The 57671-nt window shown below is 27.3% G+C and carries 49 protein-coding genes (2 of these 49 cut by a window edge); 23 read left to right on the forward strand and 26 right to left on the reverse strand.

From position 1 onward, the window contains the following. Positions 1-137: the 5' end (the start) of a Crp/Fnr family transcriptional regulator gene (locus tag NAB20_RS11555; protein WP_105196935.1), read on the reverse strand. It extends 490 nt beyond the left edge of the window; 137 of the gene's 627 nt are visible here — the first part of the coding sequence; the start codon lies at positions 135-137; the stop codon falls past the left edge of the window. A 109-nt stretch (positions 138-246) separates the two neighbouring features. Here NAB20_RS11555 and NAB20_RS11560 point away from each other — a divergent pair, with 109 nt between their 5' ends. Continuing rightward, the gene (locus NAB20_RS11560; protein ID WP_235819779.1) at positions 247-1848 is read left to right on the forward strand and encodes a class I SAM-dependent methyltransferase; all 1602 of its coding nucleotides are present in this window, start codon (positions 247-249) and stop codon (positions 1846-1848) included. A gap of 34 nt (positions 1849-1882) precedes the next feature. Continuing rightward, the gene (locus NAB20_RS11565; RefSeq protein ID WP_105196937.1) at positions 1883-2257 is read left to right on the forward strand and encodes a YchJ family protein; all 375 of its coding nucleotides are present in this window, start codon (positions 1883-1885) and stop codon (positions 2255-2257) included. Positions 2258-2518: 261 nt separating this feature from the next. Here the strand turns inward: NAB20_RS11565 and NAB20_RS11570 are convergent, their stop codons facing one another. Both NAB20_RS11570 and NAB20_RS11575 read right to left on the reverse strand, forming a co-directional pair. Next, positions 2519-3778 (reverse strand): mechanosensitive ion channel family protein, encoded by a 1260-nt coding sequence (locus NAB20_RS11570; RefSeq protein ID WP_127823041.1) that lies wholly within the window; start codon positions 3776-3778, stop codon positions 2519-2521. A gap of 1 nt (position 3779) precedes the next feature. Then, entirely contained in the window at positions 3780-4058 is a 279-nt protein-coding gene (locus NAB20_RS11575; protein ID WP_105196939.1) for a DUF3817 domain-containing protein, read from the reverse strand. A 193-nt stretch (positions 4059-4251) separates the two neighbouring features. Here NAB20_RS11575 and NAB20_RS11580 point away from each other — a divergent pair, with 193 nt between their 5' ends. The 5 genes from NAB20_RS11580 (at position 4252) to NAB20_RS11600 (ending at position 10094) form a co-directional block, all read left to right on the forward strand. After that, on the forward strand, positions 4252-5790 hold the full coding sequence (locus NAB20_RS11580; protein WP_105196940.1) for a DEAD/DEAH box helicase: 1539 nt from the start codon (positions 4252-4254) through the stop codon (positions 5788-5790). 315 nt (positions 5791-6105) lie between these two features. Beyond that, complete coding sequence (locus NAB20_RS11585) at positions 6106-6558, forward strand: nuclear transport factor 2 family protein (RefSeq protein WP_375605165.1); 453 nt, start codon at positions 6106-6108, stop codon at positions 6556-6558. Positions 6559-6783: 225 nt separating this feature from the next. Next, positions 6784-8076, forward strand: coding sequence for a TIGR00341 family protein (locus tag NAB20_RS11590; RefSeq protein WP_127823039.1), 1293 nt, complete (start codon positions 6784-6786; stop codon positions 8074-8076). A gap of 187 nt (positions 8077-8263) precedes the next feature. Continuing rightward, on the forward strand, positions 8264-9661 hold the full coding sequence (locus NAB20_RS11595) for a tetratricopeptide repeat protein (protein ID WP_127823038.1): 1398 nt from the start codon (positions 8264-8266) through the stop codon (positions 9659-9661). Between the two features lie 112 nt (positions 9662-9773). Then, on the forward strand, positions 9774-10094 hold the full coding sequence (locus NAB20_RS11600) for a rhodanese-like domain-containing protein (protein WP_375605166.1): 321 nt from the start codon (positions 9774-9776) through the stop codon (positions 10092-10094). Positions 10095-10393: 299 nt separating this feature from the next. Here the strand turns inward: NAB20_RS11600 and NAB20_RS11605 are convergent, their stop codons facing one another. Together NAB20_RS11605 and NAB20_RS11610 are read right to left on the reverse strand one after the other, a co-directional pair. After that, entirely contained in the window at positions 10394-11107 is a 714-nt protein-coding gene (locus NAB20_RS11605; RefSeq protein ID WP_105196910.1) for a lysoplasmalogenase family protein, read from the reverse strand. Between the two features lie 211 nt (positions 11108-11318). Then, positions 11319-11669 (reverse strand): 4Fe-4S dicluster domain-containing protein, encoded by a 351-nt coding sequence (locus NAB20_RS11610; protein WP_088394250.1) that lies wholly within the window; start codon positions 11667-11669, stop codon positions 11319-11321. 142 nt (positions 11670-11811) lie between these two features. Here NAB20_RS11610 and NAB20_RS11615 point away from each other — a divergent pair, with 142 nt between their 5' ends. The 5 genes from NAB20_RS11615 (at position 11812) to NAB20_RS11635 (ending at position 18621) form a co-directional block, all read left to right on the forward strand. Continuing rightward, positions 11812-12870: an acyl-CoA reductase gene (locus NAB20_RS11615; protein WP_375605167.1), complete on the forward strand. Its 1059-nt coding sequence runs from the start codon at positions 11812-11814 to the stop codon at positions 12868-12870. A 134-nt stretch (positions 12871-13004) separates the two neighbouring features. Next, the gene (gene serC / locus NAB20_RS11620) at positions 13005-14075 is read left to right on the forward strand and encodes a 3-phosphoserine/phosphohydroxythreonine transaminase (protein ID WP_375605788.1); all 1071 of its coding nucleotides are present in this window, start codon (positions 13005-13007) and stop codon (positions 14073-14075) included. Between the two features lie 15 nt (positions 14076-14090). After that, positions 14091-15029: an NAD(P)-dependent oxidoreductase gene (locus NAB20_RS11625; protein WP_127823037.1), complete on the forward strand. Its 939-nt coding sequence runs from the start codon at positions 14091-14093 to the stop codon at positions 15027-15029. A gap of 53 nt (positions 15030-15082) precedes the next feature. Continuing rightward, positions 15083-15685: a DUF937 domain-containing protein gene (locus NAB20_RS11630; protein ID WP_105196907.1), complete on the forward strand. Its 603-nt coding sequence runs from the start codon at positions 15083-15085 to the stop codon at positions 15683-15685. Between the two features lie 716 nt (positions 15686-16401). Continuing rightward, a complete protein-coding gene (locus NAB20_RS11635) occupies positions 16402-18621 on the forward strand; it encodes a bifunctional (p)ppGpp synthetase/guanosine-3',5'-bis(diphosphate) 3'-pyrophosphohydrolase (RefSeq protein WP_105196911.1) in 2220 nt (739 codons plus the stop codon). 743 nt (positions 18622-19364) lie between these two features. Here the strand turns inward: NAB20_RS11635 and NAB20_RS11640 are convergent. Continuing rightward, positions 19365-19559: a hypothetical protein gene (locus NAB20_RS11640; protein ID WP_014164422.1), complete on the reverse strand. Its 195-nt coding sequence runs from the start codon at positions 19557-19559 to the stop codon at positions 19365-19367. Positions 19560-19669: 110 nt separating this feature from the next. Between NAB20_RS11640 and NAB20_RS11645 the strand changes: the two genes are divergently transcribed. Continuing rightward, complete coding sequence (locus NAB20_RS11645; protein WP_127823035.1) at positions 19670-20026, forward strand: hypothetical protein; 357 nt, start codon at positions 19670-19672, stop codon at positions 20024-20026. 443 nt (positions 20027-20469) lie between these two features. Beyond that, on the forward strand, positions 20470-20913 hold the full coding sequence (locus tag NAB20_RS11650) for a hypothetical protein (RefSeq protein ID WP_105197125.1): 444 nt from the start codon (positions 20470-20472) through the stop codon (positions 20911-20913). Here NAB20_RS11650 and NAB20_RS11655 read toward each other — a convergent pair. The 14 genes from NAB20_RS11655 to NAB20_RS11720 all read right to left on the reverse strand — a co-directional run bounded on the left by NAB20_RS11655 (position 20908) and on the right by NAB20_RS11720 (position 40748). After that, complete coding sequence (locus NAB20_RS11655) at positions 20908-21099, reverse strand: hypothetical protein (RefSeq protein WP_088393049.1); 192 nt, start codon at positions 21097-21099, stop codon at positions 20908-20910. The genes NAB20_RS11650 and NAB20_RS11655 overlap by 6 nt on opposite strands. Positions 21100-21102: 3 nt before the next feature. Beyond that, on the reverse strand, positions 21103-21543 hold the full coding sequence (locus NAB20_RS11660) for a hypothetical protein (protein WP_088393051.1): 441 nt from the start codon (positions 21541-21543) through the stop codon (positions 21103-21105). 659 nt (positions 21544-22202) lie between these two features. Further along, positions 22203-24422 (reverse strand): peptidase domain-containing ABC transporter, encoded by a 2220-nt coding sequence (locus NAB20_RS11665; protein WP_375605168.1) that lies wholly within the window; start codon positions 24420-24422, stop codon positions 22203-22205. Then, complete coding sequence (locus tag NAB20_RS11670) at positions 24400-25728, reverse strand: radical SAM/SPASM domain-containing protein (RefSeq protein WP_105197129.1); 1329 nt, start codon at positions 25726-25728, stop codon at positions 24400-24402. Before NAB20_RS11670 ends, NAB20_RS11665 begins: the two co-directional genes overlap by 23 nt. A gap of 98 nt (positions 25729-25826) precedes the next feature. After that, positions 25827-26063 carry a hypothetical protein gene (locus NAB20_RS11675; protein WP_375605169.1) on the reverse strand — a complete coding sequence of 79 codons (237 nt, stop codon included), beginning with the start codon at positions 26061-26063 and terminating at the stop codon, positions 25827-25829. Between the two features lie 182 nt (positions 26064-26245). Beyond that, entirely contained in the window at positions 26246-26470 is a 225-nt protein-coding gene (locus tag NAB20_RS11680) for a hypothetical protein (RefSeq protein ID WP_105197131.1), read from the reverse strand. A gap of 133 nt (positions 26471-26603) precedes the next feature. Beyond that, a complete protein-coding gene (locus NAB20_RS11685) occupies positions 26604-29012 on the reverse strand; it encodes a TonB-dependent receptor domain-containing protein (RefSeq protein ID WP_375605170.1) in 2409 nt (802 codons plus the stop codon). Positions 29013-29439: 427 nt separating this feature from the next. Further along, positions 29440-31629 carry a glutamine synthetase III gene (locus tag NAB20_RS11690; RefSeq protein ID WP_105197134.1) on the reverse strand — a complete coding sequence of 730 codons (2190 nt, stop codon included), beginning with the start codon at positions 31627-31629 and terminating at the stop codon, positions 29440-29442. A gap of 546 nt (positions 31630-32175) precedes the next feature. Then, entirely contained in the window at positions 32176-33387 is a 1212-nt protein-coding gene (locus NAB20_RS11695) for a hypothetical protein (protein ID WP_375605171.1), read from the reverse strand. Beyond that, a complete protein-coding gene (locus NAB20_RS11700) occupies positions 33387-33974 on the reverse strand; it encodes a Crp/Fnr family transcriptional regulator (protein ID WP_127823029.1) in 588 nt (195 codons plus the stop codon). The genes NAB20_RS11695 and NAB20_RS11700 overlap by 1 nt, the downstream gene beginning before the upstream one ends. Before the next feature lie 354 nt (positions 33975-34328). Continuing rightward, the gene (locus NAB20_RS11705; protein ID WP_105197153.1) at positions 34329-34763 is read right to left on the reverse strand and encodes an Rrf2 family transcriptional regulator; all 435 of its coding nucleotides are present in this window, start codon (positions 34761-34763) and stop codon (positions 34329-34331) included. 133 nt (positions 34764-34896) lie between these two features. Beyond that, complete coding sequence (locus NAB20_RS11710; RefSeq protein ID WP_127823028.1) at positions 34897-36966, reverse strand: OmpA family protein; 2070 nt, start codon at positions 36964-36966, stop codon at positions 34897-34899. A gap of 164 nt (positions 36967-37130) precedes the next feature. Continuing rightward, the gene (locus NAB20_RS11715; protein ID WP_235877848.1) at positions 37131-38066 is read right to left on the reverse strand and encodes a type IX secretion system membrane protein PorP/SprF; all 936 of its coding nucleotides are present in this window, start codon (positions 38064-38066) and stop codon (positions 37131-37133) included. A gap of 21 nt (positions 38067-38087) precedes the next feature. Beyond that, positions 38088-40748, reverse strand: coding sequence for a gliding motility-associated C-terminal domain-containing protein (locus NAB20_RS11720; RefSeq protein ID WP_375605172.1), 2661 nt, complete (start codon positions 40746-40748; stop codon positions 38088-38090). Positions 40749-41721: 973 nt separating this feature from the next. Here NAB20_RS11720 and NAB20_RS11725 point away from each other — a divergent pair. The 5 genes from NAB20_RS11725 to NAB20_RS11745 all read left to right on the forward strand — a co-directional run bounded on the left by NAB20_RS11725 (position 41722) and on the right by NAB20_RS11745 (position 46096). After that, positions 41722-42591 carry an SDR family oxidoreductase gene (locus NAB20_RS11725; RefSeq protein WP_088394565.1) on the forward strand — a complete coding sequence of 290 codons (870 nt, stop codon included), beginning with the start codon at positions 41722-41724 and terminating at the stop codon, positions 42589-42591. A 504-nt stretch (positions 42592-43095) separates the two neighbouring features. Then, positions 43096-44343, forward strand: coding sequence for a T9SS type A sorting domain-containing protein (locus tag NAB20_RS11730; protein ID WP_105197158.1), 1248 nt, complete (start codon positions 43096-43098; stop codon positions 44341-44343). Continuing rightward, entirely contained in the window at positions 44333-44701 is a 369-nt protein-coding gene (locus NAB20_RS11735; RefSeq protein WP_375605173.1) for an acyltransferase, read from the forward strand. Before NAB20_RS11730 ends, NAB20_RS11735 begins: the two co-directional genes overlap by 11 nt. Before the next feature lie 40 nt (positions 44702-44741). Further along, positions 44742-45362 (forward strand): acyltransferase, encoded by a 621-nt coding sequence (locus NAB20_RS11740; RefSeq protein WP_375605174.1) that lies wholly within the window; start codon positions 44742-44744, stop codon positions 45360-45362. Between the two features lie 359 nt (positions 45363-45721). Further along, complete coding sequence (locus tag NAB20_RS11745; RefSeq protein WP_127823023.1) at positions 45722-46096, forward strand: MliC family protein; 375 nt, start codon at positions 45722-45724, stop codon at positions 46094-46096. A gap of 659 nt (positions 46097-46755) precedes the next feature. Here the strand turns inward: NAB20_RS11745 and NAB20_RS11750 are convergent. Continuing rightward, positions 46756-48441 carry a leucine-rich repeat protein gene (locus tag NAB20_RS11750; protein WP_127823022.1) on the reverse strand — a complete coding sequence of 562 codons (1686 nt, stop codon included), beginning with the start codon at positions 48439-48441 and terminating at the stop codon, positions 46756-46758. A 687-nt stretch (positions 48442-49128) separates the two neighbouring features. Here NAB20_RS11750 and NAB20_RS11755 point away from each other — a divergent pair. From NAB20_RS11755 to yidD, 4 genes are all read left to right on the forward strand, one after another. After that, positions 49129-50322, forward strand: a complete 1194-nt coding sequence (locus NAB20_RS11755; RefSeq protein ID WP_105196965.1) for a pyridoxal phosphate-dependent aminotransferase — start codon at positions 49129-49131, stop codon at positions 50320-50322. Positions 50323-50396: 74 nt separating this feature from the next. After that, positions 50397-51068 (forward strand): GTP cyclohydrolase I FolE, encoded by a 672-nt coding sequence (folE, locus tag NAB20_RS11760; RefSeq protein ID WP_127823021.1) that lies wholly within the window; start codon positions 50397-50399, stop codon positions 51066-51068. A 74-nt stretch (positions 51069-51142) separates the two neighbouring features. Then, complete coding sequence (gene cysS / locus NAB20_RS11765) at positions 51143-52624, forward strand: cysteine--tRNA ligase (protein ID WP_105196963.1); 1482 nt, start codon at positions 51143-51145, stop codon at positions 52622-52624. A 195-nt stretch (positions 52625-52819) separates the two neighbouring features. Next, positions 52820-53047: a membrane protein insertion efficiency factor YidD gene (yidD, locus tag NAB20_RS11770; protein ID WP_235819769.1), complete on the forward strand. Its 228-nt coding sequence runs from the start codon at positions 52820-52822 to the stop codon at positions 53045-53047. A 44-nt stretch (positions 53048-53091) separates the two neighbouring features. Here the strand turns inward: yidD and NAB20_RS11775 are convergent, their stop codons facing one another. The 5 genes from NAB20_RS11775 to NAB20_RS11795 all read right to left on the reverse strand — a co-directional run. Beyond that, the gene (locus NAB20_RS11775; protein ID WP_127823020.1) at positions 53092-54153 is read right to left on the reverse strand and encodes an o-succinylbenzoate synthase; all 1062 of its coding nucleotides are present in this window, start codon (positions 54151-54153) and stop codon (positions 53092-53094) included. 22 nt (positions 54154-54175) lie between these two features. After that, positions 54176-55384 (reverse strand): lipopolysaccharide assembly protein LapB, encoded by a 1209-nt coding sequence (locus NAB20_RS11780; protein WP_181142906.1) that lies wholly within the window; start codon positions 55382-55384, stop codon positions 54176-54178. A gap of 130 nt (positions 55385-55514) precedes the next feature. After that, positions 55515-56297 carry a hypothetical protein gene (locus tag NAB20_RS11785; protein WP_105196961.1) on the reverse strand — a complete coding sequence of 261 codons (783 nt, stop codon included), beginning with the start codon at positions 56295-56297 and terminating at the stop codon, positions 55515-55517. After that, entirely contained in the window at positions 56297-57211 is a 915-nt protein-coding gene (gene menA / locus NAB20_RS11790; protein ID WP_105196960.1) for a 1,4-dihydroxy-2-naphthoate octaprenyltransferase, read from the reverse strand. Before menA ends, NAB20_RS11785 begins: the two co-directional genes overlap by 1 nt. A gap of 299 nt (positions 57212-57510) precedes the next feature. Next, positions 57511-57671, reverse strand: the 3' portion of a protein-coding gene (locus tag NAB20_RS11795) for a 1,4-dihydroxy-2-naphthoyl-CoA synthase (RefSeq protein ID WP_105196959.1). It continues 679 nt past the right edge of the window; 161 of the gene's 840 nt are visible here — the last part of the coding sequence; its start codon lies off the right edge, out of view; it ends in the stop codon at positions 57511-57513.

A 57671-nucleotide genomic window follows, 5' to 3' on the forward strand; every position in this document is an offset into this window, starting at 1 on the left:
ACGGTATGTCTAATAAATTGACCTGAACGCATTATCGTTTCACCTGCCTTTATATTTTGTATATACGCATTTTCCTCTATTTCTTCTATTAGTTGAGGATTAAAATTGGGAAAATTTATCTTGATTATATCTTTCATAAAAACTTAAAAAAAACACAATACAAATATAGACTACTTATCTGATCTTTTAAATTTAAAAATTCATTAAAATTTATTACTTTGTGCAAGTAACCTTAATAAACTAATAATGAACACAACAGAATTAAGAGAATCTATTTTTAGACATTTAGATGGTATTGTAATTTTACCTATAGCTTCTTTATTAAAAGAAAAAAAAATAACAGATTATATTCTTGAAAAAAAAGAAATTACATTAGATGATTTAAAAAATGAATTTAACTTAAATGATGGGTATTTAAATGTCGCTTTAAGAGCTTTTGCTTCACAAGGTTTTTTAGATTACTTTGTAGATAATATTCAAAATAAAGTCAGTTTTAAAATTAACAATTTAACCAAATTAGCTTTTTCTGAGTTTTATCTGTACGATGACATAGCACAAACTTTATTTTTAACAGATGTTTTTACCTCGAATAGAATTAACGAGCATACTATTTCTATATTAGCTCCTTTATTTGAAAAATTTAAAAAAATAAATAGTGAACCTCTTGATCTAAATTCTGATACGGGAAAAATTAAATATCAAATTATAAAGCATCTGGAAGGTTTTTTAGTAGGTCCTTTAATTGTAAATTTAGGAATGACAGGAATGTTTCATAAATATTTTATGGAAACTTCATTTGGTGCTGATGAATTTCATAAAGAACCTGAGGCATTTACTATAATGCTCAATTTTTTCACTTCCCTAGGTTGGTTTACAGAACGAAAAGGGAAATATCAATTTACAGAATCAGGTCTTTTTTATGCTAAACGAGCTTCTGCTTATGGCGTAACGGTTTCTTATTTACCGATGTTAAAAAATCTTGAAATGTTATTATTTGGGAATCCTAATAAATTACGAGATATTGCTATTAATGATACCGAAATACATGTTAATAGAGAAATGAATGTTTGGGGTAGCGGAGGTGCGCATAATACTTATTTTAAAGTCATTGATGAAATCATTATAGAACTTTTCAATCGTCCTATTTCCGAGCAGCCTAAAGGAATTTTAGACATGGGATGTGGCAATGGTGCTTTTTTACAACATATTTATAATGTTATAGAAAGACAAACAATGCGCGGAAAAATGCTAGAAGAACACCCTTTATTTTTAGTTGGAGTTGACTATAATCAAGTAGCCTTAAAAGTAACTAGAGCTAATTTAATTAAAGCAGATATTTGGGCTAAAGTAATTTGGGGAGACATCGGAAATCCTAATTTATTAGCACAAGATTTAAAAGAAAATTACAATATTGATTTGAATGAATTATTAAACGTTCGTACTTTCTTAGATCATAATAGAATTTGGAATGAACCTCAAAACAATCAAAACATAACAAGTAGCTCCACAGGTGCTTTTTCGCATAGAGGAAAACAATTATCAAATAATGATGTTGCAACAAATTTGTACGAACACCTAGAGCAATGGGCGCAATATGTTCATAAATTTGGACTATTATTAATTGAACTGCACACGGTATCTCCTCATATTGTTTCTAAAAACATAGGAAAAACACCTGCCACCGCATACGATGTAACACATGGATTGTCAGATCAATATATTTTAGAAATAGAAGAATTTGTTGCAATAGCTCAAAAAGCAGGACTCCATTCTGACGAACGATTTAAACAACACTTTCCTGATACAGATTATGCTACAGTAAGCATTCATTTATTAAAAGGAAAATAATTATTTTTAAAATTATATAATTAAAAAAAGTAATATGAATACTTGTTTTTGTGGATCAAAAAAAATATTTCAAGAATGTTGTGAACCCTTTATATTGGGCATCAACAAACCTAATACAGCAGAAGAATTAATGCGATCTCGCTATAGTGCTTATTGTACCCATCAAGTAGATTATCTATTGAATACGACTCACATTAGCACAAGAAAATTTTACAACAAAAAAGATATTTTAGATTGGGCTACTAAAAATAACTGGTTAAAATTAGATATTATAAAAACAACCGAACAAAACATCGAATTTAAAGCATATTATACAGATGCTAATCTTCAACCATATTGCCATCATGAAAAATCATTTTTTAAAAAACAAGGTGGAATATGGTATTATGTGGAAGGAAAAATAGCTTAATTTTTTAATCCAGATTCGCATTAGACTTTGTTGTGAAATAAATATTTTGAATGAATTCAGGTACTTAAGGAAAATTTTAGAAGAAAATAACAACTATTTTGATATTTAAAATTGAGTATGTGCTTGAATTAAAGGAAAAATAAAGTAAAATGATGGTTTCATCCATTCACTTCCTTCGAGTCTAATGCGCAATTTGGGTTTGATTTAAACGATAAATAGTAATACAGATAGAATTCTGAAACCTAAAACGTATACTCTATTTCAGGTTTCTAAATTATTTTTTCCAGCTGGTAATTCAAATATTTGTAAATCAAAATAAATTACAGAGGCTAAAATATGATCAAATATGTCGCTCATAATATATTCATAATTTTCAAAACGTTTATCGTTAGAAAATGCGTAAATTTCTAGAGGAATACCTTGATGTGTTGGCTGTAATTGTCTACAAAGTAAAATCATCTCTTTATTCAAACCTGGATAATTTTCTAGGTATTTTGTCAAATATTTTCTAAATAAACCGAAATTGGTTAAATTTCTTCCATTAATAGATAAACTTTTATCTATTTCATGTAACGAGTTATGTCTTTTAATATCAACTTGTTTTTTTTCTATATATTTTGTGAGTAATTGAATCCTTTTAAATTCTTCTAATTCTTCTTCTCTTATAAAACGAATAGAATTAGCTTTTATTAAAATATGTCTTTTTATTCTTCTTCCATCGGAATTAATCATACCACGCCAATTTCTAAAACTATCAGAAGTAAGACTATAGGTTGGTATAGTCGTAATAGTATGATCAAAGTTTCTAACTTTTAAAGTTGTTAAATTTATTTCTACGACATCTCCATCAGCACCAAATTTATCCATGGTAATCCAATCTCCTATTCGAATTAAATCATTAGCCGAAACTTGAACGGAAGCTACAAAACCTAAGATTGTGTCTCTAAATATCAAGATTATTAAAGCCGATACTGCTCCTAAAGTCTTAGCTAATGTATCCGTACTGACATTAAAAATTTTGGCAACTATTATAATAATCCCCAATATCCAAAGCATAATCATGATAACCTGAACATAACTATCTATCGGTTTATCCACATACTCTGTTTTTGTTTTTAGATGATCTCTTATTGCTTTTAACGTAGAATTTGTAATCCATAAGGTTAGCAAAACAATATACACTCCAACTAACCGACCAAAAATAGTTTCCCATGAAGTAAAATCATTTAATATAATGGGAACTGTCTTATATATGTAAATTAAAGGGATTAAATGTGACATATATTTTGCTGTTTCATTAGAAATCAGCAAATCATCAAATTTTGTTTTAGTTCGTTTAGCCACTACAGCCATTCCTGTTACTAATACGAAACGACAAAACAAATAGATAATATAAACTATAAAACTAAGAATTACGATATTGATTGCTAAACCTAAATAGGATGCCAATGTATCATTAAAATCTAATTTTTTAAAAAACTTATAACACCAACCGAATATTTTTTCAGTTTTCTCAAGCATATTATTTCAAATATTTTTTTTCTATATAAAATGTCCCAAAAGGAATTAAAGAAGCTAATAAAATAACTATTGTTGTTCTAAAATCCCATTTCAATTTTCTTTGCAAAAGAAATGCCAAGATTACATATAAAATAAAAAGAACTCCGTGACTCATCCCTACAGGAAATAACAGCATTTTATATAAAGTTAAATTAAATGGCTTTATCATTAACATATTCAGCATGATAACAATATAAGAAACACCTTCTAACAACGCAATATTTCGAAAAAATTTAAGCATTTAAATCTATGTATATTAAAAAATAATTAGTACTACAAACTCGTATTATTTTGCAAAGTAAAGCAAAGTTTAGCAGCAAAACTATACTCCCCTATTATTTTGGAAAGTTAAAATTTATATAAAATTAATTTCTAAAAAAAAATATCTATAAACAGTTTTTTAAATGTAATTTTGCAAAAATTTCAAGAAAGGTATGATGCAAAGCGATATAGAAACAGTATTTGAAGACAAAAAAACACTCTATGATTATCAGTCACGCGATATCAATACCATTTTTGACAGAATGGACAATACGTCTTCCAATTATCGTCTTTTATACCAGTTACCTACAGGTGGAGGAAAGACGGTTATATTTTCTGAAATTGTACGCCGTTATATAGAAACACATCAAAAAAAGGTAGTAGTACTTACACACCGTATTGAGTTATGTAAGCAAACCTCTAAGATGTTACATAACTTTGGGGTACAAAATAAAATCATTAATTCAAAAGTAAAAGATTTACCCGATCAAGATGATTTCTCTTGTTTTGTGGCCATGGTTGAAACTTTAAAAAACCGTTTAAATGATGATTTATTAGAAATTGACAATGTAGGGTTGGTAATTATAGATGAGGCACATTATAATTCATTCCGAAAGTTGTTAAATCGGTTTAAAAATTCATTTATTTTAGGTGTTACAGCTACCCCACTAAGCTCTAACATAGAACTGCCTATGTACGAAAACTACAAAGAACTTATTGTAGGTGACCCTATTAGAAAATTAATAGAAAATGGATTCTTAGCTAAAGCTACTACATATAGTTATGATGTTACATTGTCAAGTCTTAAAGTAGGTATTAATGGTGATTATACAGTAAAATCTTCTGATGAGCTTTACTCTCAATTAGATATGCAATCTAAACTACTGAGTGCCTATGAAGAAAAATCGAAAGGTAAAAAAACCCTAATTTTTAATAATGGAATCAATACTTCTTTGTATGTATATGAAACTTTTAAAAAGGCAGGTTACGACATACGTCATTTAGACAACACTACCAGTAATGAAGATCGAAAAGATATCTTAAAATGGTTTAAACACACTCCCAATGCTGTACTTACCTCTGTAGGTATATTAACAACTGGCTTTGATGAACCTACTGTTGAATCTATTATCATCAATCGTGCCACTAAATCTTTGACTCTTTATTTTCAAATGATTGGTCGCGGATCTAGACGTTTACCTCACAAACATGAATTTAGCATTATAGATTTAGGAAATAATGCTGCCCGATTTGGTTTATGGGATGACCCAATAGATTGGCAACATATTTTTAAAACACCTGAGTATTATATCGAAAATTTACGCAGCGATGCTGAAATAGAACGTTATTTTAAATACGAAATGCCCGCAGACGTCCGTGAGCGTTTTAAAAATACTTTAAATGTAGAATTTGACATAGAAGAAGAATTCAATAAAGCTATTGCCAAAAACCTACGTCCAAAAGTAGTTATCGAGGATTCTATCTTAAATCATGCGAGCATGTGCGTAGATAACGCTGAAGAATTAAATGAAGCTAAACAACTTGCTAAATATCTCATAGAAGATATTGAATATAGAGTAAAAATATTTTGTCGTTGTTTGGCTAATTCAACTAAAAACTACCGTGAATGGTTAGTAGATGATTATAAAACACGCTTGCAAGTAGCTATTGGTAAATTATATAGAGAGCGCCTTTTTGCGATGGAAGATTAAAGCATAAAGAAAACAAAAATTTTAGTTTGGTTGCCTCTTTCACAATAGGAGAAGTCATGTTATCAACCTTATATGACTTCTTCTTGTGATTTCCACACTTTAATCTTCATTATATTAATTTACAAAATACATAAGATATACCCCCCTACTTACCCTCATTTGTTATTCATCATATTGATTTCATAAATTCTTTCTTTATCTTTTATTCTATCATTTTACATTTGATAAAAAATCCTTATTTTGCTAAAATACTTTTTGTATAATCGCAATTTATTTTTATTCAAAAAAATATTGAAAAATCTAAAATTAAATAGAATGAAATTACACCCAATATTTTTACTTCTTTTTCTCTTCTTTATTTTTAGTAAATCCTTTGCACAAACAAAACAAGACAGTTTAGACATTAAAAGGGTTGCTTTAGATTATATTGAATCACAACATAACCCAAATCCAATACAAATGGGAAATGCGTTACACCCTAGAATGGTAAAAAGAACTTTTTGGAAAGATAAATCTACAGGAAAAGACTTTCTAAGAGAAACGACTACTGAATCTATGATCTTAATTGCAGAATCATATAACAAAAATGGTAACCAGTTTCCTAAAAAACCTAAAAAAGAAGTTGTTTTTCTAGACGTTTCAAATCGCACCGCTTCTATAAAATTAATTGCAGACGAATGGATTGATTATATGCACATAGTAAAATTAAATGGGAAATGGATATTAGTAAATGTATTATGGCAATATCATAACGTCAATCAACATTAAATCAATTTAAGAAACTAAATTACATAAATAAAAAATTAAAACAATGAAACATAAAAAGCTAAAAATCAGGATATAAAATATTTTTATTTAAACACAAATTCCCTTCTTTTTATACAAAAATCTCCCTTATTTTGCACCTATTATTTTTTATTTTATATTTACAAACACCATCGATTAACAAGGAATATCTATTAAAATTTACAATATCCTAAAATAAATAAACGAATGATTGAAAAGAAAATTTACGACTTTATTAATTTAAATGAAGGAGAAGAAAAACAAGAAAAAGTTTTAGAAACTGTAAAATCTAATATTTCTTTTAGAGGTTCCAATTTATGGACATTGGCTTGCGCAATAGTAATTGCTTGTGTTGGATTAAATGTAAACTCTACAGCTGTCATTATAGGTGCAATGCTTATTTCTCCATTAATGGGACCAATTGTTGGCGCAGGTTTTTCATTAGCAATTTATGACTTTGAATTATTAAAAAAATCTTCTAAAAATTTAGTAATAGCTACCCTACTAAGCCTTACTGTTGCAACCGTTTATTTTTATTTTAGTCCTTTTAAAGATACTAATTCAGAATTATTAGCAAGAACATCGCCAAATATTTACGATGTTATAATTGCTTTTTTTGGAGGTTTAGTAGGCGTTATTGCTATTACTAGAGTAGAAAAAGGCAATCCTATACCAGGAGTAGCTATTGCCACAGCTTTAATGCCCCCTCTTTGTACAGCAGGTCATGGACTTGCTATTAGCAATTTTTCCTATTTTCTAGGAGCTATTTATCTATACTCCATCAATTGCTTCTTTATTTGCATTTCAACTTTTCTAGTACTTAAATATTTAAATTATAAACCCATAAAAACACTCAATCAAAAATTCGAAAAGCAAATACGATATGGCATTTCAATCCTCATTTTAATTATGATAGTTCCTAGTTTTTATATGGCGTACAGCTTACTTCAAGAAAACAAATACAATCAAAAAATAGAAGATTTTCTAACGCATGAACTAACAAACAAAGGGTATACTATAATTTATAAAAAAACAAAACACAATACAAACCCTAAAACGATAGAACTCGCTTTCTTAAGCAAAAAATTTAGTGAAAACGAAACGAAATCGTTGAATGAAAAACTTTCTAAATACGAAATAACAAATACCGTACTAGAAATAAAACAAGATCCAAAAGATTTAAAAGATGAAATCTTAAATGAGATTGCGATAAAAAACAAAACATCTGACCAAAAAGATCTACTGATAAATAAATTACAAAAAGAATTAAATGAATATAAAATTTCTAACACGGAAACCTTAGAAGAAATTGCTATATTATTTCCTGAACTAAAAAATGTATCATTAGGAAAACATTTAACTAACACAATTGATGACAATCCAAAAATATTTATTGTCTTACTCTACGAATCTGACAATAATGCAGTAGATACGAAAAAAATCAAAAAATGGTTAAGTCAAAAATTACAAACCCAAGACATTGAACTAATAAAAAAATAATACGATCAAACAACAAAATATTAAAAGGATCTGGCATTATTATTGAGGCAATGAATGAAATAGCAATCCCAAAACAATAATTAAAAACAATACCCATTTTGTTTGCTAAATTGTTCAAAAAAATATTATTTAATCTATTATAAACAGCCACTTTACTATTTTTAGTAAGGATATAAAACTTAGGAGTATGTATTTGAGTCACGATGAAGAAGATTACAGTTTATCCTTATCAAAATTTGAATCCATGTTAAAAACCAATAAGGTTTTGTTTTTTGATTCAGAAGAATTTGAGGATATCATCCTCCATTATATGGATATAGGCAAAACTAGTTTAGCTAAAAAAGCACTAAAACTAGGACTAGAACAACACCCTAAATCATTTGGATTAAAATTAGTTCAAGTTGAAATGCTCATTTTTGAAGACAAACTAGAACAAGCCGAAAAACTTCTTAATGACTTATACGCCATAGAACCCACAAACGAAGAAATCTTTATACAAAAAGCCAATATTTGCTCTAAAAGAGATGATCATAAACAAGCTGTTGAATTTCTTAAAATAGCTTTGCAGTATACAGATGACTACGCAGATGTGCATAACCTCTTAGGGATGGAATATTTGTTTATGGATGAACTAGAACAAGCAAAAAAACATTTTATTGCTTGTTTAGAAGAAGAACCAGAAGAACAATCAGGACTCTATAATGTCATTTATTGTTTTGAATTTTTAGAACAATACCCTGAAGCCATTTCATTTTTAAAAAACTATATTGACCTTAATCCATATAGTGAAATTGCTTGGCATCAATTAGGACGACTAAACTTTAGTATACAACAATATCAAGAGGCCTACATAGCCTTTGATTATGCAAGTCTAATTGACGACCGATTCATGGGGGCATTTATGGAAAAAGCCAAAGCACTCGAACATTTAGAACGCTATGAAGAAGCTATTTGGAATTACCAAGAAACCATTCGACTAGAAGACCCCACATCGTATGCTTTATTACGAATAGGTAAATGCTTTGAAAAAATGGGCAATGAATCTGAAGCTTTAAACTATTACAACAAAACAGTTCATGAAGATCCTCTTTTAGACAAAGGATGGATTGCTATAACCGATTTTTATATACGTCAAAAAAACTTTCAAAAAGCACTCTATTATGTAAATAAAGCAATCGGTATAGATGCTGAAAATTCTTTATATTGGAAACGATATGCTACAATAAATAAAGAGCTCGAATTATTTGAGGAAGCACAAGAAGGATATCAAAAAGCTGTAGAATTAGGAGATAACGAATTAGAAACCATCTTATTTTGGTCTGATACACAACTTTTTATAGGAGAATATCAAGCCTCTATTGAAACCTTAATTAAAGCAAACCTTCTTTTTGCAGATCATTACCAAATAGAATATAGATTAGCAGGTTTGTATTACACAACTCATAATCTAACAAAAGGATTGTATCATTTAACCAATGCCTTACATCATAACTCTAAAATGCTTTCGATACTAGAAGATTTATTTCCTTCAGTATTTAATCTAGAAATCGTTCAAAACACAATTAAAAAATATAATGATTTGTAATAAATTTAAGATTAAACAATCGATTTTTTTCAAAATAAACAATCTTAAGATTTTTTTATTTTAAAATTAAATTTTTACAGATCTTTTTTTAAATTTGGTAAAAATAAAGATTATGAATTTAACACAAGAAGATTGGTGGACTAAGTTGCAACAGGATGATAATGCAGTAGTATTAGATGTACGTACAGCTGATGAATGCTCAAATGGCATCATTCCCAATGCTATTAATATTGACATTTATAAAGGTCAAGGCTTTATTTATCAAGTAGATGAATTAGATAAAAATAAAAATTATTATGTTTATTGTAAAGCAGGAGGGCGTAGTGCTCAAGCATGCGAGATAATGAATCAAATGGGATTTAACATAACTTATAATCTAATTGGAGGTTTTTCAGAATGGGATGGTCCTGTAAATCAATTAAAAGACAAATAACTATTTCTTAAAACATACATACAGAGATTTTTCAAAAAACACAATTTACTTTATTTAATTACTTCTTTTTAGAAGCAAGGAAAAAGTATCCAGATTTAGCAATAAAGAATATAAGATATTTCAAAATATTATTCTTGTTTTTCGAAAAGTCTCTACTACCTAAAAAAAGACATCCTAAAAGTCTAGACAACCTAATTTAAATATACAACATAAAAATAATAAAGGTATCTACCACTTTTTATCATAATTAATAAAGGTTTTAATACTTTTTTTGGCAACCTGTATATTGATTTTAAATCTTATTCTACGTCGTCTAACAAAAAATAATCTTTAGATTCATTACATCCTTTTTCTCTTTCTAACATATATTTATATAATGCAAATTGAGCAAATAAATACAACAACATAGATATAGCAGGAAAAATTACTGTTGACAAATAAAAAAGCTTCAGCACTAAAAGAAACTGAATAATTGCAAAGAAAACAGCATTAATTAGAAGCCAAAAATTCTTTCTACATTCATTAATCATATAATTTGAAAGAGCTAATCCTCCTAAAAAAGAAAGAAACAACACTTGTATCAAATAAATATAGATACCTTTATCTAATTCATTTTTAGTTAAAAAAGTTAAATACCCAAATGCCGTAAAAAAAGGAAGACTCCCTATTACAACGGGTAACTTTTTTTTGATTGGCTGATCTTGAATTACCAAGTATATTACAAGACCTCTATATATAAAAAAGAAAACAGAAGCTATTACAGCACTATTAAAAGTTCTTGAAACAAAAAGGATATTAGCAATTAAGAGAAAAAACAGAGATAACAAAAAATAAATATTCCGCTCATAAGAAACCTTCCAGTACATGAACATCATGATAGGCATCAATAAAGGTTTTAATATATATATCATTAAAATTTGATTGAAATATTCGGCTATAACTTCAAATAATCCAATTATAAAAAATAAAATCAAAAATCCTTTTTCTTGAGATTGTTTTTCGCTGTGAAGCATATCTTTTAAAAATAAATTAAACTCTTTATTTGTGATTCTAAAATTACAATTAATTTTTTTTAAAAAAATAGCACACCCTACTTATTTCCTTATGTTTACATAAAAAAAAAGAATCAATATCATATAAAAGAAATCTTTCCGATATTCTTAAAAAAATATAAAAAAAGCTGTTCATTTACGAACAGCCTTTTGTTTTCTTTAAAAGAAAAAATCATTCATTATGCAAAAAAGACTGTCTATTTAATAATGTTTCTTCTGTTTCTACATGATTATCATCCGGAACACAACAATCTACTGGACATACTGCGGCACATTGTGGCTCTTCATGAAATCCTTTACATTCAGTACATTTACCTGGAACAATATAATATACATCATCTGAAATAGGTGTTTGTGCAGCTTCTGCATCTACTTCCGTTCCATCAGCTAAAATTATTTTACCTGTTAATTTTGTACCATCTTTCCATCTCCAATCATCCGCTCCTTCATAAATTGCAGTATTAGGACACTCTGGCTCACATGCCCCACAGTTAATACATTCGTCTGTAATTATAATTGCCATATTTTTATGCTTTATGCCTCAAGCCCTAAGCTATAAGCGTTCAACTATTTTAAAAGCTTTAGAGGAAGTACATACAGTCTAAAGCTAAATATCTTATTTTTGTACAAAAATACAACCTAAACCATATATAAGCAAGTAACCTATGTCACAAAAAGAAATTATTATTGCATTTTCTAAACTAGGAAATTTTCTAAAACAATTTACTCCACAAGGCAATTTAGTAAATAATCAAATAGCCTACAACGAACTTTTTTTTGACTCATTTGCTGAACTTATACAAATATCAAAAGCACATAATGGATGGTTTACAACTGAACAAGTTTATTTTTCAATTCAATCTTGGACAGAAGCTTTAACAGAAAAAAATCTGATTAAATGGCTAAGCCCTTATACTTACAACGAAACATCACCTAAAACAATTGCTCTTGTTTTAGCAGGCAACATACCTTTAGTAGGATTTCATGATTTTATATCTGTTTTAGTAAGTGGAAATAAGGTATTAGCTAAGTTATCATCTAATGATCAAAAGTTACTCCCTTTTTTAGCTAAATATTTAAAAAAAATAGAGCCTAAACTTGAAGAAAGAATTTTTTTTACAGAAGAAAAATTAGAAAATTTTGATGCCGTAATTGCTACAGGAAGCAATAATACAGCTCGTTATTTTGAATACTATTTTAGGAATAAACCTGCTATTATACGCAAAAATAGAAACTCTGTAGCCTTATTAGATGGTACTGAAAGTAAAGAAGATTTATTTTTGTTAGGTGATGATATTTTTAGATATTTTGGTTTAGGTTGCCGTAATGTTTCCAAAATTTTTGTTCCTAAAAATTATGATTTCAAATTATTTTTTGAAGCTATTTATCCTTATGGTGATATTATTCATTATGAAAAATATGCTAATAATTACGACTACAACAAAGCCGTTTTTTTAATGAGTTTATTTAATATACTAGACAATGAGTTCTTAACAATAAAAGAAGATAATAGTTACGCTTCTCCTATTTCTTCATTATTCTATGAATATTATGATAATATAGAAGACGTTAAAAATCGTCTTATTAACGATAAAGATCTCATCCAATGTATTGTTTCAAACCAATTAACAGAAAACAGTATTCCCTTTGGCCAAACACAAAAACCAAAACTTTGGGATTATGCAGATAATATTGATACTATTGCTTTTTTAAATTTATTATAAAAATGAGTATCAAATTTTCAGATATTATAAAAGGACAAAAAGAAAAAGAAACTCATGTACACGAACCTCGCTTTAACTTAGAAGCTCGTGTTAATGCCAATCGATTATATGTTAAATCTAATAATAAGCAAACTATGAAAAAACACAATTATAGTGCAGGCCCTTGTATTTTACCTCAAGAAGTATTTAACCAATCTGCAAAAGCTATTTTAGATTTCAATGGTATGGGATTATCTCTTCTAGAAATTTCACATCGTAGTGATGCGTTTGTGACTGTTATAGAAGAAGCCCGTTCTTTAGCACTTGAACTTTTAGACTTACAAAACAAAGGTTATCAAGCTCTTTTTTTGCATGGAGGAGCAAGTCTCGAATTTTTAATGGTTCCTTATAATTTAATGAAAGTAAATGGGAAAGCAGGTTACTTAGAAACAGGTACTTGGGCAAGTGGAGCAATTAAAGAGGCAACTCTTTTTGGTGAAACCCTTATTTTAGCCTCTTCAAAAAAGGAACATTTTAATCACATTCCTAAAGATTATAATATACCTAATGATTTAGATTATTTTCATTGCACCAGCAACAACACTATTTATGGAACTCAAATGAAATCATTTCCTGAAACCAATAGTATCATGGTTTGTGATATGAGTTCAGATATTTTTTCAAGAAAATTAGATTTTAGCAAATTTGATCTAATTTATGCCGGTGCTCAAAAAAACATGGGACCTGCTGGCGTAACTCTAGTTGTTGTAAAAGAAGAAATATTAGGAAAAACAGGGCGTGTTATTCCATCTATGCTAGACTACCAACTCCACATTGCTAAAGAAAGCATGTATAATACTCCTCCCGTTTTTTCTATCTATACCTCCTTACTAACATTACAATGGTTAAAAAAGATGGGCGGAATTCATACTATTGAAAAAATAAACAATGAAAAAGCCAATTTATTATACAATGAAATAGATCGAAATCCTTTATTCGAAGGAACTGCTGTTATTGAAGACAGAAGTTTAATGAATGCTACATTTACACTAAAAAACACAAAACATGAAACACTATTTGATCAACTTTGGGAAAAATCAGGTATTTCAGGATTAAAAGGTCATCGTTCTGTTGGCGGCTATAGAGCCTCTCTTTATAATGCTTTACCATTAGATAGCGTTCAAATCTTGGTGAATGTAATGAAAGAATTAGAAAATTTAGTTTAAAAACAACCTTTATAAATGAAAATATTAGCCAATGATGGTTTATCTAGTCAAGCCATTTCCTTATTAAAAAAAAATGGTTTTGAAGTATTGACTACCAAAGTAGCACAAGAACAGTTAAGTAATTATATTAATAATAATCAAATAGAAATACTTATTATACAGAATGCTACAAAAATCAACCAATCCATTATCGATACTTGTTCTAATATAAAAGTAATCGGCAAATTAGGTATTGAAATGATTACTCCTAACCTTCCAGATACTATAATTTTTTTAAATACACCAAATGCCCCTGTAAATGCTGTTGCAGAACTAGCAATAGGACATCTTATTTCGGGTGCTCGTTATTTACATGATTCCAATAGAAATATGCCACTAGAAGGCGATACTCATTTTCATGAATTAAAAAAAGTATATGGTAACGGGTTAGAATTAAAAGGAAAAACTTTAGCAATCATTGGATTAGGAAAAATTGGTAAGGCTGTAGCTCAAAAAGCACTAGGATTAGGAATGAAAGTTATTGCTACAGCTAAAGAAACAAAACAAATACCTATTGAATTTGAATTTTTCTCAGGACAAAAAATAACAATTCCAATTGATGTAATGCCTCTAGAAAACATACTCCCTTTGGCCGATTTCATCTCTTTACATGTGCCAGAGCAAAATAACTATCTCTTAACCGCTACCGAATTTGAAAAAATGAAACAAGGTGTAGGTATCATTAATTGTTCCAAAGGGGAATTGATTAATGAAGTAGATTTAATTAACTATTTAGAAAACAAAAAAATCAGCTTTGCTGGTTTAGATGTTTTCCAAGGAGAACCTAATCCCGCCGTACAATTATTAATGCATCCTGATATTTCATTAACACCACATATTGGAGGCACTACTTCTGAAATTTTAGAAAAAATGAGCATGGAAATGGCTCATAAAATTATTGATTTATATATATAAAATATATCCATTTTAATTATTATTTTTATATTGTAATCAAAAAACAAATAAAAATGTCAGGAATTTTAGATTTAATCAATAACGGAGTAGGAAAACAAATTATTGAAAATATAAGTAATAAAGTAGGTACATCTGAAGGGGAAACAACAAATGTATTAAATTCTGCATTACCTCTGCTAGTCAATGCAATGCAAAATAATTTAAGTACTGAAACTGATGCTACAGGTTTATTAGGAGCATTACTAAACGACAAACAAAATAGTAATTCATTAGAGAATCCTAAAAGTTTGGTTAATGATGGAATAGAAACGCAAGATGGATCAAAAATATTAAAGCATATTTTAGGCAATAACCAATCACTTTTAGAAAAAAACATAAGTTTGTCCACGGGTATTGCAACAGACAAAATTAACTCTATTTTACAAATGGCAGCCCCTTTACTAATGTCTTTCTTAGCAGGTAAAGCAAAATCAGCCAATATACAAAATGGTACTGATTTAGTAGGTTTATTAGAAAATATATTAGGGAAAAATTCATCCATTACATCTATGTTAGACCAAGATGGTGACGGTAAATTAAGTATTAACGATGCTATGGCTGTGGCTAATAAAAAAGGAGGTATAAGTGGATTATTAGGAAAGCTTTTTGGTAAATAATAATTATGTTATTTAAATCCTGATTACGCGTTAGAGATTTAAAAAAACACATTTTATTAATTATCAAAACCATACAAAATTAAGAATTAAAATCACCAGACACCTAAACCATTTTATTTCAATAAGTTATAAAATTTATTTTTCTAATGCGTAATTCTATCTAACGTATCTAAAATTATTCTATATGAGACAACATGGTGTTTGATCATTGATTTGTATCAAAGGGCTTCCAAATGGAAGCCTTTTTACATTTCAGCCAAAATTTAGGAGGGGATAAATTCACCATTTTATACATAGGCTTCGCTCACAAATGCAAGTTAGCCCTCATCTGTCAAAGAACAATACTTTCTTGAAATCTGGGTAAAATCAATTAGAATTTTATACTCATTTGATAACTAATCATTATATCTTAATAATAAATGGTCTTAAATTATACTTGAAAATATTTTTATCAATAAACTTAAAATCATTATTACACATCTATATTTTACAACCCTTTTAAAAAATTAAACACTCCTATTAACATCAGACTATAATTGATTTTAAAAAAAAATATTTTCCAATAAAACTAATATAAAATCCATCAAAAAGTTATCTATTTAATTTTTAGTTATAAATATTGCTATTTTTTATATTTTTTAAAAAAATAAATAACATTTTTTCTCATATAATTGTTTTTTTTATTAAATTTAGGCAACATATATACCCCAAAAGTAATGGTTGAAATTGACATCGAAAAAGAAAATAAAGCAATCGCACAAGAGTATAAAGAACTACTTCGTATAAGCTATCAAACGTTAAGTGATGAAGACAAAAAAATGATCCGAAAAGCATTTGATTTTGCGGTTGATGCTCACCAAGATCAAAGGAGAAAATCAGGTGAAGCTTATATTTTCCATCCCATAGCAGTTGCCAAAATTGTGGCTGGAGAAATTGGATTGGGAGCTACAAGTATAGCTGCTGCATTATTGCATGATGTGGTAGAAGATACAGATATAACCGTAGAAGAAATAGAAAACGCATTCAATCCTAAAGTAGCCCAATTAGTAGCTGGCTTAACTAAAATTTCACAAGTTAAAAAGGATATGAACATATCAATGCAAGCTGAAAATTTCAGGAAAATGCTTTTAACACTCAATGATGACGTAAGAGTTATTATCATTAAACTAGCCGACCGTTTACATAATATGCAAACAATGGAATCAATGGCAGAACACAAACAGTTAAAAATTGCTTCCGAAACACTTTACATATATGCCCCCCTAGCCCATCGCCTTGGACTTTATAATATAAAAACTAAACTAGAAGATTTAGGATTAAAATATACTGAACCCATTGTATATAGCGATATTGTTAGTAAAATAAAAGAATCAAAAGAAGAGCAAGATGCTTATATAAAAAGCATATCTGATGTTTTACAAAAATCATTAGATCAAGAAGGAATAGATTACATAATAAAAGGAAGGCCTAAATCAATCTACTCCATTCGAAGAAAAATGGCAGTACAAAAAGTAAGTTTTGATGAAGTATACGACAAATTCGCCTTACGAATCGTATACAAATCCAATTCACACGATGAAAAATTCCTAGCTTGGAAAATTTATTCAATTGTTACAGATCATTACCGCCCTTCACCTAGCCGTTTAAGAGATTGGATTTCTTCTCCCAAATCTACTGGATACGAAGCACTACACATAACCGTAATGGGACCTTTAGGACGTTGGGTAGAAATACAGGTCAGAAGTGAAAGAATGGATGAAATTGCTGAAAAAGGCTATGCTGCACATTACAAATACAAACAAGGAGCAACAGAAGAAACGAGTCTTGACACTTGGTTAAACCTCTTAAGAGAAGCTTTAGAAAATGCAGATAGTAATGCCGTTGACTTTGTTGAAGATTTTAAAATGAATCTTTACGCAAAAGAAATATATGTTTTTACCCCTAAAGGAGAAATCAAATCATTACCAAAAGGAGCTACTGCTCTAGATTTTGCTTTTTCAGTCCATTCTGAAATAGGTATCAAAACACGAGGTACAAGAGTTAACGGTAAATTAGTACCATTAAATCATGAACTTAAAAGTGGTGATCAAGTAGAGATTATCACTTCTCAACATCAAAAACCAACCGTTACATGGCTAGATTATGTTACTACCTCAAGAGCTAAAAATAAAATTAGAAATGTTTTAAATGAAAACACTAAAAAAATTGCAGAAGACGGCAAAGAAATACTAGAAAGAAAACTTCGCCACTTAAAAATAAATTTTAATGAAAATACAATCAATGAACTGGTAGCTTTCCTAAGATTAAAAACGAGTTTAGACTTGTTTTATCGAGTAGGTATTGGTTCTATAGACAATCAACAACTAAAAGATTACGCTGCTCAAAAAAACAATACTTTCATTAACTTCTTTAGAGGAAAAATAAAAAAAGGACAAACATTTAATCCAGAAAGCATTCAAAAAGAAGAAATAACTCAAAAATATGATTTACTTGTATTTGGAACAGAACAAGATCGCCTAGATTATAAACTTTCTAGTTGTTGCAACCCTATATCTGGCGATCCCGTTTTTGGTTTTATAACTATAAATGAAGGTATTAAAGTACACAAAAGAGATTGTCCTAATGCTATCAGCTTACAATCTCATTATGCTTATCGTATCATCTCTGCAAAATGGATTGATTCTACTCAACAAGATTTTAAGGCTACATTAAAAATTACAGGAATGGACACCCTTGGACTTACTAACGAATTAACGAGAGTTATTTCTAATAACTTAAATGTAAACATCCAAAGTATCTCTTTAAGTGGAGAAGCAGGACTCTTCACAGGACATATAACGGTAATAGTTCCTAATATTTCCATACTAAAAAAAATGATTGAAGGAATTAAAAGAATTGACGGAGTCGAAAAAGTAACACGAGAATACACTAATTAAAAATAAAAAACTAATAACTATTTATTACAAACCAAATGATATTCGTTATCCCCAAGTCTCATACATTTTTAAATAAAATTTAGTAAAAATATTTTTTAGATTATATAATGAATAAAGTTTTAGTAGACAGAAGATTTTTTTGAGTTTATTAATTATTATTAACCAAAAAATTAGACATTAGACTTCATTATGAAACAAAATTTTTCAATAAATTCAAGTCTTAAAAAAAAATTAAAAGAAAAAATAATGAACTATTTTAATGATTAAAATGGAATACATGTTTGAACTTGAAGAAAAATAAAGTAAAATAGATTTCTAATATTACATTTGAGATTAAATAAATTCAAAAAATGAAGAACTCCAATCTAAAACATTTGGGCTGGTTTTAAACATTATAAAACCAGCCCTTTTTTCATCTTAAGTTTACTGTTCTACTTAAGATTAAAATATCTACAGTCAAACATTTATACCTCTTTTTGGTATATTTTTTTTGTGTTTTAATAACTTAATAACGAAAAAATAACAAAAAAGTCCCCATCTTCCTTGTATATTTGTTAAAGTTTTAAAAATCCACAATAAAACAATTTAGATCTGTGCGATAAAAAAAACTAAATAATTGCGCTATAGCATAAAGAAACAAAATAAATATTAAACTTTTTAGTTGAACATATTTGAAGGTATATATAAAAACATAATTTATGACTTTACTCTTTTATTCAATATTTAAAACTAATCCAAGCATACTATTTATTATTAAAATCCTTATACTCTTTTATTTCTTCTTCTAATAATTCTATAGCTCGGTTACGTATCTTTTGTGCTGTTTCCGAATTATTGAAATATCTAAGAGCGCTATAAATTGTTTGTCTTGAAACCTCTTGAAACTCTTTCCTAAGAACTTGATGATGTTTAGTACCTAAATTAATTGACGACCCCATAAACTTGCTTTATTATATTTACATTTGTAAATGTACTCACAAAGAGCACAAGCAAATATATATACTTTTTTTCAAACAAATTATGATTTATTAACTTTTTTTCAAACACCATGTCCATCCAAGAAAGAATCCTACAATATATTAATTACAAAACAATTACACCCTATAAATTTTGCAAAGAATTAGGCTTTGCAATGGGTTACCTTGATAAAAGAGGTGCAATAAGAACAGACAATTATTTGAAAATTATAGAACATTATAAAGACCTAAACCCTGAATGGCTATTAAAAGGAGAAGGCAATATGTTAAAAGATTATAATAATAATAATAAAATTAATGAAAATGAAAAAATAAATTACAAAGAATTAGCCGAAGCCAGAGAAGAAATAATAAATTTATTAAAAGAAAAGATAAATTCACTTACAGAAGAAAATTTTATTCTAAAAGCACGTCTAACAAAACAATAAAGTATAAAAATCAAAAAAACACTAAAATTTTATCGTAATTATGTTAAAAAAATAACTTTCAAAATAAAACTTATTTTTATTTTTTGCCCTTATCATTAACCAACTTATTATGTATATTCTACATCTTATTATATTAATTTCATTACCTATCTCCCATTTTATTCAAATTAATTTAAGATGTTTTTTTATTAATCTACTCATATTAAGATAGATAAAAAATATTTTATTAAAATAATCATGAACTAACACTGAAACGATAATTAATATTTTTTTATTCTTCTTTTATAATATTTAGCATTATTTTTTAAATTCTAAATTCAAATAAATAGTTTTTTGTTAGATTTGTCCAAAGAGACAAACATACATAATAGTTATGTAAATACAAAGCTAAATATATGTTTTTAACATAACTATTATGCTTTTAAAAGCTAAAATAAGTAAAAATGGATGCTAATACTATAATTTTAGAAATTAAAAAAAGGGGGTTAACAGGTTATAAAATAGCTGAAGAAACAAAACTTACAGAAGTAGGTATTAACAAAATATTGAATGGTACTTCAAAAAAACCAAGAAAATCTACTCTACAAATATTACATAACTATTTGATTAATGAAAATAAATTAGATCAAAATTATAATTACAATGAACCTGAACTAAACTCTTTAAAAATAGAATTAAAAAAGGCTTATGATAAAATTTCTTTTCTTAAAGAACAAAATGATTTCTTAAAGGAGCAAATTTCTTTTTATAAAGAAAAGTCATATCATACTGATTTAGTACATACAATAGATGACAAAATTGATTATTTATATGAAACTTTTAAGGAAAAAGAATTAATAAATCAATTAAACAAAATGATAAAAAAAACGAAAAAGCCTCAATTATAGAGGCTTTTTAAAAAACATATTAACACAATCTCTTTTTATTTTTGAATTTTCTTCAGCTTGTATTCTCCTGTATTCTTTTAAACATTGAGAAAATATTTTCCTAACAGTATCTTCATCTATTTCATCATTATCATACGACTCATTGGCTAATTTTGAAAGACGTATTAATTCATCATATTTACTCATAAGCTAATACTTATTTATTACTATACATGATAAATCCAACATTTTTTCAAGAAACATAATTTTCTTTTTCGTTTCTTCCTTTTCAATTTTTTCTTTCTTTTTTATTTTACACATTACTATTATAAAAAAAATGAATAAGAGTACTAAAAAAATTGTGTGAATTTTTGAACATCCATAATCTGTTTTATCTTCTCTTAAAACCCATAATAAATAATGCGTATAGGTATAAAAAGGAAATATATAACTAATTCTATAAGGTCTCAAATTGGCACCTATAACTATCAAAATAGGAGCTACAATGATAGATGTTGCACAAACTAAATCAACTGAATTATTATAACCATAATTATTACTAAGGTTAACATTATAAAACATTACATATTTATCTAAATAAGATATTAACGCAGATGCTATAATAAATATTGAGCCTAAAGTTCTATACATTTTTAATCAATTCTTAAGAGGTCTTACTATACCTCTTTATCTATTTAATTTCTAAAAAAATGATTAATATAAATCACTAATCTCTTTTTGTCTGATCTTAGTTTTTATTAACTATGAAATCAAATCGTTGAATCCCTAGATCACTTACATTATTAAAGAGCTAAAAATTAAAAGTTTATATATTTTTTATACTAAAAAAAGAATTTTACTTAAAGAAGTCCATTCTTAAATTTTTAAAAACTCTAAAAGATATAAAGTTAAAACAAACCATATTTTTTAATCACTTTTAAACACCTAAGGCGTTAACAGCCTTTTTAACCCGATATTCTTTTTAGAGTTTCCATTTAGGGGGTCCAATCCCTTTTCTATTTTAACTGTAACTATGCTATTTCTATCTTTAAAAGATAGACAATGCAACTATTAATCAATAATACTTTAATTATTAATTAAGAAGTCTTACAGGGCGCAATTTACTTGCTTTAATTTTAATAAAACTGAGGTTTTCCCGTATATTTTGTTAAAATTCAAAAGGCTTATTGAAGTTATAAAAAGATCTTTTTATATAAAATTCAAAAAAAGAGATCTCCAAAAATTAAAATCAAATTATCTCTTTTTTTAAGATAGGTGAATTATTATTAAAAAACTTTGTCATATAGTAGTTATCCGTTTCCTAATTCTAATTGATTTTTTACTAGGTTAAAATAATCTCCTTTTTTATCAACCAGTTCTTGGTGATTTCCTTTTTCTACTAACTGCCCTTGTTTTAAAACGATAATTTGATCTGCTTTTTTTACAGTCGATAAACGATGTGCTATAATAACAACTGTTTTACCTTTAAAAAACATCTGAAGATTATCATGAATTATTTTTTCATTTTCTGCATCTAATGCTGAAGTAGCCTCGTCAAAAAAGATAAATTCTGGATTTTTATAAACAGCGCGAGCAATTAAGATACGTTGTTTTTGTCCTCCACTTAATTCTATACCTGAGTTCCCTACTTTAGTATTAAATCCCATAGGTAATATTTTTATTAATTCTAAAATATTTGCCATTTTGGCAGCGTTAATTAATTTAGTTTCATCTATTATTTCATCCGATATTGCAATATTTTCTGCAATTGTTCCACTAAATATTTTACCATCTTGTAAAACAATACCGCATTTTTTTCTCCAATCATTAGCCGAAATTTTTTCTAAATCTAATTCGTCTAATTGAATGTTTCCCTTTGTTGAAGGATAATAAGAAAGTAATAATTTTAAAAGAGATGTTTTTCCACTTCCACTTGCTCCTACAATTGCAGTAATACTATTTTGCGGAATTGAGAAAGATATATTTTCTAAAACAAATGGATTAAAATTCCCAGGATATTTAAAAGAAACTTCTTTTATTTTGATAGTTTTAAAAATATTATCTGCTACATTTATTTTAGTTTTATGATCTTCTTCTTCATTATCGTAAATCGTACTTATACGCTTGTTAGCAATTGAAGTATCTTGTGTATCTCTAACAAATGTAACTAGGTTTTGAATAGGAGTCGTTAACTGACCTATTATGTATGAAATACTTAATAATGTACCTAATGTCATTTCTCCTTTTATAATAAAATAAGCACAAATGGCAATAGCTATGATTTCTTTAAATTTACTTAAAAATTCAACTCCTATATTTTGATACATATTTAGAAATAAATTGCGAAGTTCTAGTTTATTTATTTTTTTCTGAATATCTAATATCTTATTTACTGTTTTATATTGAGCGTGATTTATTTTTATTTCAGGCATATTCATTACAAATTCATAAATGCCATTACTATTTTCAGACTGCCCTAAAAACATAGCGTATTCTAACATGGCCCTTTTACGTAAAAAAAAGACAACCCAAATTATTGAAAATACCGATAAAGTCGTATATATACTAAATATAATAGGATTAAAATAACAAAGTAAACTACTAAATATTAGTATATTAAAAATACTCAAACTAAAATCAATTCCTTTCCAAGTGATAAAATTTTGTATTTTATTTTGATCTTGAATTCGTTGTAAGGTTTCTGTATTAAGTCTGGTATCAAAAAATCGAATAGGAAGGCGCATTAATTTTAGTAGTAAATTTTCTTTTAATAAAATGCTTAATTGATAATTGATTTTTGTTAAAAATAAGGTACTTAAAAAATCAGAAATAAAACTAGATATGAAAAGTACCATTTGTGCAACTAAAAAATAATAAACTATATGAATTTCTTTTAAGTTAATACCTGAGTCAATAATTTTCTGAAAGGTAAATGGAATAAAAAAAGAAGTAATTAAACTTATAATCAATAGTATAATTGAGCTTAAATACTTCCACTTATTTATTTTTAGAAAAGTAAAAGCGATTCTAAATAGAGGTGATTTTGATATTGATTTTTTTACTTCTTGTTGCCATTTAAATTTTTTAAAATTTTCTGTTTCTTGAAATACAATACCTACTCCTTTTTCATTATTTCCTTGCCATTCTTTTACAAATATTTTACTTTCTAAAATTATTTTCCCGTAACCAGGATCTAATATATGATATAAAATTTGTCCTTTTTTGTAGGTTATTTTTTCAAGTACTACAAAATGATCTTGTTTCCAAAATAAAATTGAAGGTAAAGGGATTTCTTCAAGTTCTTGTTGTGTTAATTTTAAAGGGGTTGTTTGAAATCCTATATTTGATGCTACTTCTACTATATCTTGAATAGAAACCCCGATTCTAGTAAATTCAAATTGTTCTTTTACTTGGGATAGTGTAACTTTTTTTCCATGATAACTAATGATCATAGCTAAGCATGCAGCACCACAATCAGTACTTTCAAGTTGATTAAAAAAAGTTATTTTAGGCTTCTTGTAATATCGCATTTTCTTTTAGTATTTCCTCTATCTTTGTTAAAACAACCTTATTTTTTTCAGATTCATCACCATGAAAAACACAATATTCTTTTCCTTCATTTTCCATAGCATGTTGAGTACATCCTCCATTACACAATGGCATAATTTTACAAGTAAGGCAGGGTTTGTTTTTAAATTTAGAATCCATTCTTTTATCTAAATAATCATTTTCCCAAATTAAATCTCCTTCTTTCGAAATATATCCTGCTCTATTTTCAGAAAGAAAATCTCTTGCAGTGCATTTAAATAAATCTCCATTATAATTAATTGTTGCACTATTTCTTTTATCTGCGTAACAAGATGCTTTTACATTATTTGGAGAATAAATAACATTGGTTTTAAATCCTCTGGATTGCATAATAGCAACATTTTCCATTAAAATCTTATTACTATTATCCAACTGATCATTTTGCCATACGCGATGAAAATCTATCAGTAATTTGTCTTTTCTAATTTCCATCGGGATGTCTTCAAAATCATCAATGATTTTAAAACATTTATGAATATTTTTATCGGTATAATTTATACGGAGTGTAATATTAAAACGTTCATTTAAAAGTAATTTTTTAATATTTGCTATAATTTCATTATAGCTTCCTTTTTTTTTATTTACAAACCGAACTTGATCATGTTCTTCTTTATAACCATCTAAAGTGATTTGTAAACTAGCATACATATCCTTTTTTTGAAAATATTCTATAAAATAATCATTAACTAAGTATCCGTTTGTAGTAAAACTTATGGCGTATTTTTTATTATGATAAATACTTTTTTCTCTTACATGATCAATCAATGGGACAACGTTCATTTTAAAGTATAACAGGGGTTCTCCTCCAAAAAATGATAAGGAAAAATATTCTATCTCTGGTTTTGAAATGGTTTTTGTAACCATTTTTTTTACTGAGTCTAGAACGGAATATTCTAATTTAGAATCTTTAATATGAGTTTCATAGCAGTACCAACATTTAAAATTACAATTCATTGTAGGATTTACTGTTAGTAAAAAGGTTGTGTGATTTTCATCTGTTTTTTTACTTATTTCTCTCAATTTTTCTGTTTCATCTATATCGTTATCAATAATGAAATTATTTTCGGATAAATAGTTAAAAAAAGTAGGATGTATTTCTTTTAAACCATTAATTCCTTCTATAATAGAAGCATTTAATATTTCTTTTAATTCCCCTTCTATGAAAAGAAATTTTTGTTCTAATGAATTATACAACGCATATTTCCCTTCATAAGGCAATATCGTATTAAAGCGGCTATATTTTTTCATAATTTTATTTTTTTAGATTATTTATTTTTAAAATTAAAATAATACACACTTTGCCTTTTGATAAAGGATATAAAAAGATTTTTTATTTGTTTTTTTATCTACTTTTTTGTACCACAACCTGGCACACAGTTCCCTATACAGTTACTGTTTATACCTTTTTCTTTTGTTACTTTTTGCTTTTTACAAGTAGCTGCTGCACAATTTCCTCCATGACAATTATTGGCTAAATTAGATTCTTGATAATCAATAGCGTTTATAGTAAAAACGTTAGAAAATCCTCCTATAAGTTTTTGATTATCAATTTGATCTATTTTTTCAAAATTAATATTTTTCATAAATTGAATGGATTTATAATTAGAAGTTGTCCGAAAAGTATATATTAATATTTATTTTTTCTCTAGATGATTAGAAACCTAAAAATTTATATTATATAATGTTCTTCCTAGCATAAAATATTTTTGCCTTTTGGAGATAATAGGCTTTCCGGACATCTTCTTTTATTCATTAAATTTAATTATTAAACTTCTAATGCACTGGTATCAGCTCCACAGCCTGCAACGCAGTTTCCGCTTTGACAATTATTAGTTTGTCCACATTTATAATAATTGTCTCCTTCTTTTAACATACCTCCTACCCCATTTATTGTCAAAGCGGTAGAGAAACCTCCTTTTAATATATCACCATTAATTTCAAGAGTTTCAAATTTTGATAGATCAAATTTTTCTGTTTTGTTTGTTTTCATTTTTACTAGAATAAATGTTATTGTGTTATTTCTGCTTATTATTTCGCCGAGCAGTCGGTTAATTTGCGCAAATAGATATCTAAAATTCTTGTTTTTTGTATTGTACACTACAAAGACAAGAGTTTAAATATTTTTAGTTGGTTCTATTTTTTTCCTCTTCGTTACTTCCTTTTCTATTTTTGTTGTTTACTTTACTATTTCCCCATTTGTATATCAACTGTATGTTAATATATCGAGAGTCATAGTATCCTTTATATTGAGATTCAATAGAATTTCGAGTACTTAATGTCTTAAAATCGTTTGTTTTTAAAAGATTTTCGACTGTAAGAATAGCTTGTAGTTTTTTTTCTAAAAAAAGTCCTCTTCCATAGAGACTGATGAGTGTTCTTTGATAATTATAAACCAAATCGCTCGATTTATTCGGAAAAATATAACTGATATCAAAGCCTGCTGATATAGTTTTGTCTTTTTTTAAAATAAAATTATTACTTGTGTTTATTTGTACTCCTAAACCTTCATTACTCTTGGGAGTTAAAGGATAAATTTTAGAATCGGAATGTTGAAAATAGACATATAAGTTGTTTTGATTTTCCCACCATTTTTTTTTGTCATAATTCAGCATTTGATTAAATCCAATACTATAGTTATCATAATAATTTAATTGTATTATTTTTTGTGAGTATTCATCAGAACTAAGTATAACTACTTGTCCAAAATTGTTGGTTTCTTTAGAAAAAAATAAACTTGAACTGGTATTATCTTTGTAATTAAAATTTAATTCTAAATTATTTGATAAACAAGGTTTTAAATTTGGGTTTCCTTCTGAATAAGAAAATTTTGAGGTATACCATCTGAATGGATTTAGGTTAGAAAAACTAGGTCGATAGATTCTTCTTGAGTAACTAAGTGAAATTGTTTTTCTATCATTTATCTTATACATACAATAAGCTGTTGGGAAAAACTGTATATAATTTATAGTTGTAATTTTATTTAAAGTAACAGCGTTTCCCTCAGTTTGTGTATTTTCAATACGTAAACCGAATTGTGTTTGCCATTTTTCTTTTGCAAAGGTTTTATTTCCGTTTATATAAATGGCTTGTGTGTTTTCTTTAAATTTAAACTTATTACTTTGGTTATTATCCCATATTGGTTGCCCTGTTGTTATATCAAATAAATTTACATCATTATCGGTTTTCGAAAATGATAATCGCATACCATAATTTAGATTAAGCCATTTTAATGGATGTTGCATATCAAATTGTGTTGCAATATTATAGATGTTTTGATTGGTTTGATTCAGTGTATTTTGAACTCCTGTTAATACCCCTGATTGAGGTAGAGCCAAGGTATTGGTATTAAAATTACGATTAACGCTGGATTGGTATCGCAAATAATCTATGTCTATGCTTAATTTTTTACCTATTGTATCTAAATCTATATTTGAATGGAAGTTAAGGGTATTTAATTCTTTTTTTCGTTTACTTTCTCCTTTTGAATTAATGTTAGCTGTTTGCAGTTGGGTTATATTATCTAGAAGAATTACCGTGTTTGAATCATCAATATTGGGTTTATTTGTATTGTTTATATATTGTACTCCTAAGCTCCATTTTTTGTTTATTTGATAATCATATCCTAATCTATTACTCCAAATATTAGAGTAATATTTTCCTGTACCGTTATTCTGCCATTGTTGGTTAGGATAGTGAATTGTCGAACTTTCAATACCTTGGTTACTACCATTTGTATAAAGTGTGCTTACCACACAGCTATTTTTGTCTTTTTTATAAGTAAATGTTCCTCCTAATCCACTTGTAAAATAAGTATTTTGTTTTAGATTCGCTCTTACGCTTGCATTCCAACTATCATTTTTTACTTTCTTCAGGACAATATTAACTAAGCCACTATTTCCTTCCGCACTATATTTTGCTGGTGGTGTTGTAATAACTTCTATTAATTTTATGTTCTCTGCAGCTATTGTTTTTAGATAATTTATTAAATCATCACCCAATAATGGTAGTAATCTACCATCTACCATTAATCCTATTCCACTTTTTCCTATCATTGTGATTGCTTCATTTTGAATCCTTATTCCTGGGGTTACTTTTAAGGCTTCTAAGGCATCTCCGCTTGAGGCCCTAGTAGAATTTTGTACATTAAAAATTACTTTATCTACTTTACGTTCTATTATTTTTTTTGAGGATATTATAGCGATTTCTTCTAATTTTTTTGTTTCGTCAGCATATAAAATTCCTAGGTTTATGTTTTCATCTACTTGAATATTTTTTTCTGCAATGGTTATTCCTAACTGCTTGATTTGTATATTATAATTTCCTTGTGCAATAGTTATTTTAAACTCTCCTTGCTCATTTGTTAATTGACTGGCTATTGCTTTATTTTCATTAGTTAATACAATTATCTCTGCCATTTTTATTGGTGTGTTAGTCTTTTTCATTAGTTTACCTGTAATGGTAAATTGTGCATTAATAATTATTGGATTTCCTAAAAAAAACATCCAAAAAATAATTTGTTTTAGTTGTTGCATTCTTTATAATAAAATGTATTTTTTTAAATAATGGGGCTAATATTAATATTTCTTATTTTTTTTAAAATTTTAATCTAAACCTTTTCTTCTTAAAACTTTTATATCGAAGTCCTATTTCCTTAAATTTTAAAAACTAATATTTATTCAAGTGTTTATTCTTTATCTTTTGTTAAAGATATTCTGTTTCATTTCCTTTTCAATTCTACTTTATGATTTCAAATTTCAAGAGTATTCTCAACACATAAGCAACTGTTAATCAGTATATTTAAATTGAATAACGAAATTTAATTAGTTTTAAATTAACCTTATTATGGTTTTTCCGTATATTTTGTTAATTTTTTAAAACAACAACTTATTTTAAAACAAAAAAAAGAGAAGGTTATACAAAACCCTCTCTTTTTAGTAATTTAGATTAAAAACAATCTGTTTATCTTGTAAATAATAATTCTCTATATTTAGTTAATGTCCACAATTCGTCGTCAACTAATAATTCTAATTTATCACAATGTTCACGGATTACATCGAAATAAGGTTTTACCTTGTCACAATATGCGTGTGCCATAGCTTCAGAAGAATCTAAATTATTAGCTTTCTTACGCTCTTCGATCATTTGATCTACATTTTTATTGATTCCTTCAATGTGTGCTGAAATTTCTTTAATTAAACCTATTTGTTCTTTAGCTACATTTTCAAAATCAGAACCAAAAATTTCTTTTAATCCTTTTACATTTTCGATTAGAATATTTTGATAACGAATAGCAGTAGGAATAACATGGTTACGAGCAATATCTCCTAAAACTCTTCCTTCAATTTGAATTTTTTTAGTATATTCTTCTAATTCAATTTCATAACGAGCCTCTACTTCTACATGATTCATTACTCCCATTTCTTCAAATAGCTTAACCGCCTTTTCTGAAACTTTGGCTTTTAAAGCTTTCGGGGTGGTTTTATGATTACTTAAACCTCTTTTTTGTGCTTCTTCTTCCCAAGCATCACTATAACCATCTCCTTCGAATAAGATATTTTTAGTTTGTTTGATATATTCCCTTAAGATATTAAAAATAGCTTCATCTTTTTTCAAACCTTTTTCTTCAATTAAGGCATCTACTTCTGCTTTAAAAATTTTTAATTGTTTTGCTACAATTGTATTTAAAGTAGCCATAGAGGTAGCACAATTAGCTGATGAACCAACTGCACGGAACTCAAACTTATTACCTGTAAAGGCAAAAGGAGACGTTCTGTTTCTATCTGTATTATCTAGAAATACATCGGGTAGTCTTCCTACTACGTTTAATTTTAGATCTGTTTTTTCTTCTGGTGATAATTTACCATTTGATACACCTTCTAATTCTTCTAATACTTTTGTTAATTGCTGACCAATAAATACAGAAATAATAGCAGGAGGAGCTTCGTTTGCACCTAATCTATGATCATTACTAGCAGAAGCAATAGAAGCTCTTAATAATTCTTCATAATCATGTACTGCTTTGATTGTATTTATAAAGAAAGTTAAGAATTGTAAATTACTCATTGGTGTTTTTCCTGGTGATAATAAATTAACTCCAGTATCAGTTGCTAAAGACCAATTATTATGTTTACCAGAACCGTTTACTCCTTTAAAAGGTTTTTCATGCATTAGCACTTTAAAATTATGACGTTCTGCTACCTTTTGCATTACATCCATTAATAAGGAGTTATGGTCTACCGCTAAATTTGTTTCTTCAAAAATCGGTGCTAATTCATATTGGTTAGGTGCTACTTCATTATGACGTGTTTTAACAGGGATACCTAATAACATACACTCATTTTCCAAATCGCGCATATAGTTTAGTACACGTGTTGGTATAGAACCAAAATAATGATCTTCTAATTGTTGGCCTTTAGCCGAAGTATGTCCTAGTAATGTTCTTCCTGTAGCTAATATATCAGGTCTAGAAGCAGCTAAAGCGGCATCAACTAAAAAATATTCTTGTTCCCAACCTAAAGTTGGTGTTACTTTTTTAACATTTTTATCAAAGTATTTAGCTACTTCTGTAGCTGCTGTATCAACAGCTTGTAAAGCACGTAATAGAGGTGTTTTATTATCTAATGCTTCACCTGTATATGAAATAAAAACGGTAGGAATACATAATGTAGTTCCAAAAATAAAAGCGGGTGATGTAGGATCCCATGCTGTATAGCCACGAGCTTCAAAAGTATTTCTTATTCCTCCATTAGGAAATGAGGAAGCATCTGGCTCTTGTTGTACTAATTGACTTCCTCCAAATTTTTCTACTGGGTCTGAGCCATCAAAAGACGTTTCAAAAAAAGCATCATGCTTTTCTGCTGTAGTACCAGTTAAAGGCTGAAACCAGTGTGTATAATGGGTTACTCCTTTTGACAAAGCCCATTCTTTCATTCCCATTGCTATATAGTCTGCAATTTTTCTATCAATTTTAATTCCATGTTGAATAGCATTCTGAACGGCTTTATAAGCTTCAGATGTCAAGAATTGACGCATTGCCTTGTCATTAAATACATTGGTTCCAAAAATGGAAGACTTTCTATCTAGTTCTTCTACTATTACAGTTGGACGACTCGTTGCTTTTTGAAGTGATTGAAAACGAAATGTTGCCATAAAAATATTATTATATAGTTTATACCTTGTTATTTTGAAACAAAAATATAAAAAATAATGCTTAAAAAACAAATACCCCTTTATTTTTTATACCTAAAACAAAAAAAAGATAGTATTTATAACAAACACCCCCCCTTATTCAACTATTCAAAACAAAACATTTTTTATATTCTTTTTTCTATTTCGTACAAGAGGTTTGTGATTTTATATCTTTTTATTTACTCTATTTAAATTTTAAAAATACTGTAAAAGTATTTAAGTAAAATGATCTTCGAGTATTGCTAATAATTAGCGAAAAAATAACTTTTGATACCTATAAAGTAGTATGTATTTAACCTAGATTACGCATTAGACTTCGTTGTGAAACAAAATTTTTCAATAAATTCAAGTGCTCACGGAAAATTTTAGAAGAAGAAATAGTGAACTATTTTGATGATTAAAATTTGAGTACGTGCTTGAATTTGAAGAAAAATAAAGTGGAATAGATTTACTTCGTCTATTCGCTACACTCGGGTCTAATGCGTAATCTGGGTTTAATTGCTAACCTTAAAATATATTCTCCTTTTTTATATTATTTATCTGAGAAATAACCATTAATAATACGCCTATTAACATTAATAAAGAAATGTATACTAAAACTTCATTTGTAAAAGGTAAATAAATAGAAAAAAAAGGTAAACATCCTTGACTAAATAAAAAAACTTCATTTAAAATTACACCTATAAAAAATATGCCTAAACCTAATACTGTAACTTTTTTAGATGGTATCATTTTTTCTATAAACATAAAAGCTAATAAGAAAAATGTAATAATACATAAAAATATTAAATGCAAATAGGCAATTATTATTGTTCTATTACTGCATACAAAATCTTTTAGTTGATCTATTAATAGGCCTATTTGCAAAATAAATTTAAAATTAATTGCGAGTAATATAACTAAAAACATTCCTTTTAGGATTAGATTATTTTTCTTATATCTTTCTTTAAATTTTACAATAAAAATAGATTGCATCCTTAGCCAAAAATAAAAGTTTAAAAATGTAAAAATAGCGGTTAATATAAATAACCATTTAGGAATTTTAACCCAAAGAATAGATAATGTATAAGTTATAATACAAGAAATAAAAAAAATATAAAAGGATTTTGTTAATTGTTTGGTAGTTTTTAAGTCTAATGGTAGTTTTTTTATAAATAATCCCATAATACTAAAGAAAAACCAACCATTATATTGAAAATGCAAATAAAAATAAATTGAAAAATAATATAGATTTTCGTTTATATTTTTTGTAGCTAACATGTAAGCTAAAAAAAAAGTCCCAAAAGAGGAAATGAAATTAAAAATGAGTCCTCCTTTAATCCACCTATTGGAGACCGTATTGTATTTATTATCTTTAAAAAAATAATATGAAAATAAATAGCTTATAATGATAGAAAAAGTTGATAGTAATATTGATATTAAACCATAACCTTGAATTATAAAAGAAAATAACATTCCATAAGAACAAAATAAATTTAAAACTAATACAATATTATACTTCTTAGAAACAAATTGTTCTTTTGATAATACTAATAAAAAAAATAATGTCTGACTAATCCAACCTGAAAAGGCAAAATGTGAATGTGAATGAAGAAGATTTTTTTGTTGAAAAAAAAGAAACTCGAATGCAATTTTATAACGCATCAAAGTTCCTAAAATTACAACTATGAATAAATTAAAAATAGAAATGAATGCCCAATTTTTACTTATTCTTTTCATTAAAAATAAATTTTATGATTAATAATATCAATAACCCCCGTTTTTTTTAATTTTGAACAGGCACGAATAACGGTTTCTACCCTAAGTCCTGTAAAATTTGCAATTTCTTGACGAGTGAAAGGAATAAAAATTTTTTCCTGTATATCTTCAGGTTTTTGAATCATTAAGAAAGAAATTATTTTCTGTTCCGTATTTTGATTAATTATATCTTTTGATGATTTGGCTTTTCCAATAATTCTTTTAGATAAAATCTTAATAAATAATGTTTGTAGTTCTGGTAAGTCTTCAAGCATTTTAAAAAACTTATTTTTAGATAGTTTTAATACAATACTATCCTTCATACAAGCTGCTGTAGTTGGATAATTTTCATCAATAAATAAAGGGGGTTCACCAAAACTTTGTCCACTCGAAAAATATCCTTGAACAAATTCTTTTCCTTCTTCATTTCTATTAAACATTCGGATAGTACCATCTACAATAAGATAAAAAAACAAAGCGGATTCTCCTTCATTAAAAATTACTTCATTTTTCTTTAGTTTTTTTTCTATTGCTCCATGTTTTATAAATTCATCATAATATTTAATCATATTCTACTTGTTAAAACTAAATTCATTTAAAATCTAAAATCACAATTGTATCCTCTTGTTTAGAAAGAAAAAAATAGATCGTCTATTTACTATAAATATTTTATGAATTTTATAAGATATAGAATATTGCAAGGATTTTTAAATTTTATCCCTCTTCCTTGTTTTTTAGATTTTAAAAAGTTGCAAAATCATACGAAATTATTTTTTTATAATCTAAGGATTATAATTGCAGGTTTCTTTAATAGTAGGAACTGAAATATTTATCTTATAATTTATCTATTACAGTAGTTACTTATAGTTAATAGGATAAAAATATCTTATTAAAAGATATTATTTTATGATTTTTATCATTATTTAGTATTTTAGAAACGTATTCCCTTTTTTAATACCAGAAGCCAATTCATCTAGTGTTGTACTTTTAAAAACTTTTAATAATTTGGATTTTATATCTTTGTATTTATCATGAAAGGGACACGGATGATCTTCTGAACAATCTCTTAATCCAAGACCACACCCCCTAATCATAGAGCCACAATCTAAAGCTTCAACAATTTCCAGAAGTGTAATTTTTTTTAATTTATATTTTTCTATATAAAAGCCCCCTCCACTGCCTTTTGATGATGAAACAATATCTTTATGAACTAGCTTTTGTAAAATTTTAGCCGTAAATGCCATAGGAGAATCGATTTGATCTGCAATCTGTTTTTGACTTATTTTTTTATTAATAACAGATTCTGAGGCAATAAAAATTGTTGCTCGAATTCCATATTCACACGTTTTAGAAAACATATTTTTTTTACAAAATTATTTATAAAAAATGAAATAAGAGAAATATTTATCATATTAATAAAATTTAATGAATGATCTTATCATAAGATAAAAAATAAAACCGTTTCAAAAAATTGAAACGGTTTTATAAGTTTTATAAATCTTTAATCACAAATTCACTTCTACGATTTAACTCATGTTCTTCTTCGGTACAAGATTCTTCACTGGCACATTTTATAACAGGTTGGCTTTCTCCATATCCTTTTGCTATAATTCGTTTAGCATCTATTCCTTTATCTATAAAATAGTCTTTTGTAGCCGTTGCTCTATTTTCAGATAAGATTAAATTATATGTTTTTCCTCCTCTAATATCCGTATGAGAGCCAATTTCTACAACCATATCTGGATATTTTTTCATTAGATCAATTACTTTATCTAATACAGGTTTGGAATCACGACGAATGTACCACAAATCATAATCAAAATAAATTGGATCTGTTTTTATAACTAATTTATCTTTTTGAGCTATAATATCTTTTTCTTTAGCTAAAATTTCTTTTACTTTTTCTTTTTTCTTTTCTTCAGCTATTACTTTTTCTTTTTCTTTGGCTTCTTCTTCTGCTCGTTTTTTAGCTAGTTCAGCAATATTTTTTTCTTCTTGAATTTTAGCTAAAGATCTTAATTTCATTGAAGCGTCGTTATCTTTATTACGTTCTTTTTGAATTAATAAGGAACGATTATCATCTGTGTATTCTTCTTTTGAGGCTTTTATAAGATAGCTTTTTTCACATTCAACTGTAAACCTAAATTTACCATTAGAATCTGTAGAAATCATTTCTATATCTTTTTTATTTATTAAATCAAATAAAATAACCTTTGCTCCTTCTAATGGAAGAGCAGTATCTATATCTGTAATTATACCCGTTATATATTGTTTACAGTCTTCTACAATGAGAGGTTTAATTTCTGATAGAGAATACAGATCATCCCCTCCTTTTCCTCCTTTTCTATTAGATGAAAAAAAACCTTCTTTTGTATTTGAATCAATATTAAAGGCAAAATCATCTACTCCTGAATTTATAGGTAAGCCAATATTAGTTGGTCTTAAAAAGTTATCATTTATAATATCTGAAACAAAAATATCTAAAGCTCCAAAACCTATATGTCCGTTAGAGGAAAAATATAATTTGTTATCTTTTGATATAAAAGGGAATTGTTCACGACGTGTAGTATTTACTAAATCTCCTAAATTTTTTGGTTTTTCAAAGAGGCCTTCATTAATTTCGACACTATAAATATCAAAAGAACCTTTACCACCAGGCATATCTGATGAAAAATAAAGTATTTTTTCATCAGGGCTTAAAGCTGGATGAGCTGTAGAATAATTGGGATTATTAATAGGTAATGAAGTTATATTTTTCCATTTACCATCTATTAATTGAGCTTTATAAATGTGTAATACTGATATTTTCTCATTGTTTTTAGCTCTTTTCCCATTTTTTTTTGTGTAATTTTTTGTAAAATACATCGTTTTGCCATCAGCTGTAAAAATGGGAGTGGCTTCGTGCATCGACGATTTTAACTCATTTGCAAAATAATTCACAATTGAGTCTTTTGCATTAATATTTGATAAAGGGACTGAAACTAAATTCAGATATGATTCGTTATTCCACTTATATATTTTATCAAAAAAACTAGTTTCTTTTTTAGCAGCAGCATACACTAATTTGTCATTATAAATAACAGCTCCAAATTCTGATTTATTTGTATTAACTTCTAAATTTTTAATTTTATAACGTTCGCCAATAGCTATTACATTTTCTAATGTTTTAAGATCTTTTTCTAATAATGTTAATTCAGATGACTTTCCTCTCTTGGAATAATAATCAATTAAAACTTGATTCGCTTCTGCATAATTAGCGGTAGCTTTTAATGACTCTGAAAAACGGAAATAATATTCTTCGGATAAATCTTTTCCATAGTTTTTAATTAAAAAACGATAGTATCGTTGTGCATTTTTTAACTCATTAGTAAAATAATAACAATCTCCAAGATTTTGTATAATTTCTTGTGAACGATTTTTAACTACTAAATTTTCATATAAAGGGATTGCGTCACTGTAATAGGTTCTATTAAAGTATTTTCTTGCACGTTCTAAATTATTTTCTTGGGAAAATCCGAATGACGAAAATAACATAATTGATATATATAATAATCTTTTCATACACTTAAAACTTATTTTTTAGCTCTATATATTGTATACTTTTAATCATTTTTGATATAAATGAATTAGCTTAGGGAATTATTTATTTTTATAAGCTACAATACATTGTTTTTTAAACTTTTTAAATTAGAATCTTTATAAAAACATTTTAATATCTATTATTTTTAAAAGAATCGTGGTGATTTATCATATCCTTTTCTTAATAAATCTAGATTAAAAATTAAGAATACTTCGTGTGTTCCTGAATTAAAACGTCCTAAATTAGATAATGTATGATCGTATGAATAACCTAATTTTAAATTTGTAGTGGCATTAATAGCCATTAATCCACTTATAGAATCATCTAGTCTATAAGAAGCTCCTAATTCAAAACGATTATTATATAAAACATTTGTTGAAAGATCTAAAGATAATGGAGAACTTTTAACCATTTTTGCCATAACGGAAGGTTTAACTTTCCACATTTCATTTATTGTAAAAACATAACCAGTAGTAGCAAATAGATGTATTTCTTCTGATCCCAGCGCATTAATTCCTTGGCGTTCTTCAATATGTTTTGTAGGTAATAAATTAGGTGCTGAAATTCCTATATAGTATTTATCTGTAAAATAATAAGCACCAACTCCTACACTTGGTTTAAAAGCATTTATATTGTTATTAAAAGCTTGATCTGTAGTAGTATTTCCAGTTTCTAATTGAAATCCATTAAAATTTGTTGTCAAATTTGTAAAACCTGCTTTCATCCCGAATGATAATTTTTGACTTCCTTCAAACTGAAGTATGTAGGCAAAATCAGCATAAAAATTATTTTCTTTTTTAGCACCACCTCCTATATTGTCTGTTATGAGTGAAACTCCTAGCTCTATTTTTTTATTAACAGGTATATGGGCAAAAGCGGTCATTGTTTTTGGAGCTCCAACAGCTCCAACCCATTGTGAGCGATAGAGAATTCCTAAATCTAAAACAGATTCTTTAGCCGTGGCATACGCTGGATTTACCACGTTCATATTATACATATAATGCGTATATTGGGGATCTTGTTGAGCAAAACTCATAAGAGTCATTAAAAATAAATAGATTATATATAGATATTTTTTCATTGATTTTTTACTTTAATGAGATTAACGATTCAGATATAAACGTCCTTGTTTTGCTGGTGTATTATCTTTATTAAAATTAATTAAATAGAAATATACATCATTAGGGACTATTGTATCAACCAAACTACTTGAAGCAGTATTTTTTCCATCCCATTCTTTATCTTTATTTCCTTTAAATAATAAATTCCCATATCTATTATAAATTTCTATGGTATAATTAGGATAAACAAACTCTATATTGGGAATATGAAAAGTATCATTTATCCCATCTCCATTAGGAGAAAAACCATCTGGAATAAAGAAATTATAAGGAACGTCACATCCTGTTAATGAAATTGTTACGGTTAAAGCTTCTTTTGATTTACATTTATTTACTGAATTTGTACTAAATCCATAATAAGTCATTCCATCTTGTAACATTGTAGAAGGTAATATTAAATTTCCTCCTGTTAAAGCATCATACCATTCTATAGTAGAGGAACTATTTGTTTTATTAGACAGATCTTTTATTGTAGGTTTATTTAATCCGCAAAATGTTTCTCCATTTGGATTTAATATTGGACTATCAACAATGTCAATAGTAACATTTACAAGTACTCGTTTCGTTTCACAACCAGTTTTCAAATTTATTTTTGAAACATAATATTTACCCGTTTTTAAAGGAGAGCTAGTAGATAATGCGGTAATAGATTGATCGGAAGTATACCACAAATAATCATTCCCTTCTGGTTTTAGATTTTTTATTGTAGCATTTTCTGTTTCACAGAAAATTTGATCTGATGTAATAGGCAATTCTGGATAATCATATATTGTAAAAAGATCTATGATATTACTTAAGTTTACACTACAAGAACTATCAATGTTGGTTAACTCAGTTAATAATATTGTCGTAATCCCTGTGTTAGTTAATAATTCTTTAGGTAAAACAAATTTTGCCTTTCCAGAAACTATATCTAAATTTATTTCATTATTTTGAGAATTGTTAGCTCCGTTAAGAGCATATATTAATTTTACTTTTTTTAAAGATTCTAAACCTGTAAGCTGTACTTCAACTGTCTTATCTTTACATACATCATTAACTAATACTTTTAAATTAGGAACGACAGGTAAAGGTTTTACATTAAAAATGTTTTTTAAATCAACTATACTTGAACAACCTGTTTCACTATTCGTTATGTTTGTAATTGTAATTTCTGTTTTTCCTGCATTAAGCAATAAGTTTTTAGGTAAAATAAAGTTTACAACGCCATTCAATACGTTAATATTTAGGAATTGATTAACAGTTATATTAGCGCCAGTTAAATTATATAGAATGGAATAATTTCCATTCTCTAATAATAAAGCATTCTTTATGGTTACATCAGCATCATGATTTTGACATACCTCATTTACAGTTAAAATACTGTTTTCAATATTAGGTAGTGGATTAATTTTAACTGTTTTTGACTGATCTATAAAATTATTAGGACAGATTCCTAATGCTTTAGAATATACAACATCTTTAACAGTAACTAAATAGTTACCTGTTTTTTCAAATGATATATTAGGGATACTAAAATTAGCAACTCCCTTTTTAAATTCAACTATTTCATCATAATCAGTAGCAAATCCAGAAACATTATAGTATACTCTATAATAACCATCTGGCATTAGAATTGGCGTTTGGGTCAACTTAGCATTAAAAGAAGTTGTTTTAACTTGATCAATACATCTTTTATCAGGAGTTACATCTAATACTAAATTTGAGTAATCTATGAATTCTTCTATTGTTATTTCTAATGTTGATGTTTTCTTAGAACATATTGGATTAGTCGGATATACTTCATAGGTAAAGGAATAAGAACCCGCACCAAATTTTTTATAAATTCTCTCAATATTTATAAAGGAATCTGTTAAAGAAGTAATTTCACCTGTTTTATTGTTATCATACCATCTTCCTCCTGAATCTTCCCCTTCTAATCTATCAAATAGATTTATGTTTTGATAGACTGAAAAATCTTCATTACTACAGATTTTAATGGGCAAAGGTGTCCCTTCTTGAGCTGGAGGATAAACGGTTAATTGTGCTATAACTCTACTCGCTGGACATTCTTTTACTTCATTTACAGTATAAGAAAAGGTATACGTTTTAGGTGATTTTAAATTTTCTGAAGAAGCATTAAACAAATTAGATGAAACACCTAAACCATTGGTTTCATTAACCCATACTCCATTAAATTGTGGCCCTATATTGTTAGGCCCTGTACCATCAAATAATAGAAATAAATTATAACTTTGATCACCACAAGCAGTTCCGTTTGGTCCTGGAATACCTGAATAATTTCCTACAGTTACTTCTACAGTCCCTGTATTATCTGCACATCCAGAAATATTTGAAACAGTGTAAGTATACTTATACTTACCACTTCTTCTAATTTTCTGAGCATTTAAAATACCTGTTATAGGATTTAATCCACCTGATAATTCATCATCTAACCAAACTCCTCCTCTAACAGGATTTCCTCCTAATAAGGAAAATAAATCAATAGTTCTACTATTGGGATTAGTAATATCACAAACCGTAATAACACCTGAATCATCTCCTCCACATTGAGCTTTAGAAGTCTGACTAGATAAAATTACAAATACGAATAGGAAAATTGTGGGAGCAATTTTCCAAATAAAGGGTAACGTTCTATTCATTTTCTATGAAAATTTAAGCAAAAGTAAGTAATGTTAAGATTTTGAATTATATTATAGATAAAAATCGACAAAAAACAGTTTTAATCGCTAAAAAACACTTTTCATAGAAGAAAAAAGAGACAATAACACTTGAAGTATGTCTAATTATCTTTAGAAAATTAAAAATGCTACAAATACTCTATTTAATAAAAGTTTAAAATAAAAATGGTTCAAACGAAATTTTTTATAAATACTAAGCTCCTTTAATATCTTAATACTTTAAAGCACAATTTAAAGTATTGAATATGTATTAAATTTAATTAAATAAAACAAGTTTTTAAAAACTCACATTTTATCTATTCAATATAAATTTACAAATAAAAAAATAAAAAAACTATATACAACAAAAATATCACACTAAAAGAATTGAATATTTTGTTTTTATATAAAAATAAGACAAAATATTATAAAAACGCGTGTTTTAAAGTGTTCTTAAAACATTTCAAAATTTATTTATATACTATATTAAAAATTTCAATTTTCAATTATTATAATTTCTTTATAAAAGTATATTGTACTACTCTTAGCATAATAATAAACTTCTTTTTTTATTAAACTAATGAGAGTAAAATTTTAGTAATTTTTAATTTCTTTTATCTTCTTAAACTCTTTTACTATCATTACCATATCTAACATATAATTTAGGCTTAATTAATTTTAGATAGTCACTAGAGATAAAAATAACTTAGCATCTAAAAGTACTCTGTTTTTTGCGACCAAATGTAGTAAAACTAAGTCTTTAGTAAAAATTTTCTTATATTTTATTCCTTTTACTTTACTCTTTTTATTCAAAAAATCATTATTTAGTTGTATTTTTAAAACAAAAAAAAGAAATTAAAACTATTTAGTTTTTTTATTTTAAATGATTCTATTTTCATCACAATTAATCATTTTCTATTTGTAGTTTTGAATTAATAAATTTAAAACTACAAGGATGAAAAAAATTTTAATTACTGGAGCAAGTGGTGGTCTTGGAAGATTAACTGTATTAACATTGTTACAAAAAGGACATCAGGTTGCAGCTTCAATACTTGACATTAATGGTAAAGACAGAACAATAGCTGAAGAATTAAAACAAGCAGGTGCAAAAATAATTGAAATTGATGTTACAAACGAGGATAGTGTAACGAATGGAGTAAAAAAAGCCATTTCAGATCTTAAAGGCTTAGATGTTTTAATTAATAATGCAGGTTTAGGCGTTATTGGAATTCAGGAACTTTTTACACCTACTGATTTTCAAAAAATTTTCGATATTAATGTTTTTGGTGTTCAACGTATGAATAGAGCTGTTGTACCATACTTTCGAGAAAAAGGAGAAGGATTAATAATTTATACATCTAGTATACTTGGTAGAATAGCATTACCTTTTTATGGAACTTATCAAGCATCTAAATGGGCTCTAGAAGCATTAGCTGAAAATTATAGAGTAGAACTTTCGATATTTGGAATAGAAAATTGTATAGTAGAACCAGGAGGTTTTTTAACTTCATTTTCCGAAAATCTTTTAAAAACTAGTGATATTGATCGTGAGTTAACTTATGGTGATTTTGCAAAAGCTCCTGAAAACGCTTTGAAAAATTCTGAAAATCTTTTAAAAAACAATCCACAACAAGACCCACAAAAAGTGGCTGATGCCTTTTCAGAACTTATTGATAAACCAAAAGGAGAAAAACCTTTCCGTACAGTAGTAGATTTTATAGGTATGGGTGAACATGTTCAAAAATACAATGATCATTTAGAACAAATTATGTTGGGCATTTATAGTAATTCTGGAAACGAAAATATGTTACGTGTAAAAAAATAAGACTATCCGAAAAGGTACAATCTTGTCCATTTTGACTATCCAAAGAAGTTTTATCGAGCTCCTCATTACGTAGAAGTAACAAATAATACGTTTATTTTTATTTTTTTGAGCAATCCTCATTCCTATATACATATTAAGATAGCAAATAGAAAATTAAAACAATTAAATACTTCTATATTAAAAGATACAGAAATAATTTAATCCCAGATTCCGTATTAGATTTTATTGTGAAACAAAAATTTTGAATAGATTGAAGTAATCACAAAAATTTTAGAAGAAGAAAATAAGAAACTATTTAAATGATTAAAATAGGAGTATTTACCTAATACGGGATGGGGTTAAACCAAATACTTTAAATCATTTTATTGTAACCATAGCATCTTATTTTAGTATCTTTACAAAAAAACAAATCGTTTATTTACTTTAGATTTAATTGAAAAATTTAGCATTTCTCTTTCTATAGAATATAATTGTACTGCATATAGCATATTAAAAAGAAAAAACATGAGAAAAATTGTAATACTAATTTTATTATTATTCAGTCATTTAATTTTTTTTTCACAGGAAAAAGTATTATTTGTAGGAAATAGTATGACCTACTTTAATAATATGCCAACATTATTTCAAAATCTTGCCAATACGAAAGGAAAAAACATTCAGGTACAACAATATACACAAGGAGGTACTGGATTTGTAAATCACATAAGCGATAAAAATGTTTATAACCTATTTACTTCCCAAGTATGGGATGCAGTTATTCTACAACCTGGTACTGGAGAATCCGCAGGTATTTCTTTTCCCACAAAAACAACAATAAAAAGAGGAAAACAATTAATTGATACCATACAAAAATATAGCCCTTGTTCTAAAATAATATTATACGAAATTTCAAATGGTATTGGATCAAACAATAATGGTGGAGGAAATTATGATAATTACTTTGCAAGTCAAACAAAAATAAAAGATTCGATAACAGCAATTGCACATGGAATGAAAGTCCCTTTTGCATCAGCAGGCGAATGTTTTAGAGAGCATTATGAGTCTAAACAAGACTTATTATTGCATTCTTCTTATAATGATGTTCATCCAGGATTAAATGGTTCCTATCTTGTTGCTTGTTCCATATTTAATACACTATATCAAGAAAATATAGCACCTTGTCATTTTTATGGTGGTATTAATGAAAATACCGCAACGTATTTACAAAAAATATCGGATAATGTTATCCTTAAAAACAAATCGAATTGGCTTATAAATACTTACAATATTCATTCTGATTTTTCCTTTTTAATTAAAGGAACCAATATTTATTTACAAAATAAATCTAATAATTATGATTCATTATCTTGGAATATTAATAACGAATACAGAACAAATGAATCATCCCCTACTCATAATTTTACATCTACTGGTGATAAATCTATTACTTTAACAACTTATAAAAATGGTTGTTCAGAATCTGTTACTAAAACTATTCAAATTTCTTCTTTAGATATAAATGAAGTAAACGAAATAAACTTTTATTATTACCCCAATCCTACAACAGATTTATTGTATTTAGAAACTAAGAAAAAATTACCTATTAAATTTAGTATTATTGATTTAAATGGAAAAATTATTATTCCAGAAAGAACTTTAGAAAAGAATTATATAGACACCCGTTCTTTAAATAGCGGTATTTATATTCTTTTACTTAATCAAGAAAATATAACAACTAAAATTAAACTAATAAAAAGTGAAAATGGACAATGAAAATTTAAACTGGATAACTTCATTAAGAGTCTTAGCTACATTCAGTGTTATTTTTCTACATAGTGCATCGGGAATACTTTACCTATACGGAACTATCTCTGCTTTTGATTGGTGGATAGGAAATATTTATGATAGTATTGTTAGATTCTGTGTTCCTATATTTTTAATGATTTCAGGTACTTTAATTCTATCTAAAGACTATGAAAGTACAAGAGAATATTTAAAAAAAAGAGTTTTAAGAATATTTTACCCTTTTCTTTTTTGGAGCATATTATACATTTCTATAGATCTTTTTCATAAAATTAATATAAGGAGAATATTTAACCTTTCTCCAAATTTTCAAATTTATTTTAATTAAACTAAAAACTGGAGCTAGTTTCCATTTCTGGTATATCTACATGATAATTGGACTCTATTTATTTTTTCCTATAATTCAAAAATGGTTAAAAAAATCGGATGATGATCAAATAAAATATTTTTTAATCATTTGGTTCTTTTCGCTTTTTACTAAATTACCTATTATTGATAAATTAATTCCTCCTATTGAAATTTCTTATTTTTCAGGTTATATAGGATATCCTATTCTAGGATATTATCTAACTAAAGTAAATTTTAATTTTAAAAAAAAGAAAGTAATTTATCTATTTTTAATATTAATTGGAATTTTAATTACAATATTGGCAACCTTTTTTATGACTCAATACAAAGGAAAATTTTACGATGGTTTTTATAACTATTTAACTCCCAATGTTGTAATAACTTCTATTGGATTGTTTTTATTATTTAAAGATTTTATAAAAATTAATTCAAACATAATTTTAACCTTAAGTAACTATAGTTATGGCATCTACTTAGCTCATATTTTTGTAATGGCAATGTTAGAAAAATTAGGTATTTCATATACATTCATAAATCCAATAATTGGAATTCCCGTAACCAGTATATTGTGCTTAACTATTTCAACATTAATTGTTTGGGGTATAAATAGTTTCCCTTTTGGTAAATATATAGCTGGATAAATGAGAATACAACTTTAAACAAAATTCTAGATTAGACTTCATTTTAAAAACAAATATTTTCAATAAATTCAAGTATTCACAGAAATTTTTAAAAAAGAAATAATATACTATTTTAATGATTAAAATTTGAGTAGGTACTTGAATTTCAAGAAAAATAAAGTAGAATAATTTTGATTTGCCCATTCACTTTGAATCTAATGTCAAATTTGGGTTTAAGTCATATTCAAAACCTTTATTTTTCATATTTTTTGATACCATATATGTATACTATTTTTTATATATTTGAGTTATATAATTAAGAATATAAGTCCAAAACCATACTTTTTTAGTTAAATTAAAAAATTAATAGAATAAATAAAATGACAAAGAAAATTTTAACAACTATAATGCTAACAGCATTATTCCTAGGTGCTTGTAATAACAAAAAACAAGACGTTATAGAAGCTACACCAACAGTAGAAGCTAAAAAAATAACAGATATTTCTAATGAAGTTGTCACAGGAAAAGCAACGGATAAAGCAGGAGCAATATTAGAATACACATTTAATAATGCTCAAAATACTGCAACTCTAAAATTTAACAACGAAACCATTGAGTTAGTAGCTGACACTACTGCATCTGGTTCTAGATTTAAAAATGATCATTACGTATATTCTGAATGGCATGGAAAAATAACTCTAGAAAAAGATGGAAAAACAATTTTTGAGGCAGGTAAAGAAACAATGCCTAAATAAAATTGAACCGTTATAAATATTCTTTTTTAAAGATCATACCCAAAATATTAAAGAGACTGTCCTAAAAGGTCACCCTCTTGTTTCGACCAAAAGGAGAAATTACATAATTCTAAAATGTAACTTCTCCTACCGTCGAAGTGACAAACTAGATATTCAGTTTTTACTTTTACCCTACTATTTAAAATAGCAAGATATTATCTGATAAATATTCCATCCTTGCTTATACTTTAAAATATATTATAAATAAAAAGAAGTTTTAATCCAAAAAATAAGACCTTTTCAGGCTTAGGTTATCTTAAAAGTTCGCAATCTTGTCATTTATGTAACAGGGAAAAAATTACATAATATTTAATATTGATAATCTAACTGATCCCTTTGGTTGAAGTAACAAAAGACGCGACGCATTCATTTAATTTTTTTGTCCCCATATCGGATTTTCAAATTTCGGAATACTCACTATCTATAATTAGAGTCGACAACTAGAGTTAATAAAACTTTTCTTTTTATAAAAATACCCCCAAATAGTGTCGAACTTTTTGAGGGTAGTTTAAATTTTTTATACAATCTTTATTTCAATAGATTGTATGACAATTTTATAATGTGCTAAAGAAGTTTAAAAAAATCTTTAAAATAAGAAGTATTTTTCAAATCATTTATTATTACTCCTTTACTATTTTTTTAACAATTTTGTAGCCTGTTTTATTTTCTGCAGAAAATAGGTATATCCCTTTAGGCAATTCCGAGATATTCATTGCATCTGTATTTTGTTTGTTTTTAAAAACTAATTTACCCTCTGCGTTGTAAATGGCAACATTTTCTAAATCTTCTGAAAAATACAATACTTCTTTTGCAGGATTTGGATATAATGCAAAACTATTTTTTACATTTTCTGTTGTAGAAAGCATTTCTTCTTTAATTTTAAAATCTTGCCAAACAGCAGCTGCTTGATATACCGCAACTTTACCAGCAGGAATTTTTAGATCTATATCCTGTAAAGTAAGAGCATTAAAAACGCCACTAGATATTTTAATTGGATTTTCCCAATTTACGGTAATAGCTGCTAAAGCTCTGCAATTTTCAAAAGCTTTATCTCCAATATAGGTAACAGAATTAGGAATAACAACACTAGTTAAACTTCTACAATTATTAAATGAATACTTTCCAATAGAAGTAACAGAATTAGGAATGTTAACAGTAGTTAAACCAGTACAGCCAGAAAAAACAGATTCTCCAATAGAAGTAACCGTATTAGGAATAGTAAGAGCGGTTAAACCAGTGCAACTATCAAAAGCGCTATCACCAATAGAAGTAACGGAATTGGGAACAATAAGAGCGGTTAAACTAGTACAATTTTGAAAAGCTCTATCACCAATAGAAACAACTGAATTAGGAATGGTAGCAGAGTTTAAATTGGAACAGTAATAAAAAGCACTTTTCCCTATGGAAGTAACAGTATTAGGAATAGTAACAGTGGTTAAGCCTGCACAGCCAGAAAAAACAGACTCTGCAATAAAAGTAATAGAATTAGGAATCGTAACATTATTTAAACTACGGCAATTACGAAAAGCGTTAACCCCTATAGAAGTAACGGAATTAGAAATGCTTACAGAGGCTAAACTTCTGCACCCCTCAAAAGCGTTATCACCAATAGAGGTAACGGAATCGGGAATAATAAGGGACTTTAAACCTGTTTTATAAAAAGCACTTTTCCCTATGGATGTAACAGAATTAGGAATCGTAAGAGCTGTTAAACTAGAACAAAAATAAAAAGCATTATATCCAATAGACGTAACTGAATTAGGAATAGTAACAGTTGCTAAATTAGAACAACCAGAAAAAAGATTGTTTCCAATAGACGTGACCGAATTAGGGATGGTAATCGCCGTTAAACCTTTACAACCTGCAAAAGCAGAATTATCTATCGACGTAACAGAATTAGGAATAGTAACAGTGGTTAAAGCTTCTGAATTAGTAAAAGCAAAGTATCCAATAGAGGTAACAGAATTAGGAATCGTAAGAGACGTTAAGCCTGTTTTATAAAAAGCGCTATCTCCAATAGACGTAACAGTATGGGGGATGGTAACAGCCGTTACGTCTTTACAATCTTTAAAAGCATCATATCGAATAGAAGTAACGGTATAGGTCAAACCTGCATTGTCTACAGTAGAAGCAATAGCAATAGCACCGCTAATAGAGGTATTAGATGCTCTTACACTTACATTCATATCTGACGTTACAGCATAGGTTAAATTTCCTATTGTAAATTCTTGCGAAAAAATACTAACTGTAAATAATAGCGCTACTATTACATTTAATTTTTTTAATTTTTTTTTTATTTCCATCATAATATTTTTTTGCAAATTTAAAAATAACTTCCCACTTACCCTAACCTTAAGACTGTTTTATTAAAGCTAACACGCTTAATATTCAGTATATTTTTCTTTATATAAGGCTCTAATAACTCATTTTCTCTTTTCTGTTCTTTATTTATTTTTGTTGTAATATCAGGTCTTTTTTTGTGATTTTTTTCTCCTCCTTTTTTCTCTAAAAAATTGAAATTCTATTTCACTACATCGTAATCTATTAATCTTAAAAACTCTACTATTATTTTATTATTTTTATTCAAATTATAACTTTACATGTACTACAGTAAAATAAATAAAATGAATATTTTAAAATTTATATAAAATATATTTTTAGTAAAATATTAAACCATCTATTTTAGAGGTTATTTTTACATCACTTTAAAACCTCTTTGACTTGTTTAAAAAGAGGGGTACTTTGTATATAAATATTTTTTAAAACTATTTTAAAAGTCTGAAATGATATAATTTTATAACTATAGATTATTTCTACTATTCATAGTTCAATATCCTCTATTTTGAAACTTTTCTTTTTTTCAATACTCTAAAAATGAATCCAAATAGTAAAAAATAGGATCAGACTATTCTAGTATCATTTAAATCAATATCTAAAAAAAATGTTTATTTAAATATTTTATTGCAAATTTGCATTACCAAATTAATTAAATCATGCCAAAAGTTTCAAATAAAGGGCTTCAAATGCCAGAATCTCCTATCAGAAAGTTAGTACCTTATGCAGAAACTGCAAAAAGAAAGGGGCACAAAGTATATCATTTAAATATTGGTCAGCCAGATATTCAAACTCCAGAAGTAGCTTTAGAAGCTATTAAAAACACTGATATTAAAGTTTTAGAATACAGCCATTCTGCTGGTTTTGAAACATATAGAACTAAATTAGCTGAAAGTTATAATAAAATAGGTTTACCTATAGCTAAAGAAGATATAATTGTAACAACAGGAGGCTCAGAAGCACTACTATTTGCTTTAGGTAGTACGATGGATTCTGGTGATGAAATTATTATTCCAGAACCTTTTTATGCAAATTATAATGGTTTTGCTACTGCATCTGGAGTAAAGGTAGTTCCTGTAATGTCTGGAATAGAAACTGGTTTTGCACTGCCTCCAATTGCTGATTTTGAAAAATTAATAACGTCTAAGACAAAAGCAATTTTAATTTGCAATCCAGGTAATCCAACAGGTTATTTATATTCAAAAGAGGAAATAAATCAATTAGCTGAATTAGTAAAAAAATACGATTTGTTTTTAATTGCAGATGAAGTATACCGTGAATTTGTTTATGATGAAGGAGCAAAACACTATTCTGTTATGAATGTTTTGGGTATAGAAGATCATGCTATTATGATTGATTCTGTATCTAAAAGATATAGTATGTGTGGAGCCCGTATAGGGTGTATCGTTTCAAAAAATAAGTTAGTAATGGAAACAGCTATGAAATTTGCTCAGGCAAGGCTTTCTCCTCCTACTTATGAACAAATAGCTAGTGAAGCTGCTTTAGATACTCCACAAAGCTATTTTGAGGAAGTAATAAAAGAATACAAGGACAGACGCGATACTTTAATTGAGGAAATGAATAAAATACCAGGAGTAAAAATTGCCACTCCTAAAGGTGCTTTTTACTGCATTGCTCAATTACCTGTTCAAAACGCAGATGATTTTGCACAATGGTTATTAGAATCTTTTGATTATAATGGAGAAACTGTAATGGTAGCTCCTGCTGCTGGATTTTATTCAACACCAGGTGTTGGGCTTAATGAAGTACGTATAGCTTACGTATTAAAAAAAGAAGATATCATTAAGTCAGCTCAAATTTTAGGAGAAGCACTGAAGATATATAATAAATAGTCCAACTATTTTAGTTTTTAGTAATTCACTATATTTGCAGATCAAAAAAATTGAAATAAAATATATTTATATTAATGGCTCATAACGAAGAATTTAACGAAGAATTAGGACACAGTCATATAGCAACTAGTGCTACTACCCCTTTGCGTAGCGATGCTTTTGATTTATCAGATGAAGAAAAAATAGCTTCAATCCGTAAAGATGTTGAAAGTATTTTAAACACTTTAGGAATGGATTTAACAGATGATAGCTTAAGCGGCACACCTAATCGCGTAGCGAAAATGTTTGTTAAAGATATTTTTGGAGGCTTAAATCCAGATAAAAAACCAGGATCTTCTACTTTTCAAAATCATTATAAGTACAATGAAATGCTGGTAGAAAAAAATATTGTTGTTTATTCTACTTGTGAGCATCACCTTTTGCCTATTATAGGTCGTGCGCATGTGGCTTATATTTCTGATGGTACAGTAATCGGTCTTTCTAAAATGAACCGCATAGTAGATTACTATGCAAAACGTCCGCAAGTACAAGAACGTTTGACTATGCAAATTGTACAAGAATTACAAAATGTATTAGGAACTGATGATGTAGCTTGTGTGATAGATGCTAAACACTTATGTGTTAACTCACGCGGTATTAAAGATATTGAAAGTAGTACTGTTACTGCTGAATTTGGCGGTAAATTCAAAAACGAAGCAACTCGTAAAGAATTTTTAGATTATATAAAATTAGAAACTAAATTTTAATGTTCAGCTAAATGATTGGATTATGATAAATTTATTAAATAATCCAATCATTTATTATATACAAATTCTAACCCATGCACTTATACACATCCAATCCTATCAAAGTTTACAATACCTTAAGTGGTCAAAAAGAACCCTTTATTCCTATACATGATGGTAATATAGGTATGTATGTATGTGGCCCTACCGTATACAATTATGTACATTTAGGTAACGTTCGAACTTTTATGAGTTTTGATGTTATTTATCGTTATCTGTTACATTTAGGTTATAATGTACGTTATGTACGCAATATAACGGATGCTGGACACTTAACGGATGACGGTAATATAGATAATGATCGTTTTATAAAACAATCTCGTTTAGAAAAATTAGAACCTATGGAAGTTGTACAAAAGTATACGGTATACTTTCATAAAGTTTTAGATTTATTTAATTTTTTACCTCCTAATATAGAGCCTACAGCAACAGGTCATATTATAGAACAAATTGAGTTAACCCAAAAATTAATAGATAAAGGTTTAGCTTATGAAAGCAAAGGTTCTGTATATTTTGATGTGGAAGAATATAATAAAAGAGGACTTAATTATGGTGAGCTAAGTAATCGTAATATTGATGAATTACTTGCTAATACTCGTAATTTGGATGGACAAAATGAAAAAAGAAATCCTCAAGATTTTGCTTTATGGAAATCAGCCTCTCCTGCACATATCATGAGATGGAACTCTCCTTGGGGAGAAGGATTTCCTGGCTGGCATTTAGAATGTACAGCTATGAGTACAAAATACCTAGGTGAAAAATTTGATATTCATGGTGGCGGTATGGATTTAAAATTTCCTCATCATGAATGCGAAATTGCACAAGGAAAAGGGTGTAATGGTTCTTCTCCTGTAAAGTATTGGATGCACGCCAATATGCTAACGATGAATGGCCTACGAATGAGTAAAAGTACAGGTAATTTTATTCTTCCTATGGAATTAATTTCAGGTAATAATACTTTTTTTGAAAAAGCATTCAGTCCTAGTATTATTCGTTTTTGCTTTTTACAAGCTCATTATCGAAGTGAATTAGATATATCTAATGATGCCATGATGGCAAGTGAAAAAGGATATAACAGATTAATGGAAGCTATTAAAAATATTGATTCAATTACACCTAAAGAGGAATCCTCTATCAACGTAGCTGAATGGGTAGAAGGTTGTTATCAAGCTATGAATGATGATTTTAACACCCCTATCTTAATAGCCCATTTATTTGAAGGAACTCGTTTTATTAATCTTTTAAAAGATGGTAAAGAAACTATTACCCAAGAAGATTTAGAATTAATAAAAAAAACAATAAATCATTTTGTATTTGATATTTTGGGTATTGAAAACGAATCATCAACAAATAATCATTCACATAAATTGGATGGCGTAATAGAAATGCTTATTACAATGCGTAAAGAAGCACGAACAAATAAAAATTGGGCTTTATCAGATTTAATTAGAGATCAATTATTAGAAATAGGTATTCAATTAAAAGATGGTAAAGAAGGAACAACTTATACATATTAAAAATACACTTTTTTACGTTTTATTCTAACTTTAAAAGAGTCATTCAAGCTAAATTACGCGGTAGAAGTTTATTAAGATAAAATGAGATTTAATTTAACAAAATATATTATTTTTTGTCCTCAATGTAATAAAAGGATGTCTGTTAGAAAAAAAAAATATACCTTTTTATTCTCATCAAAAACTTTGTCGCGTAATTTGAATTTTAAAAAAACATTAACCTTTCCTCTTATTTTTCTGGTACGCATTTATCAATATATCATTTCTCCTTTAATGCCTGCCACTTGTAGATATCAACCTACTTGTTCACATTATATGGTAGAAGCCTTAACTAAACACGGAGCTTTAAAAGGATTATGGTTAGGAATCAAGCGTATAGGACGATGCCATCCTTGGGGAGGTAGCGGTTATGATCCTGTACCTTGATTATTATATCTTATTCCTAAAATAGATTCAATAATATATTGAATTTAATTTGATGAATCAAAAATTTTTGTTATCAAATCAATATTCCATTCTAATAAAGGATTATAGGATAAAAAGCCCTTTTTAACTTCTAAAGGACTATCAATGTTGTTAAGATATAAAGCACCTGTACCTAGACCTTGAGCCATAATATTTTGTTTTATAAAAGTATACTGAGCAATAGCATTAAGACCAATATTAGATTCTAAAGCAGATGTAATCCACCAACCTATATTATATTTTTCTGCTAATTGAATCCATTGATCAGTACCTTTAAATCCTCCTATAAAACTTGGTTTTAATATAATATATTGAGGCTTTACATCTAACAAAAGAGATTCTTTTTCTTCTAATGAAAAAAGACCTATTAATTCTTCGTCTAGTGCAATGGGTAATTCTGATTTTGAGCAAATTTCTTTCATTTTATCTTTTTGTCCTTTTGCTATAGGTTGTTCTATACTATGAATAGAAAGGTCTGCTAATTTTTTTAATTTGTCAAATACCGTCACAAAATCAAAAGCTCCATTTGCATCTACTCGTAACTCTATCTGTTCTTTTGAAAAATTTGAACGAATGAATTTTAATAGTTTATATTCTTTATCAAAGTCTATTGCTCCTATTTTCATTTTTATGCAATAAAAACCTTGTTTAATCTTTTCTTCTACTTGCTGCTTCATAAATGCTTCATCTCCCATCCATATTAAACCATTAATAGGAATCGTATTTTGTCCTGTTGTAAATGCAGAAGGAAATAATTCAAAAGGGTTATGAGATTCTAATGATTTAAAAGCCATTTCAACACCAAATTGTATGGAAGGAAATTCTAAAAGGTTATCCCAAAGTACATCTTTTCCTAAATGAATATTTTGACAAACCCACTTTAATTTTTCTTCATAATCAGAACGATCATCAACTGATAAACCTCGTAATATACCACATTCTCCTATCCCCTTTTTATTATTTTTTTCTAAAATTAAAAACCATGTTTCTTTTTTATTCAATATTCCTCTTGAAGTTCCAGCAGGACGTTTAAAATCTAATAAATATTTTGTATAAGTAGCTTTCATATATTCAGATTATGTGCAAAAATTAATTATATAATCTCCAAATTTTATCTAAGTTTTCTTGTGGTAGAGATGATTTTTTAAATTTTTCTAAATCGTTTATTGCTTTATTTTGCCATGTTTGCTTAGCTGAAATATTTTGTGATTTATATTTTTTATGAATTTCTTTAGATTTAGATATTTCGTCTAAAAACATATAGACATGTGCTAAATTTAATTTTATTTTTAATTCACTTTTATCTTTAGCCTCTCCCAATAATAATGTTTGCAATGATTTTTCAAATTGATTCGTATTCATGTACATTTCTGCTAAAAAATTATAATCTAAAGCATTAGCATATTCTGTAGCAATTAATCTATTCTGAACCCAATTAATTGCTTCTTCTTCTTTTTTATTTTTAAATAAATTTTCAGCTTGTTGGCAAATTAATTCATTATAAAGTGACATACAATTGGCTTGCTTAAAACATGCAGGATCATTTTGTTCTATAAAAAAAGACTGTTCTTGTTTACTCAGATTTAAAAAATCTTGAAAACGATATTTATCCATTATTTTATTAAGTAAACAAAAAGCAATATTATGGAATAGATCTGTTTTTAAATTTTTAGATAGAGCGTTTTTTTTAATATTTTCTAATATAATTTCTTTATTATTTTTATTCCATCCTCTACTGGCTGTATAATCAACCCAAGGAATTACTTCTAATATTATTTTTTCACTCATTAACCAATTTTGACTTTTAAAAGTAAACCAAAGGTTTTTGGTGTTTTCATTTAAACAAGTAGATTTTAAAGATATAAGTTTACCATCTTTGCTAACAGGATTTTTTTGATATAGGCAGGCTTTTTGAATTGATTCTGTCTGGATAAAATCAAGACTAGAGGACTCATCTATAAATATTGCATAAGTACATTTATCAACTCCTGAAATAGAAGAAACTAAAGAAATAGCACTTCCTGTACCTTTTCCTATAAAATAAGGATCTGGAATGGCTTTTAATACAGATGCAAGATCACTTACCATTTTTTGATTTTCATCAAGTAGTGTAATACGATAAGCTATTTCAGTAGTTCCTACAGGTAAATCTTGTGTTTTTACTACTAATTTTTCACCAGCAGAAAGATTTATTTCTTTAGTAGTTCCTCTCTGATTATCCCAATAACCAGAAGGCGATTGTGTATATCCTGTAAGGAAGTGTAAAATAAAAATTATATTGTAAAAATGGTATTTCATTAGAATCTTATAAAAATTAAAATAAAGAAGCTGCATAAATGTGAAAAACAGATTATTTTTTTATTATAGATAATAAATAATTGCCCATTTCACTTTTAGACAGCTTAATAAAAATAAATCTTTTGTTAAATTACCCAAATAACTTTTTCCAAAGACTCTTTTTTTCCTCTTTTTGTTCTATTTCAGGGATTTTTGCAATAGGAAGATCTAACATTATTTCTCTAACTATTTCGTGTTTGGCTATTTTTATTTGAGATCCAAATTGTAAACTTTGGGTATCACAATTTCCTATAATGATATCACTCACTTCATTAGACGAAACTAAAAAATCTTTATTTATGATACCAGCAGCTTCCAATATTCCTAGGTTATTAGATTTAGCATACTCTAAACTACTTAAGAAAATCGTAATACGTTCTCCAAAAAAAGCATTTAAGTCATCTTGTACACTTCCTTTTTTAGCATAATCCTGTAATAATTCTATTACTTTATTATAAGGAATGTATATACCTCCACTTTTTTCTCCTGAAATTTTATTATTGACCTTTAATAGTCTATCTTTTTCTTGCTTTACTATTTCTTGCCATTTTTTTGTATATCTTTCAAAATAAGATTTTTTATCTATTAATTTTGAAAAGGAAAAATCTTTTAAATAGAAATACTTTCTAAAAAGACCTTGAACGAGCGCTATATTATAGGCATGAGCTTCATCAAAATTATTTTTTGATTGAGCATTTTTAGCTGCCATTTTCATTATTTCAACATAGGATTTTAAACTCTCTTCTTTAAGATTAAAACGCCTACCATTTTTCACAATTTCATAATATACATGATCCAATATACTTTGAAATTTCAAATCACAATACCATTCGTTTATTTCTTTTTCTGAAATTGGATGATAACTACAATTCATTATTGATTAAAAATTAATGTTAATGATAATATTAAAGATATTAAAAAAGTACTTATTGCTAATTTTTTTAATTGAGGATCTAAGGCTCTATTATCTGGACAATTATAAACAGTCATCAAATGACTTATTAAAGGAAAATAGGCAACTAAAAATATATATTGATCCCAACTAAAATTAGATAAATAAGCAAATAAAATAATTAAAAACATTGCTGTAATAATTAAAAAGTAATGGTATCTTTTAGCATTATTCCCTCCTATTTTTACAACTAAAGTGTTTTTACCTGATCGGCGATCTAAAATTTCATCGCGCATATTATTTAAATTTAACACTCCAGAACTAAGCATACCAATAGCGGAAGCAGGTAAAAGTAATAGAGTATTAAAATCTTTTGTAAATAAGAAATTAACACCTAAAGTACTTACCCAACCAAAAAAAATAAAAACAAAAAGATCCCCTAATCCTTTATAACCATACGCCAAATTCCCAACGGTATATTTTATAGCTGCTATAATAGACACTATACCCAAACCAAGAAAAAATAAGGAATAATTAAGGTATTTATCTTTAAAAGAAAAATAAATAAGTAAACAAGCTGATAAAAAACTAATAATAGCTGTTAGATATACAGCTATTTTCATCTGTTTTGGGGTTATTTCACCACTTGCAACTAATCTTTTTTCTCCTATTCTATTGGCATCTGTTCCTTTTACCCCGTCTCCATAATCATTTGCAAAATTAGAAAGCACTTGAAAACTAATAGTTGTAAACACAGCTAATATAAAAATTTTCCAATCAAATAATGCAATAGAGCTAATGTTACTTGTTTTATAGGCATACATACTACCAACCAAAATACCCGAAATAGATAAAGGTAAAGTTCGTAATCGTGCTGCTTGTATCCACTGTTTCATATTTTTTGAATAAATAATATTTTGAAATAGTAATTAGTGATTATAGTCATCATTACTATATAATTTGTTAAATCACAAAACTAATAACTCTTTAAAAAAGGAGTAGTAAAAAGAATTTTATGATAATATTCTGTAAAAAATCTTTTTAAAATATAAAGATCATTAAAACCAAATATAATCAAAAGATTCTATACTTTATATTTTAAAATTCTTCTAGATTTTAAAGCAAAGAGAAATGCTCCTAACTTTCTTTTTTTAGAAAATAAAGCCAGAAGTATTTCTTTTTAAAACACCAAATATTAAGGAATGTATTTTTTTTCAAAATTGGGTTTACGTTTTTCTAAAAAGGCATTTCTCCCTTCAATAGCCTCATCACTCATATAAGCTAATCTTGTAGCTTCCCCTGCAAAAACTTGTTGACCTACCATTCCATCATCTGTCAAATTCATTGAAAACTTTA

This window comes from Flavobacterium davisii (genome assembly GCF_042182265.1).
Classification (GTDB): Bacteria; Bacteroidota; Bacteroidia; order Flavobacteriales; family Flavobacteriaceae; genus Flavobacterium; species Flavobacterium davisii.

Coding starts and splice junctions, on each gene's coding strand:
- NAB20_RS11560 (WP_235819779.1), top strand. CDS start 247: ATGAACACAACAGAATTAAGAGAATCTATTTTTAGACATTTAGATGGT.
- NAB20_RS11565 (WP_105196937.1), top strand. CDS start 1,883: ATGAATACTTGTTTTTGTGGATCAAAAAAAATATTTCAAGAATGTTGT.
- NAB20_RS11570 (WP_127823041.1), bottom strand. CDS start 3,778: ATGCTTGAGAAAACTGAAAAAATATTCGGTTGGTGTTATAAGTTTTTT.
- NAB20_RS11575 (WP_105196939.1), bottom strand. CDS start 4,058: ATGCTTAAATTTTTTCGAAATATTGCGTTGTTAGAAGGTGTTTCTTAT.
- NAB20_RS11580 (WP_105196940.1), top strand. CDS start 4,252: ATGATGCAAAGCGATATAGAAACAGTATTTGAAGACAAAAAAACACTC.
- NAB20_RS11585 (WP_375605165.1), top strand. CDS start 6,106: ATGAAATTACACCCAATATTTTTACTTCTTTTTCTCTTCTTTATTTTT.
- NAB20_RS11590 (WP_127823039.1), top strand. CDS start 6,784: ATGATTGAAAAGAAAATTTACGACTTTATTAATTTAAATGAAGGAGAA.
- NAB20_RS11595 (WP_127823038.1), top strand. CDS start 8,264: ATGTATTTGAGTCACGATGAAGAAGATTACAGTTTATCCTTATCAAAA.
- NAB20_RS11600 (WP_375605166.1), top strand. CDS start 9,774: ATGAATTTAACACAAGAAGATTGGTGGACTAAGTTGCAACAGGATGAT.
- NAB20_RS11605 (WP_105196910.1), bottom strand. CDS start 11,107: ATGCTTCACAGCGAAAAACAATCTCAAGAAAAAGGATTTTTGATTTTA.
- NAB20_RS11610 (WP_088394250.1), bottom strand. CDS start 11,669: ATGGCAATTATAATTACAGACGAATGTATTAACTGTGGGGCATGTGAG.
- NAB20_RS11615 (WP_375605167.1), top strand. CDS start 11,812: ATGTCACAAAAAGAAATTATTATTGCATTTTCTAAACTAGGAAATTTT.
- serC (WP_375605788.1), top strand. CDS start 13,005: ATGAAAAAACACAATTATAGTGCAGGCCCTTGTATTTTACCTCAAGAA.
- NAB20_RS11625 (WP_127823037.1), top strand. CDS start 14,091: ATGAAAATATTAGCCAATGATGGTTTATCTAGTCAAGCCATTTCCTTA.
- NAB20_RS11630 (WP_105196907.1), top strand. CDS start 15,083: ATGTCAGGAATTTTAGATTTAATCAATAACGGAGTAGGAAAACAAATT.
- NAB20_RS11635 (WP_105196911.1), top strand. CDS start 16,402: ATGGTTGAAATTGACATCGAAAAAGAAAATAAAGCAATCGCACAAGAG.
- NAB20_RS11640 (WP_014164422.1), bottom strand. CDS start 19,559: ATGGGGTCGTCAATTAATTTAGGTACTAAACATCATCAAGTTCTTAGG.
- NAB20_RS11645 (WP_127823035.1), top strand. CDS start 19,670: ATGTCCATCCAAGAAAGAATCCTACAATATATTAATTACAAAACAATT.
- NAB20_RS11650 (WP_105197125.1), top strand. CDS start 20,470: ATGGATGCTAATACTATAATTTTAGAAATTAAAAAAAGGGGGTTAACA.
- NAB20_RS11655 (WP_088393049.1), bottom strand. CDS start 21,099: ATGAGTAAATATGATGAATTAATACGTCTTTCAAAATTAGCCAATGAG.
- NAB20_RS11660 (WP_088393051.1), bottom strand. CDS start 21,543: ATGTATAGAACTTTAGGCTCAATATTTATTATAGCATCTGCGTTAATA.
- NAB20_RS11665 (WP_375605168.1), bottom strand. CDS start 24,422: ATGCGATATTACAAGAAGCCTAAAATAACTTTTTTTAATCAACTTGAA.
- NAB20_RS11670 (WP_105197129.1), bottom strand. CDS start 25,728: ATGAAAAAATATAGCCGCTTTAATACGATATTGCCTTATGAAGGGAAA.
- NAB20_RS11675 (WP_375605169.1), bottom strand. CDS start 26,063: ATGAAAAATATTAATTTTGAAAAAATAGATCAAATTGATAATCAAAAA.
- NAB20_RS11680 (WP_105197131.1), bottom strand. CDS start 26,470: ATGAAAACAAACAAAACAGAAAAATTTGATCTATCAAAATTTGAAACT.
- NAB20_RS11685 (WP_375605170.1), bottom strand. CDS start 29,012: ATGCAACAACTAAAACAAATTATTTTTTGGATGTTTTTTTTAGGAAAT.
- NAB20_RS11690 (WP_105197134.1), bottom strand. CDS start 31,629: ATGGCAACATTTCGTTTTCAATCACTTCAAAAAGCAACGAGTCGTCCA.
- NAB20_RS11695 (WP_375605171.1), bottom strand. CDS start 33,387: ATGAAAAGAATAAGTAAAAATTGGGCATTCATTTCTATTTTTAATTTA.
- NAB20_RS11700 (WP_127823029.1), bottom strand. CDS start 33,974: ATGATTAAATATTATGATGAATTTATAAAACATGGAGCAATAGAAAAA.
- NAB20_RS11705 (WP_105197153.1), bottom strand. CDS start 34,763: ATGTTTTCTAAAACGTGTGAATATGGAATTCGAGCAACAATTTTTATT.
- NAB20_RS11710 (WP_127823028.1), bottom strand. CDS start 36,966: ATGAAAAGATTATTATATATATCAATTATGTTATTTTCGTCATTCGGA.
- NAB20_RS11715 (WP_235877848.1), bottom strand. CDS start 38,066: ATGAAAAAATATCTATATATAATCTATTTATTTTTAATGACTCTTATG.
- NAB20_RS11720 (WP_375605172.1), bottom strand. CDS start 40,748: ATGAATAGAACGTTACCCTTTATTTGGAAAATTGCTCCCACAATTTTC.
- NAB20_RS11725 (WP_088394565.1), top strand. CDS start 41,722: ATGAAAAAAATTTTAATTACTGGAGCAAGTGGTGGTCTTGGAAGATTA.
- NAB20_RS11730 (WP_105197158.1), top strand. CDS start 43,096: ATGAGAAAAATTGTAATACTAATTTTATTATTATTCAGTCATTTAATT.
- NAB20_RS11735 (WP_375605173.1), top strand. CDS start 44,333: ATGGACAATGAAAATTTAAACTGGATAACTTCATTAAGAGTCTTAGCT.
- NAB20_RS11740 (WP_375605174.1), top strand. CDS start 44,742: ATGATAATTGGACTCTATTTATTTTTTCCTATAATTCAAAAATGGTTA.
- NAB20_RS11745 (WP_127823023.1), top strand. CDS start 45,722: ATGACAAAGAAAATTTTAACAACTATAATGCTAACAGCATTATTCCTA.
- NAB20_RS11750 (WP_127823022.1), bottom strand. CDS start 48,441: ATGATGGAAATAAAAAAAAAATTAAAAAAATTAAATGTAATAGTAGCG.
- NAB20_RS11755 (WP_105196965.1), top strand. CDS start 49,129: ATGCCAAAAGTTTCAAATAAAGGGCTTCAAATGCCAGAATCTCCTATC.
- folE (WP_127823021.1), top strand. CDS start 50,397: ATGGCTCATAACGAAGAATTTAACGAAGAATTAGGACACAGTCATATA.
- cysS (WP_105196963.1), top strand. CDS start 51,143: ATGCACTTATACACATCCAATCCTATCAAAGTTTACAATACCTTAAGT.
- NAB20_RS11775 (WP_127823020.1), bottom strand. CDS start 54,153: ATGAAAGCTACTTATACAAAATATTTATTAGATTTTAAACGTCCTGCT.
- NAB20_RS11780 (WP_181142906.1), bottom strand. CDS start 55,384: ATGAAATACCATTTTTACAATATAATTTTTATTTTACACTTCCTTACA.
- NAB20_RS11785 (WP_105196961.1), bottom strand. CDS start 56,297: ATGAATTGTAGTTATCATCCAATTTCAGAAAAAGAAATAAACGAATGG.
- menA (WP_105196960.1), bottom strand. CDS start 57,211: ATGAAACAGTGGATACAAGCAGCACGATTACGAACTTTACCTTTATCT.